We start from the raw sequence: 57671 nt of genomic DNA, 5'->3' as shown, positions 1-57671 counted from the left end.
CCATCTACGCTGCTCTACGCCCTGCACCAACTACCCAATTCCCCACTGCTCACTGATCCGGAACCAGGACGGGTACGGTTAGATGTGCGTCGCATCAACGCCTTGCAGTTAGAGCAACTGGGCATCCATGCCGAACAAGTAGCGATCGCGCCTTATTGCACCTATCAAACCCCCGATTGTTTTTTTTCGTATCGTCGTAGCCGCGAGAAGAAAGCCCAGTGGTCTGGCATTGTCAGCCAATCAATGAACTAACCACTGCTCTATTCATATGACGCCAGGAGTATTAGCGCTCACTGTAAAAGTCAATGGCAGCAAAGTTAGGGGCAGAACAGTCAGTGGCAGAAAACGTTCTCATGTCATTCGCTAAAGCTAGCGGTCAACTCTAACCAAAAGCGCGATCGCTCCTCCGCTTTAGGGGCATCACTGTTTTTAAAAGCCAATGCCTTGCGAGATTTGGCAATGCAAGAGGCTCAGGACGATCGCGCTTCGCTTAAGAGACCAGGTTTCAACTGCGCTCAATGCATCTTATAAGTAATTACGCCCAGCTACTTAGCTAAACGGAGTGCTGTTGGGTTACCTGAGCGATCGACGTACCCAGTTGAAAAACTGGGTGAATCGGTGAGTAGAAGTGGCGTCATCACACAGTATTATGGCAAGGCATTAGGGTGTACTGCTTAAAAGCGTGCTGTTTCAGGCTGTGTTACTTCAAGACTGTTGCCTTTAAGGCGTATAGCTAATTTTTATTGGCCTGTCTATATGCCGTCTAGAGTAGCCTTTGAGCGATCGCACCTACTTTTGCAATGCTACTTGAGTTACACATATCGCTGTGAGTCTTTATCATTGGAAACAAAAAGGAATCTCTCTCGGACATCCTGATTTTAGGGTTGTAGACAGAAAAACTAGGTATGTCTGGCTACCCTGCTGCTTGGTGAACCTGGAGTCGCTTAACTAAACAATGACGCATCAACTTCAACAGGACAGTTCCACCGCTATTGTGGGTAAACGTTACAAGCTCATTAGCCAGCTTGGTGTTGGCGGTTTTGGGCAAACGTTTTTGGCACAAGACCTGCACCTGCCAGATTGCCCTCGCTGCGTAGTCAAACGCCTCCTTGCCAAAACAAACGAGCCAAAAAGCCTGCAAACAGCCAGACGTTTGTTCCACACTGAAGCCAGGGTACTGTACCAACTCGGCAACCACGACCAGATTCCAGCCCTGTTTGCCCATTTTGAGGAGAACCAGGAGTTTTACCTGGTGCAAGAGTTCATCGAAGGTGAACCACTGACTCGGCAGATTATTAAGGGTGAGCAATGGGAAGAAGAGCGAGTCATTACGCTGCTTAAAGATATTCTCGAAGTACTGGTGTTTGTCCACGAGCAGAATGTGATTCACCGTGATGTCAAGCCGTCAAATTTGATGCGCCGCCGCCGTGATGGCAAGTTGGTACTAATTGATTTTGGTGCTGTGAAGCAAGTTAGCGTTCAAGCGGCAGACCCTACTACTGATCATGTTGATTCAACCGTGTCGATCGGCACTCAAGGCTATATTCCAAACGAGCAACTTGCGGGCAAACCACGTTTTAGCAGCGATATCTATGCTGTTGGTTTAGCAGGCATTCAGGCACTTACTGGCGTGCTGCCGCGAGAACTGGGCGAAGATGCTCAAACCAGTGAGCTAGACTGGCGCGTGCATTCGCCAAACGTTAGCAATGAACTGGCAGAAATTCTTGATCGCATGGTGTGCTATGACTTCCGCGATCGTTATCCCACTGCGTTTGAGGCACTGGAAGCACTACGAAGCCTTGCACCTGACCCCACAGCGAAATCATTACAAGCTCTAGCCGCCAATGATTTGGATGTTACTGAGCTTTCTGATGCACCGCACTCATCTGGTCTGGGCACACAGAAGCAGTCAAGCGCCACGCATGATTTCATCTTTATCGACTCCCGAAACACTGACCCCAGAGATGAAACGTTGACGCTCGCTGGCAACACGGCATCCGAGTCATTTCTACGCGGCTTTGAGCCGTCCTTTTTAGCAAAAAAAGTTTCTCCGCTCGAGCGAGTCGCCCACTGGCTTCGGCAACCAACCGTTAGACGAGGAACACTCTTAACAGGCGTAGCTGCAACAGGGGTCATGCTCTTGAGCCTCAAAATTAACCCCTCTCTGCAGTCTATAAGTCAGCCTGGGTTGCCACTTCAGGCAATTACTTATCCTGTTATTAAGCCGTTGCCTGTCTCGACACCTAAACCGCTTTCGCCTGAGCAGAAGGCTGCTAGACTGCTTGACCAGGCAAATAAACAGCACAAAAAACGGCAATACTCACAGGCACTAGCTACCTACGACAAAGTGCTGAAGCTAAAGCCAGAGACCGTAGCGGCGCACTGGGGACGTTGCGATTCCTTAGCGGAGCTAAAACGACCAGATCAGGCGTTGGTTTCATGTAATGATGCCCTTAACCTCAACCCTGATTATGCTGAAGCATTGTGGAGTCAAGGCAAAGCATTAAAACAGCAAGATCGTCTGCTCGAAGCACTTGACTCGTTTGAGCAAGCAACGCTCCTGAAGCCAACGCTTACCAATGCCTGGGTAGAGCAAGGCATGACATTACAAGAATTTGGGCGCTCTGCCGAAGCGATCGATGCGCTAGACATCGCGATCGAACTCAATCGAAACTCTGCCGAAGCCTGGAGTACAAAAGGTGCGGCTCTATGGAATTTAGGGCGTTATGATCAGGCGATCGAGTCGCTGGACAAAGCCCTCCAAATTCAACCGAAAGCAGCGGGTGCCCTTGCTCTACGTCAGCAGGCACGCGAACAGCTAGGCTATTAAAGCCCGCAGCAATTAGCTCGAAAATAGTTTGAATGCCACCGCTTACCGTTTCAACAGCAAGCAATGGCATTCAAGCAAGTTATTCTGCGTTTACTTCTACACTTGTAAGCACATGGCTTGTAGTAAGCACAGACAGTCTAGTTTGCAGCACCTACAGGAAATTTCACACCAGCAGGAGACTGGTTGTCAGGTTCCACTGCTTTACCTTCAATGAAGGAACGTAGCATCCACGCCATTTCTTCGTGCCCTTCCATCAACCCTGTAAGGAAGTCAGCCGTACCCTGGTCATGGAATTCATCAGCACACTGATCAATGTGTTCGCGTAGGTTGCGGATGATCTGTTCGTGATCATCTACCAGATTTGAGACCATTTCGTAAGAAGTTGGCACGCCCTCGGTTTGCTCTTTGATCGAGCCATAACGTAGAAAACCTTCAGCAGTGCCAATGGGATAGTTGCCTAAGGCACGCACACGTTCGGCAGTAGAGTCGATCGTTTGGTTCAAGATTTCGTATTGCTCTTCCCAAATTTGATGGAGTGAACGGAACTCAGGTCCGGTCACATCCCAGTGGTACTTTTTGGTTTTGATCAACAGTAGGTTGGCGTCAGCCAAGTCTTTGTTCAAAAGTTCGCAAACGCCGCGACGTTGCTCTTCCGTTAAGCCAATATTTAGCTTCCGCATTGCTATAGCTCCCATTATCATTGCTCTCTCCAGTTGACCAGATTCACTGCTGAGGAGCATCAACCAGATGAGGGATTGTTGCGGTACAGCAGTTGACTCTTGCGAAAGAGGAAAATTAAGTGGCGCTGGGTGATCGTTCTAGCGAGAAAAACTCTTCCGCTGAAGAGGGATGAATGCCGATCGCTCGTTCCAGCGCTTGCTTCGTGATGCCCATTTGTAGTGAAACACCTAAACTTTGCACAATCTCGCCTGCATGATCTCCAACCATGTGGATGCCTACAACCCGCTCAGTATTAGCTTCTACCACCAGTTTGACCAGGCTTTGCTGCGGTCGATCGGTCAGGCTGTAAAATAACGGTTGAAACTCCGACTGGTAGCACGCGATCGCTCCTCCCAGCTTTTCATGTGCAGTGGCTTCGCTTAACCCTACAGACGCAGCTTCTGGGTCACTACAAACCACTGAGGGTACGTAGTCATAGTGAACGACCTGGGGCTGCTGACCAAAGACAGTATCAGCAAAGGCTTTGCCTTCGGCTTTGGCAACGGGGGTAAGCTGAAGGCGATTGGTACAATCACCCACTGCAAAAATGTGAGGCTGGCTAGTGCGGCTATAATCGTCTACCGCGATCGCCGTTTTTGCTTCCACTCCAGCGTTTTCTAGCCCTAGCTCGTCTAGCTGAGGTGCACGACCAGTGGCACAGAGAACAGTCTCTACTACTAAAGGCGTAGCAGTTTCGCCTTTTAGCAGGACCCGCAAGCCTTCTGGCACAGGCTCGATCGTCTTGATAGTAGTATTACAGAGCGTTTGAATGCCACGATGGTCGAAGGCACGATGCACTGCTGCTGCCAAATCAGCATCAAACCCTGAAAGCAGACAGTGCTCGTGGTTAATCAGCGTTACCTCGCAGCCAAAGCCGTGCAGAATGCTGGCAAATTCAACACCAATATAGCCACCGCCTAAGATGGCAATTTGTTTAGGAAGCGCCCTCAAGTGAAACATCTCGTTAGATGTAAGCGCGTGTTCAATGCCGCTGATCGCAGGCTTAATGCTTTTACCGCCCACCGCGATCAGAATTTTTGCAGCCGTAATTTTGCGATCGCCGATTGCCAACGTATGGGCATCGACAAACGTTGCCCGCTCATTGATAAACTCAACCCCTGCTGTTTGTAGTGCTTGCCTCTGCACCTGCTGCAACCGCTGAATTTCGCGATCTCTCACAGTGACAAACCGTTGCCAGTCAAACTGCTGTTCGCTCTTGCTCCAGCCATAGGCGATCGCATCGCGCTGCAATCGTGCAAACGCTGACGCATAAACCATCAACTTCTTTGGAATGCAACCTCGGTTGACACAGCCTCCACCTGCTTGAGCCTGCTCAGCGATCGCAACCGTTACACCATATTGCGCCGATCGTTTTGCTGCTGCTACACCGCCTGGACCTGCACCAATCACAAACAAATCATAATCGTAGGTCATGCGCTGCTGTCTGAAAGCTTCATTGTTAGCCTAATAACGTTTGCAATTGGGTTAGCCACTTTCCAAAGTAGGAGATTCAAATGTTTATAGCCAAAGGATAAAGGGTGAGGGATGAATAGAAGCCCTTGCTCAAAGGAAGTTTCAAGGTTTATGTCTGTTCTAATGTTCTTTTTGACCACTATCTATGCAGCACGCTGATAGTAGCAACATCCCTTTAGTTCCAGTCGCTTGACTTAACCTTGAAGCAGGCTTTTGTGATTAGAGAATGACATCTCTGCAAGCCTTAAGGCGTTGGGTTTGTAGCAAAGGCTTCATTAGTAAAGTGACGGAAGCGAATAACTGCCTGAACGTAAAAAATTACTTGATGTAGCCCCTGCCAGTAGCTACCCTCCCTCGTAAGAGAGATTACAAGAAGTGATTTTCAGTACAGCTCTGTTAGGAGCGCAAAGCATTATGAGTCAAGAAGTCTAATAGTAATTTCGGTAGAAATGTTACAAAAAGTGCAGTTTTAACAGATAGCAATCTTGTTCCTTTAAGGGCTAATCTGCTGAGTTTGCTGCTAAGAGCGTTGCCTGGTGGTTATCCGTGGCGCTTACAAACCAGTCTCACGAAGGTAAACAATTACTCAAGACTGTAAATTTACACTACAAGGACTCACCTAGCACGAATCTTCTCCCTATACTATGAAGAACTTACGCAACTGGAGCGTGAGGCAACCAGAAAACATTTTGATTAAACCATCAATTCTTTATTTAGGAGGCAATCAATGACATTATCTCAGAGCCAAAGCTTTAGAAATACCTACTATATTTTGGCAATCAAAAGCTTTTTGATCTGGACATTTGCCCTAACGGTTTGTCTGCTCATCATTGGCTTTCCTTTGATTATTCTTATGGTGACGATCGGCTCTTTGCTTGCCGTTGTTTTGCAATCCGTGCTGCCAGTAAGTGCAGTGCTTGTTGTTGCTGGCAGTATTCTTAGCTTTAACGTTTTGGGCATTATGCTAGGCGCTGCTGTCCTGACCTTAAAGGGTGTTCACCCTCAAGATTTAACCTGGTTCCGGTGGTTACATGGCGAAGCTAATCCTCGACACACATCCGTGTATGCAGCCTGCCCGCTGACATGCGATGTGAAAGGATAAGTGGCAACGTCATCTGCAACGCTCTGATCTGTAACATCCCGATATAAGATGAACGAACCCGGTTTTTACCGGGTTTTTTATTGCGTTGGTGCAATGCTGCTCTTGAAGATAACTTTTGGCGAACCTTATCGATCGATGGCTCCTGCAATCGTGCGTCAGGATGTCATCATTAACAGGCAGCGATCGTGGGCAGTCTTGCCTTCAGTTGTTGCCTGTTTTTAGCTCACTCCATTCACTGAACGTCATGCAGAAGACTCCTATCCCAGTCAGCATTATTTTGGGGACGCGCCCAGAAGCAATTAAGCTGGCTCCGGTGATTCAGGCATTCAAAGCTTGCTCAGTTTTTGACACACAGGTCATTCTGACCGGGCAACATCGCGAAATGGTCGATCAGGTGATGGCTTTGTTCGCGTTAACGCCTGATCATGACCTTGCAATCATGCAACCTAACCAAAGCTTGAGTGATATCACTCATCTCACCTTGCGTGGCTTAGAAGCACTCTTTCAAACGCTGCAATCCCGGCTGGTGCTTGTGCAGGGCGATACAACAACGGCATTTGCCGCAGCCTTAGCGGCGTTCTATCAAAAAATTCCCGTGGGGCACGTAGAAGCAGGTTTGCGAACCGATGATCTCTACAATCCGTTTCCAGAAGAAGCAAATCGTCGCCTTGTTTCTCAGATTACTCAATTGCACTTTGCACCCACGGCACTAGCGGTCGAACACCTGGAACGATCGGGTGTTCTGGGTAAGATTTACCAGACGGGCAATACGGTAATTGACGCACTGCTAAAAACGGCAGCACAGCAACCTGCCTGTGATGTACCGAACCTGGAGTGGGGCAAGTATCGGGTTTTGCTGTCAACGGTGCATCGTCGCGAAAACTGGGGTGAACCACTGCAAGCGATCGCTCACAGCTTTCTAAAAATCTTAGAGGCGTTTCCCGATACGGCGCTGCTATTGCCACTACACCGTAATCCTACTGTACGTGAACCGTTACAGGCGATGCTGAGCAAGCATCCTAGAGTCTTTTTGACAGAACCATTGGACTATGCGGCTTTGATCGGCGCGATGCAGCGCTGCTACTTACTGCTGACCGATTCGGGTGGTCTACAGGAAGAAGCGCCGAGTTTAGGTAAGCCCGTTTTGGTGTTGCGAGAGACGACTGAACGCCCCGAAGCAACCATGGCTGGAACTGCCAAATTGGTGGGAACTGACCCCGATCGCGTTTTGGCAGCCGCAGGCGAGCTTTTGAGCAATACAGAGGCTTATCAAGCAATGGCAATGGCAGTCAATCCGTTTGGGAAGGGTGACTCTGCCGAGCAGATTCTAGCGATCGTCAAAGACTACTTTAAGGTTTAGCGTTAGCTATCATCCTCTGGCAGTTCTGGTCGGGGTCGTTCTACCTGATCAAGCAACGCCTTCTTCGACTCTTTGAGTTGTTCCCACAGCTTCTTGATCTCCTTGTAGGCTTCGCCCGGTGGAATTTTGCCGCCTGTTTCTAGACCGCATAGGAGAGAGACCCGTTGAGCAAATTCTTGCAGATTGGCATTGAACGTTAGATGTTCTGGCGTAAATTCACCTCGGTAGGTTGCAGTTGGATAAAAGAATTTTTCCTTTTCTCTTTTGCTGTCAGTGCTTTCTGCCACGTATCTAACCCTTTGAAATAGGACGTTACTCAATTGATCTATTGATGATCACATCTGAATCTTAATCCTCTATAAACGGGCTTGCTACAGTTAAAGCCTGTGATTCTGAATCTTTTTCGCACATGATGCTGACCAGAATACTGAATAAAGCGTATCGTTCTATACGATTGAAAAGCTCTTGAGTACTGGGCGATCGTTGGTTTCAGGCAATCGTCCAGCCATTTAGATGCTATTCACCAAGCGAGGGGGACAAAATCAATGCCTGACCCAAAGCGTTTACCGGGGGCCACTTTTACCAGTTGAATTCCAACACTGCGATCGCCTGATGGCAAAAATCGCACTGGCTCTGATGCCCCTGCTGCTGCAAAGTCGGATGCTGTCAGCGCTTGTTGTACGCCTGAACGAGTGGGATTCCGGGCGATCGCGACGGCAAGTGCTTTCGTCGCATCATACGCAGTGGCAGTCCGCCAGTTCACATCACCACCCCAAAGTTGACGCGACTGTCTGGGAAAAGCAGACTTAAGGTTGCCGTCAATATGCCACGGCACCGCCAGCACCATACCCTCTGCTTGGGTTCCACCAACCTCTAAGGTCTTCGGTGCATAGACATCATCCCCGCCCACTAGACTCAGACGGCGCTGATTAATCTGCACAACCTGAAGTGCCTGATCAAGGGTGCCTGTATTTGCCGCTAGCATCAGCAGTTGAGCCTCCTGTTTCAACGCCTGATTAACTGCCTGAGCGGCGCTAAAATTAGGAGCCGACAAATCAAACTCAGCGGATACTTGCCCACCTGAAAGGGCGATCGCAGTGACAAACTCCGCTTTTAACGATTGGCTGTAGGCACTCTGAGAGTTGAAGAAGACGACTGCCTTTTTTTGCTGCAAACGTTTAATAGCATAGTCTGCCAGCGCTCTTGCTGCAACATAGTCGCTGGGCACTGTCCTAAAGATGTACTTACCGAAACCCGAAAGTTTTACGGTAGAGCTAATGGGAGAGATGCTTACCAATCCACCCGCGTTATAGACATTGCCTGCTGCCAGCGTGACATCGCTGGCGTAGTGACCGATTACTCCCAACACATCAGGCATTTCCACCAGTGTGTTGGCAATTTGTTGAGCTGTATTAGGGTTGTTGTCGTCATTGGTAATTACGACTTTAAGTGGAATCGCCTGCCTGATGGTGTTAAATTCTAGCTGCGCCTGCGCTACTCCCCGCAAAATTTCTAAGCTGCCGTTGGGGTCGCTGCCAATGGGTACGGCTACCGCGATCGTATGAGAACGTTTAGTGCCAATATAGGCATTGTTCAAATAAATCGCCGTTTCAGGTGCATTACGGGCTGATTGCAGCGCCAACTGAAACTGTGCAGTTGCTTCGCCATACTGCTTTGCAGCCATTGCCTGAATGCCTGCCTGTTTTGCCTGTACAAAGACGGGATTATTAGCTTTGCTTTCTGCCTGAACTAAGCTGCGTTCTCCCTGGCTGATACGATCATCAACGGATGTGTTTTCCTGAGTGGTTAGCTGAGAACCAAGCTTGATACCTGCTTTCGGCATTAACCACCAAAAACCGGCACCTAACACCCCAACTGTAAGTAGGAGTGCAAGCACTAGCACTGGCATTTCATTTTTCTGCGACATATACGAACCAGGCAGGATTGAGATAAGGTTACCACTTTGCTCAAGCCTAGAAATCGAGAGGCGCTGTTGGGCAAATGGTCGCTGCTGATCTGCAATACAGCACACATATGATGTTGAAAAATGAACCAGTGGGTAGCTTCCCCTTAATGTCTCTACCGATAGCGATTAGCAGAGCAAAACAGAGCAAACGTGCGATCGCGAATCATCTTTGAGAGATAGGTTGAAAGCCCAGCTTCCTGTCGCTTTAGCGACTACAGCTGTGACTCCACTGACATTAGTGAAGCCTGACCCAAAGAGCTATAACCTGCCACCGTAGGCTTCAAAGCCTCGTTTTAGTAGTCTATGTTGGCGAGTTTTGCCTACGTGGTTGCAGGTTAGACCGCCAGACACTCAAACAACCTCTGATACCAGCTAGCGCCTAGAACCTTCTAGCACCAAAGAGCTGCTTTGGTGCTAACAATAATTTTTTCACTTACTCCGATCGTGCTTTCAAGTTGAAAGGTGGGTGAGGGTCGCTCACCTTTGGGCTAGCGGCTCCTCACAGCTTCTAAGCACGATCAGGCGCTAATGGTGGGCTTGTAAACTAAATCGCGCACTTTGACCATCGTCGTTACTAGACGATCCATGTCTTCCTTTGTATGAAGCGCGTTGACGGTAACGCGAATACGTGGTTTGGCAATGAACCAGATGGGTGAAACCCAAATGCCGTATTCCATGAGCTGCCTAGCATAAAGCTTCGGATTGATTTCAGGCGGCAAGATGACAGGCACTACGTTAGTTTCGCCAATCGCCATAAAGTCATTGGCTGCAAGACTTGCTCGCAGGTAGCGATTGTTTTCTTGTAGCTGCTTAACCCGCTCTGGCTCACGCCGGACAATACGAATGCTTTCTAAAGCGGCAGCAGTCGTTGGCGGCGGTAGCGAAATTGTACCGATCGACGTGGGTGATACATCCAGCAGCGGTTTTAGTTCGGCAACGTGGCTGCTGATGGCAGCTCCGGCTGAAGCAGCAAACTTGGAAAAAGTAGTCATAATCAACGGTACAACGCCCCGTTCCAGGGTCTGCTGAGGGCGAAGTCCAAAGTGTTCGTAGATGCCGCGACCTGTAGCACCGATCGCCCCACTAGCATGAGCCTCATCCATGACAAGGACGCTGCCCTCATAGTTGCTCATGACATCGAGCATCTGCGGCAGGGGCGCAATGTCGCCATCCATCGAAAACACCGCATCAGAAACAACCATGATGCGATCGTCAGGACGGGCATAGCGCTGTAAGCGGCGGGCAAGATCTTCCATATCGCAGTGGCGATACGCACGTACTCGCACCCGTGGATTGTGACCAAACATCTTGCCAGAGCGAGTGCCAGAGTGTGCCAGCGCTGAGACAATGCAGCCGTGATTCAGCACATCGGTCAAAATCAACGTTTCGCGCGTGTGCTGAAAGTTGGGTACTGGAATCGCTAAATGGCAAAAGGCATCAACCAACGCCTGCATCGCCATCCACGCATTGAGAAAAAGCTGAGTATGTGGCAACTCTTTAAATGCCGAAATTTCGTTCTCTAGCTGTCGATGTAGATCAATGCGACCGCTTAACGCTGAAACCGAGCTATTGGACGTACCATACTGCCAAATCGCATCGACGGCTGCCTGCTTAACTGCCTCTTCCTGGGTTAGTCCTAGCACATCGTTTGTGCAGAAGGTGAGAACCGTCCGACGTTTGCCAGTCGCTTCTTCTTCAATGTCTACAAGGTTGCCCTGCTTTTTATGGCAAATGTAGATATCGGGGTCTAGCCCACTCTCGTACCAGCGCTGGATGTACTCCTTAACAACTTGCACAGTAAACTCCTCTCACCTTTTGTAGACAGCCGACTCGCTTCTTGCCCAACAGTATATTTTCCTAGCAAATTATTGGCTATCCAGCCCAACACAATTTTGCATGAATGTTGGCTTGAACTGTATTAACTAGATGCATAGAACGGTATTATGCCAACTTTTGCAGTTGTAGACACAAAGACAGTTATTTTTGAGCGTACTTTAAGGCGCATATAACTGTATGAGTACAATTGCCTACACAGAATCAGGGCGATCGGATCGCTGCTCATCAGGGGCAAAACTGTGCTGCGGAACAGCTACAGAGCGGGAGACGACTGAATCTAATTCTTTGTGCCCATTCATGTTGGTTTGACTAGAACTTTGCGTAAAGCGTTCAAACTGCCGCACGATCAACCGCTGAACAGCAATAATGGCTGGGTTAATCTCAACGTAACGCCGCTGCGGAGACGCTGAATATTGCCGCTGCTCACTCTCCATCATTTCAATGTCCTGAGACAAAAACTTCATCAAGACAAAGCGCTCAAGCAATACTTGCAGCAGCGGCTCAAGCCCTTTGAGTAGCCACTGCGGTAAGCGAATTCTGAAAAAGAAGAGCGCAAACGAGCGACTTTCAACCGGGCTTACTGGCAACCGCATGAGATACAGTGCTGAGATGCCCTGCAAGTTGCTTTGGTAATGAGGATAGCGATACTCTACTGTAATCGGCAAGGTGGTCACTTGGTCAGCCCGTTCACTTAAGCCTAAGAACTTTGCCATACGACCTTTGTAAGATACCTGATATTCTGCCTGGACTGCATGATCAGTTTCATTCAACTTCAGTAGACGCGGGTTAAACCAGCCTTGTAGGTTCTCGTGTAAGAAGCCATGAAACACGTCCATTGAGTTTTCGTTGCATATAGAAAAATGAGCCTGAAAATGACCGCTAATGGGAACTTGCAGCCATCCTGATTCGGCATACTCTTTCATCACAGGTAGCTCATGGTCTGCCGCGATCGCCGCCTCCCCCGGAAACACCCAGATCAAACCATATTTTTCTTGAATTGGATAGCTTCGCGCCTGAGCGCAGGGCAGCTTTTGCCCCTCTAGTAGGTAGGGAATACTAACACATTGACCTGAGGCATTGAACTCCCAACCGTGGTAGCGACACACCAAATGCTGTCCCTGCACTTTACCGCGATGCAGTTCTACGCCCTTATGGGGGCAAGCATCCTCAAGTGCGTGCAAAGTACCGTTGGCATCCCGATAAACCGCGATCGCCTGCTGCCAGATCACAACCTGAATTACTTGCCCCACTGAGATCTGCTTTGCCCAACCAACAGCGTACCAATGGTTGGGGTTGATGCCAGCCTGGCGCACGCCCGATCGAACTGCCTGACTTTTTAAGGTCGTAGCCAGTTCCATTTCTTCCTCCTCCCGCTAGATCGCCTCGCCAACAAGATCGTCTTGCAAGACTATTACGGTTGCATACATTCAGTGCTCAATGATGCTCAACTTGGAGTGCATGATAGCACTTAACCTTTGCTTACAAAAGCCCAGGGTGGGTAAGGGGAGAGGGATGAAGAGTGAAGCATCAGAAGTGAGAGACGTTTTGCATTTCGCATTTTTTGCATTCATGCTGCCTTTTAGCTTCTGCTGTCTGCTTTGCAAGTAGCAAAATCTTGAAATATCCGGTACGCTTCAATTTTGGGTAGGTAGGTGTAAGGAAGGAGAATCTATGCCTGACTTGACGAAAGTGGCGACAGGGCTGGTCTGGTTCACGATCGCCTTTGTACTCGCCAGTCTAGTGGAGTATTGGGTACATCGCCTCATGCACGCACCGCTTCGGCTTGGTGAGCGGCATCGTGACCATCATCGTCGTAATGAGGGGCAAGGCGTTGTGTGGGAATTTTTTGACTACGTGAAGGGCACGTTTGTCGTGATGCTCTTGCTGTTCTTCTTTTCGCTAGAAGCAGGGCTGGGTTGGTTTTTGGGTGGGCTTGCCTTTGCAGCCTTCTCTTCCTACGCCCACCAGCTTCAGCATGAAAACCCTCACAAGTGTTTTTGGATGAAGATGCCTGTCCACTACGTGCATCACAAGTATGGGATGTGGCATCACAACTTTGGGTTGGCGGTAGACTGGTGGGATCACGTTTTTGGCACCTACAAGCTGGTGGATTGGTTGACTGAGGAAGAGTTGAGCCGCCCAGAGCTGGGTTATACCGAGTTGCGTTGGTGGTAGCCTCCCAATTCCAAAGACTTTTGATCGCTCACACGCGTGCATGATTTGTCTGTGGTATCGTGCCAGAACCCTGACTAAACACTTCGGAGGCTATGCCTTGAGCTACTTCCAGGCTGCAAAAGCGCACTTTATTGCGAGTCACCAAAACCCAATTAACCAGGCATTGCACCATCTCACGAATGCTCTGGCGATCGCTGCTATCGTTTATCTCTTTTTGGACTGGCGGATCACGCTGCTTTGCCTGGTGCTGACCCAGGTTTTTGCGCTGGGTGGGCACGCTGTCTTTGAGAAAAATGAACCAGCGTTCGTTAAATATCCCGGCATCACGATCCTGGTAGCAATGTCATGGTCTTTTGAGCGCTGGTTTGGGCTACGTCAAGTTCTAGCCTATTTCAGTCGCACGACTGACATTGAGAAATCAAGTTAGCTAGACGGCTGAATGTAAAGCCAGACGCAATTTAGAGGATGCGGCTGCAAGGCCGGTTGCTCAAGTCAGACCGCTGGGTTGAGTGCTAGGCTCTGCTTTTGCTCTCTTCTAAGCCTTTTTACACTGCTTTTCTCGAAAGCGTAACCATGTGTACAGACGACTTCGATTGACTGTTTGCATGGAACAGTTTGCTGTAAGCAGCATCGCTGACGTAATTTAGCTCAAACGATACAGCCTCAAACTCTATCCTCTCTTCTGATAACCTCTTTCCCCCTAAATTTTAAGGAGAAACGAATGTACGAAGGTCTACCGGTCATTGATGCTGACGCTCACAAGCTAGAGAATCCTCTAGTGCTGCGAGACTACATTGAGCCAGAGTACCGCGATCGCATCGGCTTGGTTGTCGATAGCTTGGGCGACCAACGAGCGAAAGTAATTGATGCCAATCCTGCTACTGGCAAGGCTGACTACCTTCGGATGTTCCCTCAGCCACAGGGCTTGGGCAAAGGCGGCTTCCGCAATCTTCATCCCGACACAACCCTGGGCGCAATGTTCAACAAAGTGCGTCTTCAGCATATGGATCAGGAAGGGGTTGATGTGCAGGTCATTTATGGCACCTTAAACCTGATTTTCTCCAGCTTGTTAGATAAGGATTTAGCGATCGCCCTCTGTAAGGCATACAACAGCTATATTGCCGAAGATTGCCGGGGTTACGATAATCGGCTGAAGGCGATTGGTGTACTTCCTCTACAGGATGTGGATGCTGCCGTTGCCGAAATGTATCGCTGTGTGAACGAACTGGGATTGATTGGTGTGGCAGTGGCACCCAATATGCCGATTCCCCATCCCAAAGCGCCCGATGCCTTTCCTGAAATCCGTACTGGCAAAGCCATTAGCCATCCCGACTTCCGCCCCATTCTGCAAGCTGCCGTTGATTTGAACATCGCGCTGGGCATCCACGGTGGACCTGGCTCGTACATGATGGGCGGTATTTCTGACCATATGGAAACGTTTGTGCTGAACCACATTTTTGTGCAGCGCAACCAGCAGCAGCATGCAATGACCCGCATGGTGTTTGATGGCGCGTTTGAGCAGTTTCCAACCCTGCGCGTTGGCTTTTTAGAAGGTGGCTGTGGCTGGGTGCCTGACCTTGCTCACGCCATGCACGAACATTGGGAAAAACGCATTCGTGACTTCGATCCCAAACATCCCTATCGTCCGTCGCTGATGGATTTCACCAAGCTGATGATTCAGGAGCGTGGTACCCACAACAACACCAACATCATCAGTCAGGCGAAAAGCATCTTTGACTTGATGTGGACAAAGGAAAACGACCCAACCAAAATTGACGATGCGAGTCTGTATGAACATTACGACTTGCGCCACCGTGATCCAATGGATTATTTTGAACGGGGTCAGATCTTTACGTCCTTTGAGTCTGATGATCCAGGTCCTTCCTACCTGCCGATCGGTTTAGGTGAAGCGGGCAAGCACCTGACCTGTTTCTCTGGTGATTATGGGCACTGGGATGGTGTGCTGAAGGATTGTGTTAAAGATGCGGCGACCAGTTCAGACTATGATCGCGACTACCTGGCACTGTTGCTGAGTGGTAACGCGCTAGCGCTCTACGGCGATCGCTTGCGTCAATCGCTTCCTGAGTATTTGAAGTCACAACCTAGCCCCAGCGGTTCTGCTCGTTAAAATAGATCGTCTGTTGGGATGTTCACACAATGTCCCAACAGACACCAGCAAGCTCCTTGAAACCCTGTGTCAATTGTGTTGTCAGACATGCGATCGCTATCAAGGCTACGTCTAACCACTGCACAAGCGCATCTTTAAGCCAAGTTCGCTTCAAATCAGATTCTAAAGCGCACGAATCATGGCATCAATTGCCCGCAAAAATTTGTTTGAAGATATTCCTCGCTTCCTGGTTGCCCAGGCGGGGATTATGTTTGCGGTTAGCCTTGTCACGATCCAGATCGGCATTTTGCATGGCTTCACGCGATCAACTGGTTTGCTCATCGATCAGTCCAGTGCCGATTTGTGGGTTGCGTCTGAAGATATGGTGCATCTGGAGGTGACATCACCCTTACCGCTAGAGCAACTGGTAAAAGTGCGATCGATCGAAGGGGTGCAACGTGCCGAGGCTTTGATGATTCGAGCGGCGCTGTGGCGGGCGGCTGATCGGACGATCGCGCCCATTCGTCTCTATGGTTTTGACCCCAATGGTCAGTTATTTGCCAACTGGAAACTGACTCAAGGTAACATCACTGCCTTAAATACACCCTATACGATGTTGATCGACAAAGCTCAACTGATGGCGCTTAATCTTAAGCAGGTTGGTGACGGTGGCTCGATCGGCTCTCTGCCAGCTACGGTCGTTGGGCTAGCAACAGATACCCAATCAATGGCATCGAGTGCGACAGCGTTTACGTCTCTCGAAACAGCCAATGCTTTCTCTACATCGGGTCTGAGGTCAACCGCAAATATCCGCATTCAAAATGGCGAAGTGGAGGTACTGAATAATGTCGAAGCGGCTCCAGCGCGATCGTCCAAAAACCCGCCACCAGCACCCCGTAAGCTCTCGTTGTCTGACTCAATTACGTTCATTCTGGTTAAGGCAGAGCCAGATCAGGATGTGCAGGCACTACGGCAGCGGTTGGATGCAGCGTTGCCTGGTATCCGCACCCTCACTAAAGCAGAAATGGCGCAGCAAACCCGCGACTATTGGGAAAAGCGGACTGGCGTTGGTTTTATTTTAGGCTTGGGCGCAACAGTTGGCTTTGTCGTTGGCATGGTAGTCGTGAGTCAAATTCTTTACTCTTCAGTGGCAGACCACATTAAAGAGTACGGCACGCTCAAAGCGATGGGCGCATCCGACTGGATTATCTATCGGGTGATTACCGAACAGGCATTATGGATGGCTGTGTTGGGCTATTTGCCAAGCATGGCACTGTGCATCGGTTTGGGCACCTGGACGATGGCAGCCAAAGGGATCATGATTTTGATTAGCCCTGTTACAGCCGCAGGTGTGTTCTGTATTACAGTCGTAATGTGCGTTGGGTCGGCAATGTTTGCGATTCAAAAAGTAACGAGAGTCGATCCTGCGATCGTGTTCAAGGCTTAGACTAGATTCAAAGCGCTGCTTCTAGCTAAAGTGTAGCTACGTCTTAAGGCATACCGTATTAGGCGATGCGAGCCGTAGCTTGAGTTCGTTACACTGTGTATTACACTATGTAGGCAAATTATTAAACTGACGTTCGGGAAAGGGGTTTGGTGCTATGAAGCTAACGTTGACCGTGATGGCGTGCCCTTAGATTTTCGCTTGGTTCTCCTTTAGCTCCTCACTCTTATTAGCTAATCCATGCCTTTCATAACTCTAAACAATGACTGCTTCTCAAGTTAAATTTACTGATTTTATCAACGCTCGTGAGCGGGCTGCATCTCCCCCGATTATTGTGGAACGGTTTCAGGAGCAGGCTGTGGTAGCGAAGGGTGTGGAAATGGTTTACCATACTGGCTCTCATGTCTATCAGGTGTTAAATGGGGTTGATCTAACGATCGAACGGGGCGATATTCAGCTACTGATGGGACCATCTGGTTCTGGTAAGACGACGCTGCTGTCCATTCTGGCTGGTATTCTTACGCCCACAGCCGGTAGCGTCCAACTACTTGGGCAGGAGATTACCCAGATGTCGCGATCGGATCTGGCACACTTCCGTCTGCAAAACATTGGCTTTATCTTTCAGGGCTTTAACTTATTTCCGGCTCTGACCGCTTCTGAAAACGTTGAAGTGGCGCTAAAGGTAAAAGGCGTTCGTGGTTCTGCCAAGCGCCGTCAAATGGCACAGGCATTGCTAGAACAGGTGAAGCTGTGCGATCGCACAAACCATCTGCCACGCGATTTGTCAGGTGGGCAAAAGCAACGAGTGGCAATCGCTCGTGCCCTGGCTGGTGATCCCCAAATTATTATGGCAGACGAGCCAACGGCTGCGCTTGATTCTCACAGTGGGCATGATGTCATTGAACTGCTGCGGCAACTTGCAAAAGAGAGCGATCGCACGGTACTCATTGTCACTCATGACGCCCGCTTAATGGATGTCGCTGATCGAATTGCTTCTTTAGAAGATGGCGTTTTGCAAGGCTAAGGGGAACGTTGTTGGTTAGTTATTAGAGAAGATTGCAGATTGGTAACTAGCAGCTAACTACGTCTATGCTCTCTTGGTCAGACAGTGCTTTAACGCTAGTGCAACGCCTTCAAAAGGGTCTGATTGTGTCCTGCCAGGCTCCAGCTGAGTCGCCAATGCATCATCCAGCCGTAATTGCAGCCATGGCACAGGCGGCAGTCAATCAGGGAGCCGTTGGCGTGCGGCTTGATACACCGACTCATGTGCAGGCAGTCCGCCGTCAAATTGATGCGCCCATCATTGGGCTGTGGAAGCAGCAAATACCCGGCTTTGATGTTTACATTACGCCGCAGTTTAAGCAGGCCCAGGCGCTCGCTCAAGCAGGTGCAGACATTATTGCAATCGATGCAACGCTGCGCGATCGTCCAGATGGCGAAACGGTTGCATCACTGATTGCCCGCATTCATCATGAGTTGGGCAAACCTGTGATGGCAGATGTGGATACCTTAGAAGCGGCGAGCGCAGCGGCTCAGGCTGGAGCCGACATCGTTGGTACAACTCTGTACGGCTATACGGCTGCTACACAACACCAAACGCCTCCTGGTTTTGAGCTGCTGGCGCAGATGATCAGCGCGCTCGACGTACCGATCATCTGTGAAGGCGGCATCACCTCACCTCAGATGGCACGGCAGGCAATGGATTTTGGTGCCTATGCTGTTGTTGTTGGTACGGCGATTACTGGTATAGACCTTCAGGTCAAGGCTTACAAGATAGCGATTCAAATTGGTGTTAACGCTGGTCAGGTTTTGGCAGAAGTTTTGGCGAAGAAAGCGGTAGCGGAGGGCGATCGCGCTAATTCGTCACGCTACCGTTTCGCACTCTTTGAGACAGAAGACCAGTCCTATCGACGCTACATCAATGCAAAGCTGGATCAATTTAGCGAAAGCTGTGCTGAAGTTGAGCCATTTTTTACAACCGCCGCACGTCAAACGCAAAAACCGCTAGAAATTCTGCTGCTAGATGAGCAACAGACGATCTTGGGCGGATTGATAGGCTCAACATCCTGCTGGAACTGGCTTTTAATTGATTTTTTGTGGGTGCATGAAGCGCACCGCTACCAGGGCTATGGACGACAGCTCATTGCATTGGCAGAGCAGGAAGCAAAAAAACGAGGCTGCGTGTTTGCCAGATTGGGGACATTTAGCTTTCAGGCAAGGGGTTTTTATGAAAAGTTGGGTTATCAAGTTGTAGCGCAATGGGATGACTATCCACCGGGACAAACACAATACTGGCTGAAAAAACCGCTGTCTTAAGCTGCTTCTGTCGCGTTGTTGGTGCGTTTAAAGAGAATCATTTCGGCACCCACGATCGGACTACGGGCAAGCAGCGTCCCCGCTCCATCCACCATCTCCAGTTTCAGAAAGTCTAAGTCTTGCGATCGACGCAGCAGTTCGCTTGCTAATTTGTCTTGCTGCGCTTGGCTCAAGCCGTACCAGTCATCGCTGATGTTGACAATCAGGCGGCTGCCGCGAAAGTTTGCCTGGACAGATTGCACCAAGCCACTGGCATACCGATTGCTGATGGCAGCAACCTGATCCTGAATCCGGGCGATTAGCGCTTGTTCTGGCGTTAATTTGAGTGGTGGCGGTGGTGGTGATGGTTTGCTGGGTGCAGGACTGATTTCGATCGGCTTTGGCGCTTCTGGTGCCTGAACCACTGGTGGAATGGGTGTGGGAGAAGGGGTGGGTGCCGGTGTAGGCGATGGCGAAACTGCTACAACAGGCGGCGTGGCAGGTGTGGCAACGATCGTAGGCTGCGGTTGATTAGATGCCCCTATTGCCCATACCCCGATCGCAATCAACCCTGCGATCGTGCCAGTCAGCGCTGGATCAGAAAAATTGCGGTTGATCGAGGTAGGCAGGCGCTTGCGAAGTGGTCGTAGAAGGCTACGCCACGATCGCCAGAGCGGTTGCCAAACGGTTTGGAACTTCTCCCACAGCCGACGAGTCGAGAGAGCTGGTGCCAGTCTGCCAGTGTTTGGCTTTGAGGACGGGGGCAAAACGTTCTCAGATATCGCTGGCGCTGGTGCCTTTCTTTTGGGTGGTGTGGGTTCTGCTTCCAGTCTCTCGACGGCTGTTTCTAAAAGGACGATCGTGCCACGGAGTGTCTTAATGCTCTGTTGCTTCAGTAGCGGTAGCGTGGCTACCACTGCCTCACCCAAAAGCCGTACCAGCGTTTCCGGTAGAATCTCGTCCTTTTCGAGTGGCGTTCTTCTAGCGGCAGTTGAGCGCGATCGACCGACGGGACGTGCAACGTCCTCTCTTAGGACAGTCGGCGGCTCTGGCTCTACCAATGGTTCCGTCTGTTGCAAGTCTGGCTGGGGGTCGATCGTTGCTTCTGATAACTCAGGTATTTCTGATTGCTCAGAGCCGTCCAGTGACTCCGATCCTGGTAGCGGCTCAGATTCGTCCAGTCGCTCAGAGCCGTCTGCTGGCTCAGGCTGGCTGGGTGACAATTCGGGCTGATCCTGTGACATACAATTTCTTCCCCAGGCAGCACAAAGAGACTCAAACGCGGTAAATTCTTACGGGTGCTACCTTAGCAGAGTTAATCTTAGCAGTTAGCGATCAGCCTTTCGTCTCCGGCTTTGATCCTTTCGCCTTTATCCCTAGCCTCTAGTTCTTGCCAAAGCCTTTATGAGTCTCAATCGTCGTCAATTTTTGGTTCTGGGTGGATTGCTCGGTGGGGTCGGTGTTGCAACGTTAGCGCACAGGGCTTTGACGAGTGGTGCTGTCAGTCGTCCTCCGTCTCTTGCGGCTACGACTGCGCCATCGCCTACGACCACACCAACTGGGCAAACGATCGCCGCTGCCAAAACGGCGATCGCGCCGAAAGGGTTGTTTGCCCCAGTACGCGGGGATGTACGGATTGTAGTCATCAGTGACTTGAACAGCGCTTATGGCTCCACAACCTATGAAGCGGAGGTACACAAAGCGATCGCCCTTATCCCTGGCTGGGAACCAGATGTTGTGCTGAGTGGTGGCGATATGGTTGCGGGTCAAGCGCCCTCCCTTAGCCCCGGAGAAATTCAGGCAATGTGGAATGGGTTCGACCGCCACGTTGGCGCACCGCTTCGTAAAACGGGTTTACCCTTTGGCTTTACGATCGGCAATCACGATGCATCAGGTGCGCTGTCGGTCGGTGGCAAGTTTTTGTTTAGCCGCGAACGAGAGGCGGCTGCCGCTTACTGGAATGCGCCTGCACACAACCCCAATCTCCAGTTTGTTGATCGCGCAGGCTTTCCGTTCTACTACACTTTTCAGCATAAAGATATTTTCTATCTGGTCTGGGATGCTTCTACCTCACGAATGCCGCCAGAGCAAATAGCTTGGGCAGAAAAAAGTTTGGCGAGTGCCACAGCGCAGTCTGCCAAAATGCGGATGGTGATCGGGCATTTGCCTCTCTACGCTGTCGCCGTAGGACGTGATGAACTTGGCGAAATTCTTGCCCCTGCTGACAAACTGCGGGCATTGCTCGAAAAATATCGCGTTCATACCTATATCAGCGGACATGATCACGCTTACTATCCCGCTCATAGCGGCAAGCTCGAATTGCTTCACACCAGCGCCTTAGGCTCCGGTCCACGCCCACTGCTTAATAGCAACCTTCAACCCTTTAAAACACTGACGGTCATTGATGTTGATTTGGATGCGGATGCAACCCGCTACACCACTTACAACATGACTACTATGCAGGTTGTGGATCACAAAACCTTGCCTCGCTTGATTGTCGGTCCGACGGGCAGAGCCTTGCGGCTAGACGTAAACGAAAGTGATTTAACAACCGCCGAGCGATCACTGACATTTACACCCAGCTAACCTGCATTCAATAAAGCTATTTGCCTAATAAGATTTAGCTAATAAGATGTCACTAAAACTTCAGTAATCTTACCTCGTTTTTCAGCGTTGGAATTGATTGCTCTAGAAGCAACGATCGTATGCGTTGTGAAATCTTGATAGAGTTCACGAATAAACGGACAATCCGAATTTGAAAGCATTACCTTTACGCCACGATTTGCTAGCGTGACAACTGTGTCTCGCAGTCGAATTTGGTCTGCTTCTGTAAACGCATAGCGATTGTAAGACGTGAACTTGCTGGTCGCACTAAGGGGATGATACGGCGGGTCGAGGTAAACAAAATCATGGCTGCTAGTGGCATGATGCAAGACGGCTTCAAAGCAACCTGACTCAATGTGCGTTGATCGCAGTGCGGCTGAAGTGGCATACAGCAGCTCATCATCACAAATGGTTGGCTTTTTGTAGCTGCCGATCGGCACATTGAAAAGCCCTTTAGAATTCTCTCGGTAAAGACCGTTAAAGCACGTTTTATTCAAATAAATGAGACGTGCTGCACGCTCCAGTGGCGAACCACCCACACTGGCACGTACCTGATAGTAATAGTCCGCACAATGATGATCGCGATGCACTTTTAAGCAAGCAATTAACGCTTCAACCTGGTCTCTAACGCATATGTAAACATTCACCAATTCAGGGTTAATGTCCATCAGGTGCGATCGATCGGGCAACAGATGAAAAAAAACCGCACCACCACCCAGAAACGGCTCGTAGTATGTTGAAAACCGTTTAGGAAAATGTGCGCTGTATTGTTGAATGAGTTGCCCTTTGCCACCAGCCCACTTTAAAAACGGGCGGGGATGCAGTCGTGGCGGGAGTCGAGTTTGCATTCAACTATCATAGAGGCGTTTTTCAATGTGGAAGCAAGTTTTCAGCGGTTAGCAGTCAGCTATCGGCGGTTAGCGGTTAGCAGTCAGCTATCGGCGGTCAGTGATTAGGAGCAACTCTTTGAATGCAAAACCTACCCTTTTCCCTTCTGATCCTTTCACTTTCTCACTCTTCCACTCCTTCACCTTTTCACCCTTCCACTTTCTCACCCCTCACTCCTCACCCTACTAAGGGTCGCTTGATTCACTTCAGCGTGGAGTGCTTTAGCGAAAGTCCAGTAAAATGAAACAATAATGCTCTTCACGACCTGACTTGACGCACGGCTGCGCCATTCTCATCAAAGTTTATGCAAAATTTCTGGAACACCGTCTCTAAGTACCCGATTTTTCTCACTGGTATAATTTTGGGTGTCTTTCTGAACGCACTGAAGCCCCTCGCACCGCTGCTTAAGAACCCAGTGACTGCGATCGCCCTAATTGGCACCTTTATTGCAGCCTTTGTCTTCCTTGGCTTTACGCTGCGTGCCATGTTGGGCGTTGGGCTGACTTAAGCATTCTCACGGCTGTAAGGACGACGCAACAGCGGCTCCAAGCAGTAACGTATACATCAAAAGGTAGGTTTGTTATGGCTACGAGTCGTCGGATTGAGCGCGTTGCCGAGCTGATTAAGCGCGAGGTCAGCCAGATGTTGCTCTCTGGCATTAAGGACGATCGCGTGGGTGCCGGTATCGTCAGCGTGACGGATGTTCAGGTTGCTGGAGACTTGCAGCACGCCAAAATCTTTGTCAGCATCTATGGCACCAGCGAAGCCAAAGCCGAAACAATGGCAGGGCTAAAATCTGCCACTGGCTTCGTTCGTAGTGAGCTGGGTCAGCGCATTCGTCTACGTCGCACCCCTGAAGTGCTGTTTCTAGAAGACGCCTCCCTAGAGCGTGGCGACAAAGTGCTGTCGTTACTCAATCGTCTGAGCCAGGAACGGGAGCGATCAGCACCATCCGACCTGGTGGAAGAGGAGTAACGGTGGAAGGTAGAAGGCAAAAGGCTAAAGGCAGAAGGCAAAAGGTAGGGGAAGGAAAGGAGGCAGGGGAAGCAGAAAGCAGGCAGAAAACTCAAAGCCTTTAGCTCTTATCATTCCTTCTTTAGCTTCATTCTTGCTTCCCTCACCCCTCACCTCTTCCTATGCAGCCCCTTCTTCCCAGCATCGAAACACTTTCGCTGACCGAGCAGGTGGCTCAAATGGTGGTGGTACGGGCATCGGGCTACCTGTTCGACCATCAGATTCAGTATCCGCTTTGGGAGCCGACTGCAGAGATACTACAGCACTGGATTCGAGACTTAGGGGTCGGCGGAGTGATTTTCCTCGGCGGCAGCGCAGGGGAACTTGCGTTACGCACGCAGCAGCTTCAAGCATGGGCAGGCATTCCGTTACTAATGGCAGCGGATGTCGAAGAAGGTGTGGGGCAGCGCTTTTCTGGTGCGACATGGTTCCCGCCGCCGATGGCGTTGGCGGCAGTTGTGCAACAGTTTCCCGATCGCGCTGAGTACTATGCCGAGCAACTGGGAGCCACGACTGCCCAAGAAGCACGGGCGCTCGGGCTAAATTGGGTGCTGGCTCCGACTGTCGATGTTAATAACAATCCTGCCAATCCGGTAATCAATGTGCGGGCGTTTGGTGAAACGTCGGCGATCGTTAGCCAACTCACTACAGCGTTTCTGCGGGGCGCGCAACAGCATCCCGTGTTGACGGCTGCCAAGCATTTTCCGGGTCACGGCGATACAGCCGTTGATTCTCATTTCGAGCTACCCGTTCTGAACCATTCAGTCGAACGTCTCACCGAAGTAGAAATACCGCCGTTCAAAGCCGCGATCGCAGCGGGTGTTGATGCGGTTATGAGCGCTCACCTCCAAATCCCTGCCCTTGACCCGGATTTTCCAGCCACCCTTTCTCACCGCATTTTGACCCAGGCATTAAGGCAGTCGCTCGGCTTTGACGGCTTGATCGTCACCGATGCACTGGTTATGGGAGCCATTGCGAACCGCTATGGTGCCAACGAAGCTGCTGTGCTGGCAGTGGAAGCAGGGGCAGATGTGCTTTTAATGCCGCTTGATCCTGAAGGTGCGATTCAGGCAGTTTGTGAAGCCGTAGAAACAGGACGCATTCCCGCAGAACGCATTCAGGCTTCGGTTGAACGTCTCTGGCGAGCCAAGCAGAGAGTCTGTGGTGCCGTTGGTGGTGGCACATCTCATGCCTGGGAAACGCAAACTCCTACTGGTGTTGAAGCGCAAACCGTTGTGTCTCTATTAGCGCAGCCACAAGCGCAGGCAACCGTTACTAACATTCTGCAAGATTCGATGCGGGTGCATTGTCCGGCTGATTCCCGGCTTGATCGCCCACGCTGGTCGCACGATCGCCGTAATCTCATTGTGGTTGATGATGCCTTGGCGTGTAAGGTGCTAGGGCAGCAGGCTCCAGCGATCGCCCTGCCTGAATCCCTTGGCTATGAACGGCAAGTGATCGATCGCCATACGCCCGCGATCGCGCTAGACGCTGATACAAAAATCTGGCAGCCCACGTTACTACAGCTTTTCATTCGCGGCAATCCGTTTCGCGGCAGCGCTGGGTTGACTCAAACTGCTACCGACTGGTTTCACTTTCTAGTTGAGTCTGAGCAACTGCTGGCGTTAGTCATTTATGGCAGCCCTTACGTGCTCGATCAGTTCTTGCCGAAGCTAGCCCCTGAAATTCCCTACGTGTTTACTTATGGTCAGATGCCACAAGCGCAGGCGATCGCGCTAGAGCTTTTGAGAACATAAAATTGCGGTGTCGTGAGTTCTGTGGCGATGGACTAAGTTAGCCCACTTGAGTGATCGATACGTACAGCTTGGCTCTTACGGTACACCGATCGGCAGGAGCGCATTCTCAGGCAGGTAGCTTCGATAACGTCCACTATCTGACAAGACCACGACCAGTTGTAGCGACCAATCGGGTTGAATTTGCAAATCCGCCCAGGGAATCGCCAATTCTAGACACGTATCAAAGCCGATCCGGGCGCGGGTCATACGTGACTGCCAACGGCAATCTTCTTCAGCTTCTTGAAACCAGAGTGTTTGAGTGAGCAGGTTAATGCCCAAATGATGATGAAACAGATAGTTTAGGGGTGCTTCATCGGGTAAGTCTACAAAAGGCGCAGGGCTATTGTGCATGGTTTCATTGGGGTAAAACCAGAGCAAATTTAGTTCGGGTGGATAATCGCTTCCCGGTTCTGCCCCTGCTTTGAAGTCCAACCGCAGGTAAAAGTTCAAGTGATCTACGCCATACCAGAGCCGTTGAATGGCGCTGCTGCGATGCATGGTGCCCCGTGCGCCGCCAATTTCAATACGACCGGCTTTATCCCAATCTTGTTCATCGCCACGCCCATCAATAAATGGATGGATGAAGCTTTGAGGAGCACGATCGCCCCCTTCTGTATGTGACTCTACTGAGCGGCGCACGTTAGCAGGAATGGGTTCATTCAACGCTTGATAGATAGCAGCAAGATGCTCCCGAAAAAGCTGATCGAAAATGGCATCCTGGTTGGAGGAATGCCCTTCGCCAAACCACCAGAACCAGTCGGAGCCTTCTGCTGCATAGAGCGCTTCCCACACGGCTGGGTTTGCTTCTTCTGTGGCTTCGGGATGATTTGCCAAAACTTGCCGGGCTTCGGTCAGCAAGTCCCAGGCACGATTTTTGGCAGGGTCGCCAATCCAGGTGGTGAAGTTGCCGTCTACCCACGAACCGCTGTGCAACTGGTCGGCGGGAATGGTTTCGGTGGGTGGAAACTGGTCGAGAAATTCGGAAACAGTGACAAGCTGAATGTCGGACGAATGGCTGAGGGTTTCGTAGAGCGATCGCAAGAAGGGAATGCCGTCTTGGGGATAATACTCCCAGCAGTTTTCGCCATCCAGGGCGATCGTTACTAGCCGAGGTTCTTCGAGCGCTGTGCTATCACTGGACTGCTGTGTTTTGAGCGATCGCCCGATTGCCTCCAGATGTCCCACCAGATCGCTGGCTGCCTGCTTGGGTTCCATGGCACTGTAGGTGAAGCCGATCAGGTCAGACAGACGGTGATCTCGAAAGACGATCGCGAGATCGCCATCGGTCGTCTCTAGCCGATAGGGGCGATACAGCAAATCGGGTTCAGAAACATTGCCTGACGCATCGCGATGGAAGAAGTGCTTGATGCTCCAGCCCAGCACCGCTTCATCTGAGCAGATCCATTGGAAGCCTTCTTTAGCGATCGGGGCTAAAACCGCAGGACTGACCGATTGTTCTGAGGGCCACAAGCCACGGGGCGAGCGACCAAACCGCTCCTCGTACATTGTCCAGGCTTTCTTGAGGTGACGGGGCATATCGTCTGCCCACTGAAAACGCTGCGTGGGCAACGTCATGTTAGGGACTGCTACCCGTCCCGCATCGGTATCTGCCAGCAAGGGCAAAATGGGATGGGTGTAAGGCGATGTGATCACTTCTAGCTGCCCAGCATCCTGCATTTTGCGGTGTTGGGGCACAATGCGGCTGAGAATCTCACGCTGTTTGGAGTAAATGCGCTGGCGATCGCCCAATGTAAAGCCCTTGCCCTGCTCTAACCACTGAGAAATCTCTGGATCACCCCAAAAGAGCGGGTCAATCCAGGCAAGATTGTGCCACGCCAGCAAGTCACTGAAGTCTTGTAGATTCCAGTTTTCTAAGCACCAATCGCGTCCTTTATCCTGCCGCTGGTAGTAAAGCTCGGCATAGCGAGGATGGGGATCAATCAACGTATGGTGATTACCGTCAAAAAAGTGCTCCACCACAAAAGCTTTTTGCTCTGGCTTCAATTGCTCTGTGGGTAGCAGTGCCGCTGTTAGATAGGGATCAAACGCCGTTCCCGCTACATAATCCTCAATTTGCAGCAGCAGTGACGGGACAAGATTCACCGTTTGATGCAGCTTGGGGTATTCCTCCAGCAGCAGCACCAGATCGAGGTAGTCTTTTGTGCCATGCAGTCGCACCCAAGGTAAGCGATACTGTCCAGCTAGAAGTGTTGGTCGATCGACCCGACTTTTGTAGAGCGGCTGATGCTGATGCCAAATAAAAGCAACGTAAAGGGGATGGGGCATAGAGGGAAGGGATAAAGGATGAAGTTTGAGAGATGAAGGAGCAGTATCAACTCAGCCCTTAGCCCACCGCAGAGCGGAAGCAAGCTACATCCCTCAGCCTTTCTAGAACACTTGTTCAACTTCGGCGATTTCAGGAATAAATTCGCGCAAACGACGCTCAATGCCCATTCTCAAGGTCATAGCGGAACTGGGGCAGGAGCCGCACGCACCTTGCAGCCGCAGTTTGACGATCGGTCCGTCGATTTCGACCAGTTCAACGTTGCCGCCGTCTGCCATCAGGTAGGGGCGCATTTCATCCAGTACGGTTTCGACGTTGACTGGAGTTAGTTCTAATGTTTCAGCCATGATTCACCTATGACGTGTTGGTTGTGGTTTGATCTCGATCGTAGCGGAAAGAAAGGCAGCAGGGAGAGCAAGGGGAGAAAGGGAGGCAATGGGAGATAGAACACGGAGACTCAGCTCAAGCCGTTAGACAGAATCCCAAACTCTTTCTCCCTCTGCGCCCCTGCCTCCTCTGTCTCTTCTATGTCCCTTGCCTCTTTAGACTGCTACTGGCGTTAACAGCTTGATGTTGGAGAAGCCATACTCAGTCACAACGGTTTCCCCTTGTTTGTCTTCTGTGATGACACGGCGCGTGATGATGTAGTAGCCACCAATTTTTTCGTAGGTGTCTTCAGATTGGCTGGAGCCTTTGAGTTCGCCCGTGCTGGCATCGCGGTAGACAGAATCATAGCGTTCTGCAAGGTAGCCTTCGCCAGTGTCGATTGTGCTGAAGGTATTGATGGTAACGACAACACCGTGAATGTGGCGATGCACGAGGGAAACAACGTTGTCGCGCACTTTGTAGCCATCGCCCATTGCCTTGCCGCTGACGGCAATAGCGACGGCTCCTGTTTCATCGGTTTCGCCGAGTTCAAAGATATTCTTGCCGTGAGTTTCTTCAAACGGCTTGCGGACGCGATGAACGGCGATTTCCCAGACTTGACCTTTGATTAAATCTTGGGCTTGCTCATCAGAGACATCGGTGATGTCATAGGTGAGATCGTGGTTGATGCGGGCTTTGCCAGTGTAAAGCCGATCACCTTGCTTGACCGTGATGTCGGTGCTGTAGCCGGGGAAGTTAGAGTCCCAGGTGTAGCGGTTTTCGTAAGCAGCCCGGAATAATTCACGAGCGGACAGTGGCTCTGTCATGCAATTCTCCTTGCGTCATCGTCCAATCTCTAGTGTAGAGAGTTTTGGTAGGTATGTTGCGGCAACTGAGTAGGGAGTGGGGAGTAGGAAGATGAGATGGTGAAGGGGCAAGGGGAGCGAGGGGTAGGGAAAGTTTTGAGCTTTGAGTTTTAATACCAATTGAAAGTATGAAAGTAGCAGATCCTTGTATAAAGCTAAGTTCTCTCAGTTCCTCTTAACAAAGGGGATGCCGCAGGCAAGAGAATCTGCGTTAGTGGCGCTCAATTGATTGCGATCGCTAACTTCTTACCCTTCACCTCTTTACTCCTTCACCCCTCACCCCATGCCTTTTATCTACCAACGGACAGTACGGTTTAGCGATACGGATGCGGCAGGAGTGGTCTACTTTGCGAATGTGTTGACGCTTTGCCATGAGGCGTATGAGGCATCGTTGGCAGCAACGGGGATTGATTTAAGGGCTTTTTTTAGTGGGGTTGATGTGGCATTGCCGATCGCCCATGCCAATGTGGATTTCTTTCGTCCTATGTTCTGTGGCGATCGTCTGGTAGTTCATCTAATTCCAAAGCCGCTACAAGAGAGCGAATTTGAGATTGCCTATGCTGTGTTTTTGGAGGGCAAGTTGGAGCGATCAGTGAGTAATGCTCAGACGCGCCATGTCTGCATTGATCCAGGCACTCGCGAACGTCGATCGCTGCCGCTGGAAATCAATCAATGGCTAGAACAGTGGGCAACGCCATCTTAGCGATCGCCTCTACTTGGGGTCGATTGACTTTGCCTTGAGCGTTTCGAGGCAGGCGATCGACGGCAAGCCAATGTTTGGGACGTTTGAATTTGCTTAAAGTGTCACTTAAGGCTGTTTGGATACTTGTAGGAGAAATGTCAGCGCTGATGGGGATGTAAACGGCTGTAATGGCTTGTCCCCAATGGCGATCGCTGATGCCGATCACGCATACATCCTGTACTAACCCAGTCGATCGGATGGCTGCTTCGACTTCTGCGGGAAACACGTTCTCGCCACCTGTGATGATTTTGTCGCTTTGCCGTCCGACGATGTGCAGGTAACCATTGGCATCGAAATAGCCGAGGTCATCGGGTTGGAAGGAGCGGGGAGTGGGGAGTCGGGAGTCGGGAGTGGGGGGAAAGTAGCCCCAGGCAAGTGATTTTGCCTGGATGGTGATGTTACCGATTTGGTCTGTCTTCAGAATGTCGCCGGATGGATTGCGAATGATAATTTGAGCGTGGGGCAAGACGTGTCCAGCGTTGGTCTGTCCGTTGAGAAAGTCGTCTGGTTTAAGGGTGGCAATTTGGGAGGCAGTTTCGGTCATGCCGTAGGTGGGGGCAAGCCGGATGCGTTGGCTTCTGGCACGATCGAGCAAGTCTGACCAGGCAGGTGCGCCGCCAAGGAGAACCGTGTGAAAGCGAGCTAACCAAGCGATCGAAGAGCCCGGAGTCGGGAGTCGGGAGTCGGGAGTCGGGAGTGGCGTTGAGTGTTGTGTCTCTTGCCTTCTGCCTTCTGCCTTCTGCCCTCTGCTTTCTCCATCTAGCAACCGCTGAAGTTGCGTAGGCACCAGGGACAGAAAAAAATCTTCTGGGTTAAGGTTACTACGATCGCCCGCTTCAAGTGCTTTGAAGGGCAGTACGACGAGCTTGCCGCCGGTAGTGAACGATCGCATGAACTGCATCAGTCCACTGACGTGATAGAGCGGCAGCACGCAGAAAGAATTGATCGGCTCAACCTCAAAATATTCACGAAAGCCCTCTACTGAAGCCATGAGGGTTTCCCAAGTGTGGACAGCAAAGCGGATTTTGCCCGACGTGCCACCTGTAGGGATCAGGATGTAAGGAGTAAGAACTGGGGGCTGGGGAAGCAGGGGATTGGGGGAAGCAGAGGAGCGCTGCTGACTGCTGGCTGCTTCTTTGCCTTCTGCCTTCTGCCTTCTGCCTCCTGCCCTCTGCCTCCTGCCTTCTACCTTTGCTTCCTCGCCCCAAACCAAATCCGGCTGCACTAACTCAAAGACCTGTTGCCATTCGGCTTTTGTCCAATCGGGATTAGCAAGAACAATGCAGCAATTAGCAGCACAAGCGGCGATGAAGTGCGCGAGAAACGTCAGCGGATTGCGATCGGCTAACAGAATGGTGAGGAGAGCTTCGGAGTTTGGAGGCGATCGCAACTCCACTAACACTCGCTCCGCTAAAGCAAAAAACTCCTGGCTGTCATAACCAACTAGCCAATCATCACCTGACCGTTGCTTGAGGATGGTTAAAGGGTCTGCCATAGCTGCTCAAAAGCGTCGCTTTCAGAATCCTTAAACCAGTGCGTTGTGCCATAACCCACGGCTCGATCGGGATTTCCCAGAGATGCGGCTAAACGTAACCCTGCCCGTCGCCCGATCGCTGTTTCCAAAGCTGAGGAAAACACAGCATCGATCGAATGGTGCTGGCAAAACTGGCGGAGGCGAGAAGGGGAACCGACGATCGCGGGTTTGATGACAAAAATGCCTCGCCAACCGTGCTCGTAGCAAGTTTGTAGCTGTTGCAAGGTCGCCACTGATTCATCCAGGGCGATCGGCGTTCGATAATGCTGGGTTAAATCTTGCATTGACTGAAACTGCGCGATGGGAAGCGGTTGCTCGATGTATTCAAGCACGACCCCTCGGTTTGAAGGGTCAATCATGGCATCACAGGCTTGTAACCATTGAGTCGTCTCGTCAGCGCTGAGTCCACCATTCGCATCCAAGCGTAATTTTGCTGGTTTGGGCAGGGCTTGAGTGAGTGCATCAAGCACCTTAAGCTCGGTGGCGATCGCCTCTACCCCAATTTTCCATTTAAACGTACGAAATCCCTGATCCCAAAGCGGTTGCCAGGTGTGGAGCGCAAGGTTTCCCGCTGGCAAGAGGGCGCTGTAGGGAGAGGGGGAGAGTTGGGAATCGGGAGTTGGAAGTCGGGAGGGAATGTGTGCTGTAATGACCGGGCTTTGAGGCTGACATATTAAGTTCTGTACTGCAACGTTCGAGTTCTGAGGTCGGAGTACCGAGTTCTGATCTGTACTATCCGAGTTCTGCACTGCAACGATCGAGCTTTGAACTGCAACCTCCGAGCTCTGAGGTCGGAGTGCCGAGCTTTGAACTGCAACTTCCGAGCTTTGATCTCGGAGTGTCGAGCTCTGAACTGCAACATCCGAGCTTTGATCTCGAAGTGCCGAGTTCTGAACTGTAATTGCCGAGTTCAAAGCTGCAAGGTTCGAGTTCTGAGGTCGGAGAGTCGAGCTTGCAGTGACAAACGACGCTTGATTCCCTGCGCCTCTGTCTCTCTGCGGTGCTGCCTGAGCGATCGCTGATTCTTGCAGACCTTCCCATGCCGATTCAAAGGCAAACTGGCAGCATGGCAGCGTGTCGGGCACAGCGAAAATGAGGTCGTCTGTCAGTACTGTTGGCAGTTGGTGACAAAACGCCAATGCCTGCTCAAGGGTTTCGGAACCGAACCAGGGAATCGGCGCAATTTCGCCCCAGCTAATGCTGCCAGCATCATCGACCAACCGCAAAATCACACCCTCTCGCACTGCCCAGCAACCGTGGCTAGTTTGCAACGGTTGCTTGAAGCGCCGTTGATAAGGGCGAAATTTCCACTGGTAAAGCATTTACGTTGGCAAGACTGCTCCAAACCGCAGCAGTTGTGGGAGAACAAAGCCAAGACCCAGAAAAATACCGCTCCAGAAATGCAGGGCAACAGCAATGAACTTGCAATTGCTCACCTTCTCTGGTTTGTTGTGGTTGGTGCCAACGTGTTTGCAGAGTTTGAGCGCGATCGGCAGACTGGCAAACACCAACAGCGTTGTCACCGGAAACACGCCCAGCCACACGCAAATAGCTGTCAGCGCGAAAATGCTGCCACAAAGCCAGGGTAGAAGCTGCGCAGCGCGTTTTGTGCCCAAACGGACGATCGGCGATCGCTTACCCACAGCGGCATCATCCGCTTCTTGATGGAAATGGGAGCAAAAGAGAATCAGGCTAGTGGAAACACCCACGATCGTCGAAGCCGCTAGATTCGTACCTGACCAGGCTTGCGTTTGACTGTAATATGCTGCTGCAAACGCTAAGGGACCAAAAGCGAAAAAGCAAAGAATTTCTCCCCATCCCTGGTAGCTGAGGCGAAAGGGCGGTCCCTGGTAGATGTAGCCAAGCACGCAGCAAACCAGGATAATGCCAACCACGGTCAGATCGCGCTGGATGGCAGCGATCGCGCCGATGCCAAACAGCCCAGTGGCAAGGCACAAATTCCCTAACCAAAAAATCAACGATTTGTTGGCGGTCAGATTTACCAGCGAGTGCGCTTTGTTCACGTCAACGCCTGTCTCGGAGTCAAAGACATCGTTAGCGAGGTTCTCCCAGGCAAGGATAAGAATGGCAGCAAAGACAAAGATGGCAAAGATACCTGTCTGCAACGTTCTGGTCTCGGCAATGGCGATCGCGGTGCCCACCATAATTGGCATGATCGCCACACTGTACATCGGTGGCTTAATCGCTGCTAGCCACAACTTTTTGCGGATGGCTGGCGCGGTCTTTAAAGCATTTGCTGAATAATTAACCGTTCTTGTGGTCATTTTTTGCAAATATCAAAAGTTGGATGTAGTTCTCAGAAGCTCACCTATTCTACGATCGAGTGGATCGGACAACCCTGATAGACCGTCCAGACTTTAAGATTCGCAATATTTTGGCTAAGGAGTGAGGGGTGAGGGGTCAGAATCAAGGAGTCAGAAGCCAGGAGCCAGGAACTAGAAGCTCTCCCCTGCTCCCCCTGCCTCCCCACTCCCCAATCCCTCTTGCTTTCCCATGACCGTTACCCCTCGCTGCACTCATCTGTTTCAAACTCGTAGAGAATTACATCATTTTCTAAACCGCTATAAACAGATTTCAAAAGAGAGAATCCAGCCGCAGATTGTGAGCCTTTCAATGGCAATAGATGCGGTTGATCCGCTGGTTGTCTTTCAGGCGCTTGCAGAACCACAGCAGCTCAATTTCTATATGGAAAAACGAGCGTTTGGGCAAGAAGGTGAGCCGCAGGAAGGAGTGGCGATCGCCGCGATCGGCTCTGCTGCCAAGTTCACGATTAACGGTGCAGAACGCTTTACGGCGGCCCAGCAGTTTATCCGCTCAACGCTGGCTCAGACTGCCATTTGTGGACCGGCTCACTTACCGTTAGCCGGTCCCCATTTCTTCTGTAGCTTCACATTTTTTGATCAGGATTCTGATCGTAAACCAGCGTTTCCAGCAGCAACCATCTTTCTACCAGAGTGGCAAATTTCTAGAAGCGGATCGCATTGTTTGGTTGTAGCGAATGTCGTGCTTTGTGCCACGACAAACTTAGAAGAAACGGTCGATCGACTCTGGCAAACATGGCAATCTATACGAGCGATTCGGTATGAATTAATCACACCGGCGATTGAGCATCAAGACCTGCTGACACGGCGTGATGTTGCCACGACCCAACACTTTAAGCAAGCGGTACAGGCTGCCTTGACCGACATTCAGCAGGCAACGTTTCACAAAATTGTGCTGGCTCATGCGGTGGATGTCACCTCACCATTACCGTTTGATGCGATCGCGGCACTGCATCATCTTCGTAAGCTGTATCCCGGTTGCTATCTATTTTCCACCAGCAACGATCGGGGGCAGCAGTTTATCGGTGCCAGTCCAGAACGACTGGTCAGCGTGCGAGATGGTCAGCTCAAAACGGGTGCGTTAGCGGGTTCGGCTCCCCGTGGCAAAACCACTAGCGCTGATGCTGCCCTGGCAAAACGCCTCTTAGAGAGCGTCAAAGAACGCCACGAACATCGGGTTGTGAGCCAGTTTATCTGCCAACAGCTTGCTCAGCTGGGCTTGAGCCCCCAATCGTTGCCTGTGCGCCTGTTACAACTGTCCAACATTCAACATTTACAAACACCGATTTATGCCACAGTGCCTGCCGAAACTCATCTGCTTGATGTCGTAGCAGCCCTTCATCCCACGCCTGCCGTTGCCGGAATGCCTCGCGCTGCTGCCTGTGACTACATTCAGCGCTACGAAACCTTTGAGCGATCGCTCTACGCCGCGCCGATCGGCTGGGTTGATCATCACGGTAATGGTGAATTTGCCGTTGGCATTCGATCGGCTTTGATTGATGGCTGCACTGCCAGACTGTTTGCAGGCGCAGGCATTGTGGAAGGCTCAGCCCCAGAGCGCGAACTAGCAGAAGTGCAGCTCAAACTTCAAGCGCTTTTGCAGGCGTTAATTTGAGAGCGTTTAGATCCCCGACCTCTAGTTAAAACTTAGCCGAAAACCCATTCCGTCGTAGAAGTTGGGGATCTTTACGTACTGATACTCTCATTTCTTTTGACTTCCGATTCCTAGCTCCGGACTCCTAACGACCAAGCTTATCCGCCAGTGGAAGGGAAAGAGGCTTGAGCAGATTGTAGGTAGTTGGGTGCCGCACCTTGGTTTACCGCTTGTTAATTCCTAATTGATCCATCGTTGGACACCAATCGCCTCCATAATGAGTTCGACAGCCAGTGCAGCTAAAATCATGCCTGTAACACGCTCTAAGATTGCAGCACCGTTCTTGCCGATGATCCGTAAAATTGGTTCAGCCAGCAGCATTAATCCATAGGTAACGGACATAATGCATACAACAACACAAGCTGTTACGAACTGTGATGAGATTGAATAAACGTGATTATCGGTCAGCAGAACCACAGCCATGATTGCTTCTGCTCCTGCAATAGACGGCACCGCTAACGGAAAAACCGAAATGTCGTGACCTTTTTCAGGCGTTGCTGGTCGTTCATGCGAAAAATCAAAAACCATTTGCAAGGCAAACAAGAACAAGATCAAACCGCCTGCAACTTGCAAAGAAATTAACCGAATTTGCATTGCCGACAGAATTATTTGTCCTACTACAATCGACCCCAATAGAATAATTGTGGAGTACAAAACAGCCTTAAGCGCGACTTTACGACGCTGCGCTTGAGGTAGATGTGCCGACAGTGTAGCGAAAAGAACAACTGTTCCAATCGGTTCGATCGTCACCCACAATGTCAGGAGATCGTTCAGTGCTTTATCAACCATGTCTAAAGTCTAAATGATTAGGCTTTTTAGTTTTTAGCTTCTGGAAAGCTACGCACGTGAGGTAGAGCTAAAGTCTAAACTGAAGAAGACGCGATCGCCCCTACTGCCCTGACTTCTTTCGCAGAACTGCCCAATGCAGCGATTAAGTGACCCGACGACACTCAACTGCCAGAGTCGGACGGTATGTTTGTGAAAAACTCTCTGAAGCACCCACAAAGCCTCTTGCTCTCCGACTCCATTACGTCAACGCTAGACGCGCTGCATCCCGACGCGCATTACTGCATGGGTCAGGACAGGAGTATTTACTGGCGCATTACAGAGCCGCCAGAGTAAGCATCAACTAAAGCAAGCAGAGAATCAACTGAAGCAAGAACGCCAGAGAGCAGAACGGTTAGCCGCATTACTGAGAGCGCAAGGGATCGACCCGGACGTATGATGCGTTAGGCTATGTGCCTACTCTCAGCATTCCCATGCCTCTTGATTTCACGAATACCAACCTGGTCTGGACTTCGATTCTGGCGGAAACGCTGTCTCGGTTAGGGCTGACCACCGCGATCGTCTGCCCCGGTTCTCGCTCGGCACCCCTTGCGATCGCCTTCGCCAATCATCCCCACATCGAAGCGATTCCCGTGCTCGACGAGCGATCAGCTTCCTTTTTTGCACTCGGCGTTGCCCGTCAGAGCCATCGCCCGGTTGTGCTGCTCTGCACCTCTGGCACCGCAGGCGCAAATTTTTATCCCGCTGTCATTGAAGCGAAGGAAAGCGGTGTGCCCTTACTCGTTCTGACTGCCGATCGTCCGCCCGAACTGCGTGATTGTAATGCGGGTCAAGCGATCGACCAGCATAAGCTTTATGGCACCTTTCCTAACTGGCAAACGGAACTGGCAATGCCATCGCTGGAACTACCCATGCTCGCCTATCTCCGGCAAACCCTCATCCATGCCTGGGAAAAAGCATTGTATCCCGTGCCCGGAGTGGTTCACCTCAACCTGCCCTTCCGCGACCCCCTTGCCCCTATCCCTCAGCCTTCTGCCCAAGCGATCGCCTCCACCTTCAACCCCGAAGCCTTCTTCGCCTCCATCACTCCCCTCGCTTCTACCCGATCACTCCATCACCCCATCACTCCATCACCTCGTCACTCTCTTACCCCTTCCCCCCTTCCTCCCTTTCCCTCCAACGGCATCATCATCGCAGGCGTAGCACAACCCGAAGCGCCAGAGGACTACTGTCGTGAGATCGCCCAACTCTCCCAAACCCTCGGCTATCCGGTTCTAGCAGAAGGACTTTCGCCGCTACGAAATTATGCCGACCTCAATCCCAACTTGATCACAACCTATGACTTAATGTTGCGATCGCCTGCGCTGGCAGAAAAACTTGCTCCTGAATCTGTGCTGTGCATTGGTGGAATGCCGACCAGCAAGCAGCTTCGTGCCTGGTTAGAAAAGATGCAGCCGCGTCTGTGGATCATTGATCCTGAGGGACGTAACCTCGATCCACTGCATGGCAGAACGACGCATCTGCGGCTGTCGATTGCAGCCCTCCTTCAGTCACTGCCCCCGCAAACCCAGACGATCAACCCTCATCTCGATCGCTGGCGTGTCGTGGAAACCAAAGTTAGGCAGGCTGTAGACCAAACAATGTGTGAGACAGACGCGCTGTTTGAGGGCAAAGCTGCCTGGTTGCTCTCTCAAGTGCTGCCGCCTGGAACGTCGTTGTTCATCAACAGCAGTATGCCTGTGCGGGATGTCGAGTTTTTCTGGGCACCAAGAAATTCTAGAGTGCAGCCATGCTTCAATCGAGGTGCAAATGGCATTGACGGCACGCTTTCTACCGCCTTGGGCATTGCCCATCGACAGCAAAGTAGTGTGATGCTCACAGGCGATCTGGCGCTGTTGCACGATACAAACGGCTTTTTGTTGCGCCAGCATTTTGCGGGACACCTGACGATCGTCCTGATTAACAACAATGGTGGCGGCATTTTCGAGATGCTGCCGATTGCCCAAAACAATCCAGCCTTTGAGTCCTTTTTTGCCACACCACAAACGATCGACTTTGCCAAGCTCTGCGCCACGTATGGAGTCGAACATGAGCGCATCACAAGCTGGCAACAGCTAGAACAACGGCTCAACCCGCTGCCCACCAAAGGGATTCGGGTCTTAGAAATTTGTACCGATCGCAAAGCCGATGCCCAATGGCGACAGCAGCACTTAGGTACATTTGCCGCTAATATCAGCATTTAGTTGGTAGCGATCAGCAATCAGCTTTCAGCGGTCAGAATCAACTCAAAGCTTTCTAGCCACACGGCACAAGCGCCACTCAAAACTTTCATCCTTCATCACTCTCGTCTTACCCCCCTCCCCTCCATGCAAATCGACTGGCAAGTTGTCAAAACCTACGAAGACATTCTCTACCACAAAGCGGATGGGATCGCCAAAATCACCATCAACCGTCCCCACAAGCGCAATGCCTTCCGTCCCAAAACGGTGTTTGAACTTTACGATGCCTTTGCGAATGCTCGTGAAGATTCGCGGATTGGGGTGGTGCTGTTTACAGGTGCGGGTCCTCATACCGATGGTAAGTATGCGTTTTGTGCGGGTGGCGATCAAAGCGTACGCGGTCAGGCAGGCTACGTGGGCGAGGATGGTGTGCCCCGGCTAAACGTGCTGGACTTGCAACGGCTCATTCGCTCCATGCCCAAAGTGATCATTGCGCTGGTTGCAGGTTACGCGATCGGTGGTGGTCATGTCCTCCACATTCTCTGTGACCTCACCATTGCGGCAGACAACGCGGTTTTTGGGCAAACGGGACCCAAAGTGGGTAGCTTTGACGGTGGCTTTGGTGCCAGCTATCTGTCGCGCATCGTAGGGCAGAAGAAGGCGCGGGAAATCTGGTATCTCTGCCGTCAGTACTCGGCAACGCAGGCACTAGAGATGGGTTTGGTAAACTGCGTTGTGCCAGTTGAGCAGCTAGAAGCAGAGGGCATCCAGTGGGCACAGGAAATTCTGGAGAAAAGCCCGATCGCCATTCGCTGCCTCAAAGCCGCCTTCAACGCTGATTGTGACGGGCAGGCAGGCTTGCAAGAACTCGCCGGAAACGCCACGCTGCTCTACTACATGACCGAGGAAGGCTCAGAAGGCAAACAGGCATTTTTAGAAAAGCGATCGCCCGATTTCCGACAATATCCGTGGCTGCCGTAGAAGGTTGACGGAGCACGATGAACTTATAAGCGGCAGTGATCGGACACGCAGGCAGCAGGGTAACGCGGTTGATAGGTTTGATCGCGTTTGCCAAAGAGCGTATAGCGGTTGTCGCGGATTTGCGCGTAGACACGATCGCCCGTCCACTTAACTCCCGGCAACGCCCGATAGGCAGACACAAAGACATCACCTAACGGCAACAGTCGCCCAATTTCTTCAGCCGCATCACTGCCCTGCCAGCGCTGTTCTGGAGCCGCTGTATTGATTAAAATCATGCCTTGCTCACAGTCTGTAGATGTAATGCCAAACTCGCTAAGAGCTGGCTCATCCTGCATGGGAATGTATTGAAATCGATCGCCCTGATCCAGCGTCTCAAGCAGTTGAACGAGCGTAGTGCAGAGGTTGCATTTACCGTCGTAAATAACGTAGTAGGACATGGGAATGAGGAGTAAGGGGGTTTACCTTTCTTAATAGTAACGGTGTTTTCAGCTACAGTCCTGATGTCAGGTGCGATCGAGAATGAAGCACTGTTCTTTAATCATTCGATGCTGCATCAGCTGTCTCAGGCATGAAACCACATATTATCGTTTGTGGCTTGGGTGCGACCGGGTACAAAATTCTCTGCTTGCTTAGACAGCAGGGGGCGCTTGTGGTGGGCATTCACAATCGACCGATCGCAGGTGACCCGGAGGGTATTGTTGTGGGCGATCTGCGGGCAGCTACAACCTTGATTCAGGCGGGTATCCGGGATGCGCAAACGCTGGTGCTGGCAGATAGCGACGATGGTTTGAATCTAGCAATCTTGATGCAGGCGCGAGTGTTGAATCCTCGCATTCGCATTATCAATCGGTTGTTTAACACGAGTCTAGGCGATCGGTTGGATACAACCTTGCCCGATCACATCAGCATGAGTGTGGCTGCGCTGGCAGCACCCATTTTTGTGTTTGCGGCATTAGGCAACGCCGCGATCGGGCAGTTGCACTTGTTCAATCAAACCTGGCCCATTCACGAAGAGCATATCAAAGACGACCATCCCTGGCGGGGGCGCAAACTTAGTGACCTGTGGGACGATCGCGATCGCATGCTGATCTATTACTTACCCATTGATAGCAAGGTGGATTTAGTATCAGCGATGCTGCGGGGGTATCGCCTCCAGTCGGGCGATCGACTGATTATTGGCACCAAACCGAGCGTACGTGTAGCTCGACGCTCGCTGAAACAAAGACTAGCCAAGCTGGCGCTGTGGCTGAAATATCTGCGGGAACACAGTCGAGCCTTGTTAGCCGGCACGCTGCTACTGCTGGTGATGATTCTGATTAGCGCCGGCATTTACACCTCTTCTGTGCTGCATACCAATCCGATCGATGCGCTCTATTTCTCAGTAGGCATTATCACCGGAGCAGGCGGCAACGACATCGGCTTAGAAACCGCTCCCGATGATCTCAAGCTCTTTACCGTGATCACCATGTTGGTCGGTGCAGCCATCATTGGTATTTCTTACGCGCTGCTGAATGATTTTGTTCTGGGCACCCGGTTTGATCACATTTGGGATGCAGCTCGGGTGCCATACCGCAACCACTTTGTTGTCTGTGGGTTGGGTGGCGTAGGTGTGCAGATTGTGAGCCACCTCCACCGTTGTGGACATGAAGTCGTGGTCATTGAGCACGATCAAAATTGCCGCTTTCTCGCTACTATCCGGGCAATGAAAATTCCCGTTATTCAAGGCGATGCTACGCTGCCAGCCGCTCTCAAAGCCGCAAATTTTGCACAGGCACACGCGCTGCTAGCCGTCACTAGCAACGATACAGTGAATTTAGAAATTGCCCTGAATGGCAAAAGTCTCAACCCCACGACTTCAGTGATCGTGCGCTACCAAGACCCAGAGTTTGCCTGGATGGCGCAACGGGTGTTTGAGTTTGATGCAGTGTTTAGCCCCGCAGAGTTGGTTGCGCCTGCCTTTGCCGCCGCCGCGCTGGGTGGGCGCATTCTAGGGAATGGTATGACCGCCGATAGCCTCTGGGTCGCGCTGGCAACGATGATTACGCCGAGTCATCCCTTCTGTGGTCGGCGGGTGCAGGAAGCGGCGATCGCTGCCGATTTTGTGCCGCTTTATATGGAAACCCATAGTCAGGCGATTCACGGCTGGGAGCTGCTAGAGGTTTGCCTTAGCGCTGGTGATGTTCTGTATCTCACTATGCCAGCCAGCCGCTTGGAGCAACTCTGGCGTATTCCCTCAGCCATGACGCGATCGGCGTAACTTTAGAGCAAAGCCTCATTAAGGACATTGGCTTGTAGCAGATGCCTTAAGCCTTCAAAGCATCAGCTTGCTTTTGAGTAGTGATGACGGCTCCATCGGGAACCTTGGCATTATCTGGCAGCGTGACAGCAACGACGATCGCGCCCATATCAATGGTGACATCATTACTAACCTTCGAGCGAAAGAGGATCGCATCGTCTCCAATGGTCAGGTTGTTGCCAACCTCTAATGGACCATGAAAGACACCATTATCATCAGTATTTAAGCCGTTGCCGATGCGAATACTGGTTCCTTTGAGTATGACAGCCACCACTTATAGGACAACGACCTAAGCGTTTAACGTTTGTTGGGCTGCAAGGGTTACTTGTTTGAGGGCTTTTAGATCAGGAGACGGTATAGCATGGTTTTGTGCAGGCGCGATCGCCATGTCCGGCTCCAGCGACTTGTCTGGTGCTGACAACTCTAACGATCGTTCGCCCTCCTTTAGCCACAGCAGATACTCGATATTGCCAGCGGGACCCAGTAGCGGCGACCATGTGACACCGTGATAGCCCCAGCCTATCGCTTGAGCCGCTTGCAAAACCTGCAAAATTGCCATTGCCTGATCCTGGGGATCGCGCACCACACCATTTTTGCCCACTAGGGCACGTCCCACTTCAAATTGCGGCTTGACCAGCAGCACAACCTCGCGGGGCGGTTGAAGCAGTTGCCACAAGACAGCCACCACTTTTGTCAGCGAAATAAACGAGACATCGACAACGCCCAAGTCTGCGGGGCGATCGGTGCCATACAAATCTGTTGATGTGAGATGACGTAAGTTCGTCCGTTCTCGCAGTGTCACACGCGGATCCTGCCGCACGCTCCAGGCAACTTGCCCATAGCCAACATCGACCCCATAGACGTGCTGCGCGCCAGCCTGCAACAGACAATCTGTAAAGCCACCCGTCGAAATGCCACCATCCAAACAGATGCGTCCGGCAACTGAAATCGGGAAATGGTCGATCGCCTTTGCCAACTTTTCGCCACCCCTGGAGACGTAGGGCGATCGTTGCCGCACCTGAATCTTTGCCAGCAGATCAATCTCCGTTCCTGGCTTATCCACCACCTGTTGATTCACCATCACCTCTCCAGCCCGAATGAGCCGCTGCGCCTTCTGCCGCGTATCGCAAAGGTCACGTTCGACAAGCAAGAGATCAAGGCGCTGTTTGGGCATTGGGTGAGGCGGAGTAATGGAGTGAGGAGGTGATGGGGTGAAAAGGTGCTGGGGTAAGGAGGTGAAAAGGTAATGGGGTGAAGAGGTGATGGATTAAGAAGGTGATGGGGTAGCAGTTTTGAGTGAGTCAGCAGTGATCAGTGAACTAGCTAGCAGTGAACAGTAGATGATTTTGAGCAGTGCTTGGTGACAGGAGCTTTAGTGACTGCCCTCTGCCTTTTGCCCTCTGCCTTTTGCCTTCTGCCCTCTGCCTTTTACCCCTCTCCTCTCAACCGTGCCTTTGCCTGCTGCCAAAGTTGTTCTAGCTGCTCCAGGCTGTAGCCAGAAAGGGGACGATCGGCGACAGCTTCCATTTGTTCTAAACGCTGGATAAAGCGTTGGTTAGTGCCTTGTAGGGCTGCACTGGGGTCAAGATCATACCAGCGGGCAAGGTTAATAACGGTGAAGAGGAGATCGCCGAGTTCTGCTTCCTGGTGGGTTTTGTCAGTGGTAGCCAGTGCTTCCTTGAATTCGGTTAGTTCTTCTTGAAACTTTGCCCACACGCCGTCGATCGATTCCCACTCAAAACCGACCTCAGCCGCCTTGCGCGAAATTTTCATACCTGCCATTAACGGCGGCAGCGATCGCGCATAGCGGCTCAGTTTTTTGCTTAGAGGCGGTGCAATGTTGGGATCTTCCCCTTTTTCGATCGCCTTGATCTGCTCCCAATTACGGTACACATCATCCATTGTCTCCACAGTGACAGTGCTAAACACATGAGGATGACGACGAATCAATTTCTCGCTGATACCCTGTGCAACCTCTGTCAGGCTAAATTGGTTTGCGTCGCTGGCAATTTGTGCTTGCAGCACAACCTGCAACAGGAGGTCGCCTAGCTCTTCGCGGATTGCCACCGGGTCACCGCTTTGAATCGCTTCCACCGTTTCGTAGGCTTCTTCAATCACGTAGGGAACCAAACTTTCTGGTGTTTGAGCAAGATCCCAGGGACAGCCACCATCGGGCGATCGTAGCTTTGCCACGACTGCCACCAACTGCTGCACCGCTTCCAGCATGGCTGCCTGTTGTGCTAACGGTTCCGAATTAGACCGCTCAGAATTAGTCATGCAATCAACCCTTACTGATGCCTTCTTACTTTAACGAGCCACGAGCCTAGGTGAGCGTAAAGATAGGACTCAGTGCGTCATAAGTAAATTTTTTCACCCCTTCACTTTCTCACTCCTCATCCTTCCGCCGCTCAAAGGGTGGCAACTGTGGTTCGCGGTATGTAGGCGAAGACGGTATTACTGGCTGCGATCGCTCCGCAATGGAGGACGGCTTTGCACCATTGCCTTCAAAGGGCGAAGCCGTCGATGGCCTAGGGCCTTGCCGGACGGTTGCAGCCTTTTTGGAAGGACGCTTAAACGTACGTCGATAGGTTGACAGCGTCCAATCAGAGAGGGCATGACTCATCGCGCCCAGTTCAAGCCCAATAGCGATCGCAATCGCTTCCATCGGGTACTGCTGCGATGTTCGTTCTAGAAAGCTAATACTGCTGCTCCACCACTGCTGCGCGAGAGCAAACCAATCGTTCGTTTGGCTCATGAGTTGAACGGCGATCGCACCGACAACAATTCCTCCAGTGCCCAATAGCCCTACCCAGATGAACAGATAGACGACCCGCACCACTGTTCCCACAATAGGACCGTGTGACCAGAACGATCGATGCCGCATACTGCGTCTATAGGGCAACCAGATCCAGCGTAACAGTCCCCAGCGTTTGTACTGGTGGGAGTACACATCCAAATCAGGACCAAACATCAGCCCACTAAAAAGGTAGCTGCCCGAAACAAACAGCGTCAGACTGCTGCTTTGGGTGCGTGCAAAGGTCAACCCAGCAAGTAGCGGCAGACTCCAAAGGGTAATGCTGTCATGAGTCCGACCAGAAGGCATGATGGAGACAGGCAGACAATGCTTTCAGCATCGTAGCAGGTACAAATGCACTGACTAAACCGAAAGCGACAAATTGCCTGGTCGATTGCTAGTTTTCAGAGCATTAGCGGAAACGGTTACCGAAATTAGAGAAAGTCAGCAACAAATGTGCAGGTATCTGCTAATATATTTAACTGTGCCCAATGCGCATCTTTCGGGCGGTTAGCTCAACGGTAGAGCGCCTGCCTTACAAGCAGGATGTTACAAGTTCGAATCTTGTACTGCCCATGTTGTTGAGTAGAGCGACAAATTATTTGTCCGTGGCGACAGATTAGCTGTCAAAAACCGACAGATTAGCTGTCATTTCTTTCTTAGCTTCTATTGCCATCGGCTCTGTTACCTGTGCTTATCCCGTTGTAAGGCAGGCGCTCCTTTCAACTCTCTCTAACAATCTTTAATTAATCTAGGATTGTCCTACGATTTAGCGATACCTCCTGTCAACCCGCCCATGACTGAGAGGGCTGTCGAACCAGAATGCCGCCACAGGCATAGCAAACGGAGATGTCTTTCAACCCGCCCATGACTGAGAGGGCTGTCGCAACTTCCGTGCCTGGAGTGTAAGAAGAGGGCGATCGCTCGTTGCTTTCAACCCGCCCATGACTGAGAGGGCTGTCGCAACCATCGACGGCGATCATTGCATCAGGATGAAACTTGACTTTCAACCCGCCCATGACTGAGAGGGCTGTCGCAACTACTGGGAACTCATCGAATTTGTCGTGCCACACATCCCTTTCAACCCGCCCATGACTGAGAGGGCTGTCGCAACTCCCAGTGCTTAGAATCCTTTTACTGAAGGCTTTTCAGGTTGCGTTTTGGCAAACCTCTCTTACAAGGTCTATCAAATTACTCCTTGAAGTCCTCCTTGATTGGGCACAAACTTGTGCAATCCCAACCAGCAAATGGATTCATGGATTTGGCAAAACCCCCAGGGTTTTTGCCCTCGCTTCGGTTTGCCAAAAAATGTTGAGAGAGTTCTCTCCTTGCTTGGAGAGCGATTCGGTAGCTGCCACAAGTGCATATCTGTACCACCCTGTTGCCAGAGGGTAGAGCGTTGTCGATCGTAGCCGGTAGCGCAACTATGCTATACCTTGAAAAGGAACTTCTCAGAGACAGCTTCCCATCTACATGCAGCTTGACTGCGAGATGGCGGCCCAAACGACGGACAGCTACCAGGGCCGGAAAGCATCTGCCTTAATAGCAGTAAACCTGACCCCCGCTACACAGTACATAGGCTCCGAAGAGCATAAACTGCGGCGCTGTTTTAACGATAGTCCTATTAAATTTTCAAGGTGCAGAAAAGCTACGCTTGAGAAAGCTGTCGAGCATGGTAGGTTGAGATCGCTAAAGCTAGCGCTTTTGCTTGAGCACTGCCTTGAAGTGGTTGCTGTCCGATCTCAACGGTGATGTTTGCCTTAGCAGCCTGGGATTGAATATTTTGGGCTAGTCTCTGGTAGCTCCAGCGGTGAACTTGCCTCCGGTAATCTTTTGCGTATGAACTCTGTAAGGCTCGATTGCCTGGGTGCTTTTGTTCGGCCTTAGCCGCTAATTCGCTTTGAATTCTTTCTCGTAAACCTTTTAAGTTGGGAAGAACAACGCTACCAGCCTTGAATTGTTTTGCTAGAGTAATGACTGCCTTGGCGATCAGACGGTCAACATATTGCCCCAACTCAGACTCTGATAGTTGTGTCGATAACCCTCGTTGCTGGTTCTTACGACGTTGTTTGTCGTGCTGCTGCTGCTGTTGTTTTTGGCGATTCAGTAGCTTGTAATTTTGCCCCAAAAGCTGCCGAAGACTGCGGTAAGCCAAGGTTTCGCCAGTACTGCCTCTTACAATTGCTACAGTTGCCGGGTCAGCAAGGTTAAAACTCACACCGACTAAAACGTCTGCATCACCTCTATAAAGTGCACGATCTGACCGTCGGAAGTCTTTAGCGCTTTCAAGTCGCTCCTGCTTTACTCGTTCACGCTGTAATGTCTGGGTTTGCTCTAAATCAGACTCACTCTGCTGGTTTAACTTTTCGAGTACTTTGTCTCTTGCCGTTAATTTTTCCTGACAGATTCTCTTCGTACCTTCCTGTGTAAGAGCATGAGCATTAAACGTGCAGTGTAAAGCTAGTCTGTAGCGGTTCCAGGGTTCAGAGTCTTCTTCACAGGTTTGTAAGCTGCCTGCACCTGATCGCTGCGCTCTAATCCGATTCCTTTTGATGCGGAAAAGTTTCCTTTTGCTTAGGGACTTACTTGGTTCTATCCACAGGAGGGATGCTTCTCGCAGGAGAAGCTTACTGCCAGAGTATTGTTTTTTATTCTCCTTCGCTGTGAAAGTCTGCCCATCTTTTAAAAAGAGTTCAAACAGAAGTAACTGTCGGCGATCGCAGTAGACCTCAAACATATATTTGCCAAGACCGTTGAAGCTTAAACAAATGCGACCCTTATCATTTCTATGCCATCTGATTAAATCTTCGGCACCATAGAGAATTGGATAAGGAATTGACTTTGGCGAGCGCACTAGCTCTAGCCGATTAGTAGCGAAATCTTCTTCCCAATCAAAAAATTCAAAATGGATTCGAGCTTCCTCAAACTGGCAAACCCGCTTCAACAAGAAAGTGAAGACGAAATGTATGTATTTAGCGGAGAGAATTGGATCGCAAAGCAAGGCCCAAGTAAGGTTGATCGCACACATTAAACCAGGATGCTTTGGTAAGCAAATAGCCTTTAGTCTTTGCCTTTCAGCGTCTTGTTCAGTCGTTGCTCGCCCTCTTGGATGCCGCGCCTTAAGCTGCTCCTCTAAGCGCTGAATTTCAATACGCTTTTTGGCTAAGCGTTGCACCCATTTGTCAGGGTCTTCTTCCTCTCTTACCTGACAGCCATGTTTCAGCAGATGAATGATTGCACGACGGCTCAATATATCATCTGTTGTATGAAATCGTTCAAACAGTGAGCTGATGGTTGAAGCACCGACCGCAGCTTTCTGAGACTTGCGACTCTTTTTCGGCTTAACTGCTACAGGGTGAGATGAATGGGATGCAGCAGAAATTTGCTCTAAAATCTCGCGCGCTTTCGCACAGATAACTTCAGGCGTAAAAGCGCTGACTGCTGCCAATTGAGCATCACTCTCGACGATTTGCAACCATCGCTTCTTCCCATCTAAAGCAGCTTGTTTCGTGCGATGCAATGCTAGCCATGCTTCATAAGTTTGCTGCACAATGCGGATTGTTGAACTATAGAAACGACCAGGCTGCCCTTCAAAGGGTGGCTTTTGTCTAATTGGGTCACACAGCAGCTTGACAGCATTTCCAGGGAGTGAGCCTTTTCGACGCCATGCTTCAAAATCGTCATGCCGACTAACCAAGTCTAATAACTCATTAACCAAAGGAGTATTCTTTTCCGCCATCAAGTGCCACAGGTGGCGGCGTGTTTCTTCATCGGCTACAAGACGGCATTGGATAGTGGTAAGACTCATGGAGCTTTTCCTGGTTTTAATAAGGAATTAGGGGAAGAAACCACGCCTTTGCTTGACTGCTTATTTGTGATGCAACGAGAATGGTATTTATGTACTAATCTCTGTAGAAGTACAATAACTTAGAACTTGTCAGATGACAAGTTATTTGAGCTATGTCTCTGGTTCTTTGAGTCAGGCTTGCTCACACTGAGAGACAACATAGCTACATCTTCAGCTTTGCTAAAAAAGAGCCGATGGAACTTGACGAATTTCTGAAAAACTGGGCTGTATCGCGAGAGGAGCTGGCCTTTATCTGTGACTGCTCGCTAACGACTGTGAACCACTGGTTTTCCCAAGGCGAGCATCAGAGAACTCCTAGTGAGAAGCATAAACAGAGATTGGCTTTAGCACATCACATCTGGATCACGATCGAGTCTGAACCAGGATATTTGCGAGTGCTGCGGGAGATGTATCACCAAAAGCCTCGGAAAAAATGAGGAGTCTAACGGTTTGTAATTTGGCAAGCTTTGACCACGGAGATGGCTGTGGTTAGAAATCGACTTCCGTAAAGAAGTCTTCGTCGAGGCGTTTGAGGTGAAAGGTTTCTTTGATGCTGACTCCGACATCGTGCTCGATCATGAATTGAGTCAGCTTCTGACCGTCAAGCAGGATGATTTTGCTGTCTCTGAGTTGGGCGGCGTAGGCGATCGCCTGCTGGGTGTAACTGGAGGTCGTGATAAACACGCCTTTGCGGGCACCAACGCCCGCTAACGCCCCTTGAAAGGCTTGAATCTTTTCTCTGCCGATCGAATTCTCCCAGCGTTTGGCTTGAATGTAGATCACATCCAGCCCCAATTTGTCTTCTTTGATAGTGCCGTCGATACCACCATCGGGACCACGAGGAACGCCTTCGACATCTTTGAGGCTACCACCATAACCCATAGCATGAAGCAGTCTCAGGACCAGTCCCTCAAAGTGTTCAGGGGTAAGTTGTTTAACCTTATCGAGCAGTTCATCCCGCAATTCAGCGTTGAGAATGCCAATGGCTTTGCTGATGGTCTCTTCCGGGGTTGTAGTTGAGGCTGGTGTAGCGTTGGGAGTGATAGCGAGGGGTTCTTCAGTGGCAGATCGTTCTCTGAACTCACGGAATTCATCAAAGCGCTGGAGATAGAGATTATCGATCGCGGTTGGACTTTCAGCCAGAACCTCCCGCCCACGTTGAGTAATTTGGACGTAACCCCGCTTCGGACGTTCGATGAGACCAGCTTTACGCAGGTATGTGTTGGCCCAACCCACGCGATTATCAAAGACGGATTGTTGCCCACTCGGTAGCCGAACGGCTCGCTGTTCTGGCGTAATGCCGAATTGTTGAACCAGCTTCTCTCGCAATCCTGCGATTGGGTGTATTTCTCCCGCTTCAGCAGCAAGCTTAAGTAGCGGCAACATAAATTGGTCGTAGGTAGGTAGTGTCACGAGGCTGCCCCAAAGGCTGCTTCGACGGTTTCATTAAACGATCGCACAAGCGTTACAATTTGGTCGGCATCATCATCATCAAAGATGCCATCAAGACCATCAGGATGGGCTTCAGTAAACGGCAGTTCGTAGAGCTGTCCGGGGTCCATCACGCCGTTTTGCGTCAAGTAATCAATGATGGTTTCAATGAAACGGATCTGGTTGGCGCTGAAGTGGGTTCCCTCCAGGTAGTGCGCAAAGGCTTGTTTGGCGGCGTTGCGGTCTAGCCCAACAAGTTGGCGGATGAAGAGCTTGAGGCTCAACGTTTTGCCAAAGACCGTTTCAAATTGCGCTCGGCTCTCGATTTCGGCAGCACTAAAGAGCATGGTCTCTAAGGACTCTAGATCGGACGCCGTAAGGGGGACATTGCGCTTCAGCTTGGCGATCGCGACATGATTCTCGTTGGCTTGAATGTAGGCCTCAACTTTCTTTCGATATTGATAAGGGCTGAAGCCTGTTTGTCGATTGGGCACATCCACAAGCTGTACGTCTCCCATCTCATCGGCGAAGTCGGTGTAGACGATGCGCTGTTCCTGGCGGTCGATAAACTTAATGAGATCGCGCAGGTGAATTCGCACATAGTCAATCATCCAGGGAGTTACGTCTGTCCACCAATCTTCTGCTTGGACTTCTTCAATCAGGGGCAATTGCTCCTTGACCATCGGAATTTCTTGTTTGGTTTCAAGCTGGTGGAGCAGATCTCGCACTTGGTCGCGGAGCCGAACAAAGTCATTGGTTCGTTTTAGGATTGAGAGTTGCAGTTTGAGGCAGAGCAGATCAAACTCCTTGGACAGGCGATCTTCAGAGGGAAGCTTGTTGGGGAGGGTAGATAGGGAGCTTGCGATTATCTCGGAATCTTCTTCACTCAGCTGCTCCCACCGCTCGCGCTTCGAGAATTCCTCAACTTGTTGAAGGTGGCGACGCACCAAAAAGTTTTCCGGCTCCATTGTCGCCACATGCTGGTGGAGATCATTCAGGAGGGTTGATCGGAGTTCAGTCCTTTCAGGGTCAGAGGTTTCCTGCTGGTTGAGAAGCTGAGTCAGTTCTAAGCGTGATCTAATGAGACGGCTGGTGAGGGTTTCGGGGGGCTTTTGGTTTGCTTCGGGAATCGCTTGCTGAAAGAAATCGAAATTGCCGCAAAGGTCGAATACAAGGAACTCGGTCTTATGGTCGTCTATCCCAAAGAGGTTGAGGCAGAGGCGAGTGCCACGCCCGATCATCTGGTTGAATTTGACCTGTGAGTAGACGGGTTTGAAAAAGACCAGATTGACCACTTCGGGCACATCAATACCGGTATCGAGCATATCGACAGAGACGGCGATCGTCGGTTGTTTCGCAGCATTTGAGAAATCATCTAGGATGCTCTCGGCGTAGGAGATGTCGCTATGAATGACTTGAGCGAACTTACCTTTGTAATGAGGATAGTTGGCATCGAATCGTTCAACGATAAACTCGGCGTGTTTTTGCGTGCGGGCAAAGATGATGGTCTTGCCGAGGCGATCGCCACCCTCAACTTTTAGCCCCCGCTGCATCAACAGTTCTAACGCCTGATCAACGGTGTTGATGTTGAACAGCCAACGGTACAGGGCTGCTGCATTCACTTGATCGGGAATGGCTCCGGTTTCATGATCTCGAAAGCGTTCTTCGTATTCCTCTTGTTCCTGAGGTGGGAGGTCAACGTATCGAATGCCTTTGCGGAGAAATTTGAAGGGTACGTCTATGCCTTTGGCAGGAACAAGGTGTCTGTCTTTAGTCGCATCTTCGAGTTCGTAGGCAAAGGTAGGATTGCCTTTTTCCAGTTCAAAAATGCGGTAGGTGTCGCGGTGAACTTCATCGCGGGGAGTCGCGGTTAAACCTACTAGCAGGGCATCGAAGTATTCAAACAAAACACTGTATTTTTTGTAGATCGATCGGTGTGCTTCATCGACAATCACTAAGTCAAAGTATCCTGGACCGATAATGCGTCCGTTTCCGTCTACCCGATTGATGAAGTTGAGCATCGTTGAGTAGGTAGAGAGAATGGCGTTGCCACCCTCAATATCTTTATTTTTGGTCAGGTCGATCGGGGTAACGGTCGGGAGATGAGTTTTGAAGGCGCGGAAGGTTTGAGTCAGGAGGGCATTGCGATCGGCGAGAAACAGAACTCGTTTGACCCAGTTGGCGCGAATCAGGAGGTCAACTAGGGCGATCGCTGTTCGGGTTTTTCCGGTGCCAGTTGCCATCACCAGCAGGGCTTTACGGCTCTTTTTCTGGTCAAAAGCTTCGGTAATGCGGCGAATTGCTTCGGTCTGGTAACTGCGCTCAACGATCGCTGGATTGGTTTGCACCAGATGAAGTCGTTTGCGACTGGTGCGGCGAAAGATCAGCCGTTCGAGTTCGTCTTTTTTGAGGAAACCTTCGATGTTGCGGGGTGGATAGCTTTGGTCATCCCAGAGCCAATGCTCGTAGCCATTGGAGTAGAAGAGGAGGGGACGCTGACCGAATTGGGCTTCGAGGCAATTAGCGTAGAGTTCGGCTTGGCGCTTGCCCTCTTTGGGGTCCTTGGTAGTGCGTTTGGCTTCGACTAGGGCGAGGGGCTTGCCGTCATCTCCCCACAGCACATAGTCCACGTAGCCCTTTCCCGTTGAGTTGGGCATTCCCTGGACTTCGTATTCTGTCCATCTGGGCTGATGAATGTTCCACCCCGCTTCTTTGAGTAGGACATCGATCAGATAGCGACGGGTATCGGCTTCTTTGTAGTCGTGGGTATCGGGAACGGTTTCGTTCTGCTGTTTGAGTGCTGCGACCTCAGCTTGCAGGGATGTAATTTGTTGTTCGGTTTGCTGTTGCCGTTCTTCGGCAATGCGACGCATCTCGTCTGCTTGGGAGAGCAGGGTTTTGAGTTCCTGAAGTTGTGGTAGGGAGAGATCTTGTTTGGCGGTTTGTGGTTGGGGAACAAGGGTGAGATCGAAGCTTAGGGTAGGGAGGGTTTTGCCATCTTTGGCATAGTAGCGGCAGAGCCAATAGAGGAAGTGAAAGAGTTCTTGAACGATGAAGAGGGAGTCTCGATCGGTGATGGCTGTCGAGTCGTGAACGGCGATGTTGCCTGTTTTGTGAATGTTGCGGACTTTGTGGAACAGGCTAGGGGGATTGAGGTTGTCTTTGAAGGTCTGCTCGTGGATCAGGGCTGCCAGGTTGTTTTCGTAGGGAAGTTGAAGGTAGGCATCGTTGGCATAAAGCCAATGGACGGCTTGCTCCAGGGTAAAGCGGGCATAGAAGCAACTGGCGCGAGGAGCCGTGTGAACCAGACGTTCGGCATGGGAAGCGTGTTCAAAGAGCTTAGGATAGCGATCGCTCAAGAAGTCGAAGTTTGACGCCATCTCAATCTCCACTAAGGGCTTTTAATTAAACATTCCCAAACTTCTCTATCAAAACCGAATGATCGGAAACTTGCCCACCTTTAAGCGCAAATGCTCTGCCTGCCAAACCTCAGAATTTATGTATTGATTGAGCAGTGTCAGTCTCAAAATTGACATAGGAACGTTTTAATCTACTGAGAGCTTGCCTTAGAGTTTGGAAACATCGGCATTGAAAAAAAGGGGCTAACCAAATGATCATTAAAAACTCCATCGCGACCAGTACCGCTCTAGTTGCAAGCTTTGCAGTACCTGCTGGAGCGCTATCCTTAGCGGTTGCAGGCGGATCACTGTTTGGCTTATTTGGTGGTGCGGCGTTTACCTCAGCCTTGTGCGCGTTAGGTTGGCTGGTAGGAATGCCGACTTTAGTGGGAGGGCTGCTTGGCTTGCTCTTATTGCAAGTGATGACGTTTCTGGTGGTTTTTCTGCTGATGCAGTTGACACTAGCATGGATGCCCGTTTAACACGGAAGAATTAAGCGATCGCAAACGTGACATCTTCGTACAGGTCTGCGATCGCCCCTTCAAAGTTGATACTTTCCAGCCGAAAGTTCTGTTGAGCGGTGTAAGACTGCAACACCCATAGCCCTGCTTCGTTGCGACGGAAGCATTCGACGCGCTGACGTTTGGTGCTGATCAAGACGTATTCTTGTAGGCTGTCTAGTGTCTGGTAGTCGGCAAATTTGTCGCCTCGGTCAAAGGCTTCTGTAGAGTCGGAAAGTACTTCAACGATGAGTTTGGGAAAGCATTTGTAAGTGGTGTTTTCCTGATCATGAGGGTCGCACGTGACCAGAATATCGGGATAGTAGAAGCGATTCAGCGCTTCCAGCCGCGCTTTCATATCTGCGATGTAGACGCGACAACCAGTCCCTCGAACGTGGCTACGGAGCAGCGCAAACAGATTTCCGGCAATGGTGACGTGAGGGTCGCTTGCGCCTGCCATAGCGTAGGCTTCCCCGTCGATGTACTCATGTTTGACGGGGCTGTTCTCTTCCATCTGAAGGTATGCTTCAGGGCTGAGGGATGGCTGGGGTGAGGCGATCATCGGGTTTCCTCAGGGCTGAGTCATGGTTTTGAGCTTGCTTTTAGGATAACGGTTAGCTGGGGCGGGACGGTTAAAGCTCGCCCCGAAAGGCTCTTTGGAGAAGAGAGTTGAAGAGGTTGTCAGTTTGTCCATTCACATCTTCTACATTCTTCCGCATAGAACGAATTGATAAAACAAGCTGATTATATTTTTGCTGTAGAGTCAGTGGAGGTAAAAGTGCCGGGAAATTTCGCAATTGGGTTTTGTTGATTGTGGCAATTCCAGTTGTCTGCTTTGCTGCTTTCAAAAAGTATCTTTTCCCATGATTACTCCCTATCAATGTTGACAGATATTCTGGATCCGCTACGCTTTTATCAGGTCGTACACAGAAAATATGATTCTGGTGAATGCAAGGCTGAACTTCTCCATACCAAACTGCTCCTCGCCCCAATTTATCAGGATCGCCTCCTTCAGTCAGAAGTAGATCGCCTTGTTTTAGAGAATATCTACTCAGGTCTATTGGTAAAATCTGAATTTCTTTAATTTCTGATAAATCTAGGTATCCATCTTGTACGTTAGCAACACGCATATAAGGCACAGAGATAGCCTTAGAAGGATCAATTTTTTTCCCCTTCGCGATGCCTGACTGAATATCTGAGAATTGATCTAATTGGCAAACTTTCCAACCTTTGGAATTTGCGACCGGATCGCCAAACATCTCCAGGAACGCCGATCGCAACAATTCCTCAGTAAGCGCGATCGCTTCTTGTCGTTTCCGTCGAACTGCATCAGCGCGATCGAGGATTTCAGCAATGCGGCGTTGTTCGGCGATCGGGGGGAGGGGAAGCTTTATATTTTTGAGAACTTGAATTGGCAACTGCGGTTGTGCAGAACCAGACCTTAGAGCATTAACTTGATCCTGGAATTTGGGTGATCTAAAGAAGAAATATATGTAATCAGGAAGTATTTTTTCAGTGTCAGGTCTCAAAATGACCATCCCTGAGTTGATTCTCATAACGGGATAGGGAACTGCCTCATTGACCCAAGCTGTGTTCCCGACTGTTCCCCTTGTCGTGAGTACAACGTCATACTTTTGCAGTCTTCCTTTTCTTAAAGCTGCATCCTTTTCTTGGCTAATGAAGTTGCAATTCGAGAAATTGAAACCTGAACTGGTGACATTCCCTGTATTTAGAAAAAGGCAGTAACCAGAATCAAAAAAATCAGTTTGTTTAGGATAGTTTGTTCCTCGATCTCCATCAATAATCTTTAAGGGTGCCGTTTCAAGAGATATCTCAGTCCAAGGAGAAGAAATTAACGTCATCCTAATAGCTCCTCCAACGCATCCAGATCTGCTCGGATTTCATCTTCGAGCGATCGCAACTTATGCAAAATCACCTTCGGTGACTCATACTGCACCTCTTCATAGGTCACCTCCTTGTAGCGGTTGATTGAGAGATCATAGCCATTGGCAGCAATCTCAGCCTTCGTCACAAAAAACGCTTTCGCAGCGCGGCTAGTGTCTATTTCAGGGTTCCGTCGCTTCCACCGCTGCAACAGGTCAGGAATGTCATTCTGCTGCACAGTCTGCCGCTTATCATCTAGCGATAAACCATCTGCCTCCATGTCATAGAACCAGACGAAATCCGTTCCCCCTGCCCCCGTTTTGGTGAAAATTAGCACCGCAGTAGACACACCGGCATAGGGCTTAAATACCCCCGATGGCATCGAGATCAACCCATCCAGCTTGTGATTTTCTACTAGTTCCTTCCGCAGTGCCTTATGTGCCGTCGAAGAACCAAACAGTACCCCATCTGGCACAATCACTGCCCCTCTGCCGCCCTTTTTCAACAGCCGCAGAAACAACGCCCCAAACAATAGCTCCGTCTTGGTCGTCGAGACGATTTTGGTCAAGTCTTTGGCGATCGTAGACTTCTCCAGCGACCCCTTAAACGGCGGATTCGCCAGAATCATCGTAAACGCCTCATCCACTGCGGCGTGATCTTCTGACAGCGAATCTCGCGCCTCGATCTTGGGCGACTCAATGCCATGCAGCATCAGGTTCATACTGCCAATCCGCAGCATCGTCGCGTCAAAATCGAACCCGTGAAACATCTCCTGGTTGAAGTGCTCCCGATTTCCTGGCGCATTCAAGACCGCATTGCCTTCACTGTCCTTTTGGTCACGCAGGTACTCCGCCACCGCCACCAAAAAGCCGCCTGTGCCACACGCCGGATCGCACACAATCTCTCTCGGTCCTGGCTCCAATAACTGCACCATCATTCTGATAATGTGTCGCGGTGTACGAAACTGCCCATTCTGTCCCGCTTGCGTCAGCTTCGACAGCATGTACTCATACAGATCGCCCATCAAATCCACATAGGACTGATCCTGGGATACCTGCGCCTGCTGATCCAACAACGTCAGCATCTTATCAACCTGCTCAATCACGCTTGCCAGCAACGCCGGATTTGCAATGAGGAAGATCGCATCCTTCATGTGATGGGCATAGGTGTTATCCCCTGCCTCTCCCCTCAACTGCTTGATAAACGGGAAGGCGTCATCTCGCACAGCCCGCAGTTTCTCATCCGGGTTGTCTAGATTCTTGAAAAAAGACCAGCGACGAGGATCGTTTTTCCCTGAGAAAATGGGGGCTGCTACGGGTCGGTTGAGTCGTTGCGCCTTCTTTTCTTTCGTTAGCTCTAGGTCATCCAACCGTTTGATAAACAGCAAATAAGAGATCTGCTCAATCACCGAAAGCGGGTTGCTGATCCCATTGCTCCAAAACGTCTCCCACAGCTTATCGACCTTCGACCTCAACTCACCAGTGATCATTCACGTCGCTCCCAAAACAAGCCGTTTGCGCTTCATCCCCCCCCAGTAGACGCTACAGGCGGCAGGTGCTAGCTTTCCCTTATCATTCCGTTATTTTGCTAGCTAATCTCATCCAGTCGATCAAGATTGAACTTCTCAACAATTTCTTTTTGCTCGGCTTCCTCCAACCAGCGATCGATCGCCTCATTCACGATCGCATTCACTGAAGAATCCTTAATACCTGCGATCGCTTTAAGTAGGCGATCGGTTTCCTCGGTGATGTAGACCCTGATTTGTGGTTTTGCTGGTTTAGGCACTTATTTGGCTAAGTATAAGGCAACTTGCTTATACTCCCTATTTTGATTCTCTAAATCTAGGGATATTGCCTTAATAAGGCATTAGCCGTATTATGAATTTTAGTACAAACTAACTATCACAGGCTTGACCGAGAATCTACCACTCACGCCTACTGCATCAGCAGCCTCAATCCTATAGCAGTGTGCAAGTTTGCTCAGTACACTGATAGGGAACAGAATAAACCGATTTTCTCTCTTTCGATGCGACCTTACTCCTGCGACTTGCGCCAAAAGATTGTCAGTCTTTACAATCAAGGTGAAGGCTCAATTCGTCAATTAGCCCACCGCTTTGCTGTCAGCCCAGACTTTGTAC

General features: G+C 50.7%; 47 protein-coding genes, 1 tRNA gene, 2 pseudogenes and 1 CRISPR repeat array (1 of these 51 running past the window's edge). Of the genes and pseudogenes, 23 read left to right on the top strand and 27 right to left on the bottom strand.

All coding sequences use genetic code 11. The features are described from left to right. Nucleotides 1–252 carry the 3' portion of a peptidoglycan editing factor PgeF gene (gene pgeF, locus H6F76_RS06035; protein ID WP_190507077.1) on the top strand. 531 nt of this gene lie to the left of the window's left edge, so the window shows 252 of its 783 coding nt (coding positions 532–783); its start codon lies beyond the left edge, outside the window; it ends in the stop codon at nucleotides 250–252. A gap of 703 nt (nucleotides 253–955) precedes the next feature. Beyond that, nucleotides 956–2830, top strand: a complete 1875-nt coding sequence (locus tag H6F76_RS06030; RefSeq protein ID WP_190506755.1) for a serine/threonine-protein kinase — start codon at nucleotides 956–958, stop codon at nucleotides 2828–2830. Between the two features lie 137 nt (nucleotides 2831–2967). On the opposite strand, the gene H6F76_RS06025 is transcribed toward H6F76_RS06030, so the two are convergent. Next, nucleotides 2968–3510 carry a Dps family protein gene (locus H6F76_RS06025; protein WP_190506754.1) on the bottom strand — a complete coding sequence of 181 codons (543 nt, stop codon included), beginning with the start codon at nucleotides 3508–3510 and terminating at the stop codon, nucleotides 2968–2970. A 115-nt stretch (nucleotides 3511–3625) separates the two neighbouring features. Further along, nucleotides 3626–4984: a glutathione-disulfide reductase gene (gorA, locus tag H6F76_RS06020; RefSeq protein WP_190506753.1), complete on the bottom strand. Its 1359-nt coding sequence runs from the start codon at nucleotides 4982–4984 to the stop codon at nucleotides 3626–3628. 766 nt (nucleotides 4985–5750) lie between these two features. Between gorA and H6F76_RS06015 the strand changes: the two genes are divergently transcribed. Then, nucleotides 5751–6125 (top strand): hypothetical protein, encoded by a 375-nt coding sequence (locus H6F76_RS06015; RefSeq protein WP_190450903.1) that lies wholly within the window; start codon nucleotides 5751–5753, stop codon nucleotides 6123–6125. A 244-nt stretch (nucleotides 6126–6369) separates the two neighbouring features. Next, the gene (gene wecB, locus H6F76_RS06005) at nucleotides 6370–7485 is read left to right on the top strand and encodes a UDP-N-acetylglucosamine 2-epimerase (non-hydrolyzing) (RefSeq protein ID WP_190506749.1); all 1116 of its coding nucleotides are present in this window, start codon (nucleotides 6370–6372) and stop codon (nucleotides 7483–7485) included. Between the two features lie 2 nt (nucleotides 7486–7487). Here the strand turns inward: wecB and H6F76_RS06000 are convergent, their stop codons facing one another. The 4 genes from H6F76_RS06000 to H6F76_RS05985 all read right to left on the bottom strand — a co-directional run bounded on the left by H6F76_RS06000 (nucleotide 7488) and on the right by H6F76_RS05985 (nucleotide 12645). Next, nucleotides 7488–7772 (bottom strand): hypothetical protein, encoded by a 285-nt coding sequence (locus tag H6F76_RS06000; RefSeq protein ID WP_190450907.1) that lies wholly within the window; start codon nucleotides 7770–7772, stop codon nucleotides 7488–7490. 233 nt (nucleotides 7773–8005) lie between these two features. Continuing rightward, nucleotides 8006–9412 (bottom strand): ABC transporter substrate-binding protein, encoded by a 1407-nt coding sequence (locus tag H6F76_RS05995; protein ID WP_190506747.1) that lies wholly within the window; start codon nucleotides 9410–9412, stop codon nucleotides 8006–8008. A 557-nt stretch (nucleotides 9413–9969) separates the two neighbouring features. After that, entirely contained in the window at nucleotides 9970–11247 is a 1278-nt protein-coding gene (locus H6F76_RS05990) for an aminotransferase class I/II-fold pyridoxal phosphate-dependent enzyme (protein WP_190450917.1), read from the bottom strand. Between the two features lie 231 nt (nucleotides 11248–11478). Then, complete coding sequence (locus H6F76_RS05985) at nucleotides 11479–12645, bottom strand: aromatic ring-hydroxylating dioxygenase subunit alpha (RefSeq protein ID WP_190506745.1); 1167 nt, start codon at nucleotides 12643–12645, stop codon at nucleotides 11479–11481. A gap of 313 nt (nucleotides 12646–12958) precedes the next feature. Between H6F76_RS05985 and H6F76_RS05980 the strand changes: the two genes are divergently transcribed. The 7 genes and pseudogenes from H6F76_RS05980 (at nucleotide 12959) to H6F76_RS31370 (ending at nucleotide 19329) form a co-directional block, all read left to right on the top strand. Beyond that, the gene (locus tag H6F76_RS05980; protein WP_190506742.1) at nucleotides 12959–13462 is read left to right on the top strand and encodes a sterol desaturase family protein; all 504 of its coding nucleotides are present in this window, start codon (nucleotides 12959–12961) and stop codon (nucleotides 13460–13462) included. 97 nt (nucleotides 13463–13559) lie between these two features. Further along, nucleotides 13560–13889, top strand: a complete 330-nt coding sequence (locus H6F76_RS05975) for an Mpo1-like protein (RefSeq protein ID WP_190451102.1) — start codon at nucleotides 13560–13562, stop codon at nucleotides 13887–13889. A 294-nt stretch (nucleotides 13890–14183) separates the two neighbouring features. Beyond that, a complete protein-coding gene (locus H6F76_RS05970; RefSeq protein WP_190506740.1) occupies nucleotides 14184–15590 on the top strand; it encodes an amidohydrolase family protein in 1407 nt (468 codons plus the stop codon). Nucleotides 15591–15768: 178 nt separating this feature from the next. Further along, nucleotides 15769–17016, top strand: a complete 1248-nt coding sequence (locus tag H6F76_RS05965; RefSeq protein ID WP_190506738.1) for an FtsX-like permease family protein — start codon at nucleotides 15769–15771, stop codon at nucleotides 17014–17016. Between the two features lie 376 nt (nucleotides 17017–17392). After that, nucleotides 17393–18037: an ABC transporter ATP-binding protein gene (locus H6F76_RS05960; RefSeq protein WP_242033621.1), complete on the top strand. Its 645-nt coding sequence runs from the start codon at nucleotides 17393–17395 to the stop codon at nucleotides 18035–18037. Nucleotides 18038–18102: 65 nt separating this feature from the next. Beyond that, nucleotides 18103–18843 (top strand): annotated as a pseudogene (locus tag H6F76_RS31375) (N-acetylmannosamine-6-phosphate 2-epimerase); the annotation flags it as partial. After that, nucleotides 18823–19329, top strand: coding sequence for a GNAT family N-acetyltransferase (locus H6F76_RS31370; RefSeq protein WP_347275985.1), 507 nt, complete (start codon nucleotides 18823–18825; stop codon nucleotides 19327–19329). The pseudogene H6F76_RS31375 and the gene H6F76_RS31370, both read left to right, overlap by 21 nt. Here the strand turns inward: H6F76_RS31370 and H6F76_RS05950 are convergent. Further along, complete coding sequence (locus H6F76_RS05950; RefSeq protein ID WP_190506734.1) at nucleotides 19326–20552, bottom strand: hypothetical protein; 1227 nt, start codon at nucleotides 20550–20552, stop codon at nucleotides 19326–19328. The genes H6F76_RS31370 and H6F76_RS05950 overlap by 4 nt on opposite strands. 160 nt (nucleotides 20553–20712) lie before the next feature. Here H6F76_RS05950 and H6F76_RS05945 point away from each other — a divergent pair, with 160 nt between their 5' ends. Then, nucleotides 20713–21894 (top strand): metallophosphoesterase, encoded by a 1182-nt coding sequence (locus H6F76_RS05945; RefSeq protein ID WP_190506732.1) that lies wholly within the window; start codon nucleotides 20713–20715, stop codon nucleotides 21892–21894. A gap of 38 nt (nucleotides 21895–21932) precedes the next feature. Here H6F76_RS05945 and H6F76_RS05940 read toward each other — a convergent pair whose 3' ends face one another. Beyond that, nucleotides 21933–22760, bottom strand: a complete 828-nt coding sequence (locus H6F76_RS05940; RefSeq protein ID WP_190506730.1) for a DNA adenine methylase — start codon at nucleotides 22758–22760, stop codon at nucleotides 21933–21935. A 344-nt stretch (nucleotides 22761–23104) separates the two neighbouring features. On the opposite strand from H6F76_RS05940, the gene H6F76_RS05935 reads away from it, so the two are divergent. The 3 genes from H6F76_RS05935 (at nucleotide 23105) to H6F76_RS05925 (ending at nucleotide 25571) form a co-directional block, all read left to right on the top strand. Further along, nucleotides 23105–23308, top strand: a complete 204-nt coding sequence (locus tag H6F76_RS05935; RefSeq protein WP_190450941.1) for a DUF751 family protein — start codon at nucleotides 23105–23107, stop codon at nucleotides 23306–23308. Nucleotides 23309–23382: 74 nt separating this feature from the next. Then, nucleotides 23383–23775 (top strand): 30S ribosome-binding factor RbfA, encoded by a 393-nt coding sequence (gene rbfA / locus H6F76_RS05930; protein WP_190450942.1) that lies wholly within the window; start codon nucleotides 23383–23385, stop codon nucleotides 23773–23775. 161 nt (nucleotides 23776–23936) lie between these two features. After that, entirely contained in the window at nucleotides 23937–25571 is a 1635-nt protein-coding gene (locus H6F76_RS05925; protein ID WP_190506727.1) for a glycoside hydrolase family 3 N-terminal domain-containing protein, read from the top strand. Between the two features lie 75 nt (nucleotides 25572–25646). On the opposite strand, the gene H6F76_RS05920 is transcribed toward H6F76_RS05925, so the two are convergent. The 3 genes from H6F76_RS05920 to H6F76_RS05910 all read right to left on the bottom strand — a co-directional run bounded on the left by H6F76_RS05920 (nucleotide 25647) and on the right by H6F76_RS05910 (nucleotide 29087). After that, complete coding sequence (locus H6F76_RS05920; RefSeq protein WP_190506725.1) at nucleotides 25647–27896, bottom strand: glycoside hydrolase; 2250 nt, start codon at nucleotides 27894–27896, stop codon at nucleotides 25647–25649. 102 nt (nucleotides 27897–27998) lie between these two features. Further along, complete coding sequence (locus H6F76_RS05915; protein ID WP_190450949.1) at nucleotides 27999–28241, bottom strand: NifU family protein; 243 nt, start codon at nucleotides 28239–28241, stop codon at nucleotides 27999–28001. 195 nt (nucleotides 28242–28436) lie between these two features. Then, nucleotides 28437–29087 carry a DUF3386 domain-containing protein gene (locus H6F76_RS05910; RefSeq protein WP_190506723.1) on the bottom strand — a complete coding sequence of 217 codons (651 nt, stop codon included), beginning with the start codon at nucleotides 29085–29087 and terminating at the stop codon, nucleotides 28437–28439. A gap of 322 nt (nucleotides 29088–29409) precedes the next feature. Between H6F76_RS05910 and H6F76_RS05905 the strand changes: the two genes are divergently transcribed. After that, the gene (locus H6F76_RS05905; protein WP_190506721.1) at nucleotides 29410–29829 is read left to right on the top strand and encodes a thioesterase family protein; all 420 of its coding nucleotides are present in this window, start codon (nucleotides 29410–29412) and stop codon (nucleotides 29827–29829) included. Here the strand turns inward: H6F76_RS05905 and H6F76_RS05900 are convergent. The 3 genes from H6F76_RS05900 to menA are packed head-to-tail and all read right to left on the bottom strand — an operon-like array spanning nucleotide 29792 to nucleotide 33687. Next, the gene (locus tag H6F76_RS05900) at nucleotides 29792–31363 is read right to left on the bottom strand and encodes a 2-succinylbenzoate--CoA ligase (RefSeq protein WP_190506719.1); all 1572 of its coding nucleotides are present in this window, start codon (nucleotides 31361–31363) and stop codon (nucleotides 29792–29794) included. The genes H6F76_RS05905 and H6F76_RS05900 overlap by 38 nt on opposite strands. Next, entirely contained in the window at nucleotides 31348–32724 is a 1377-nt protein-coding gene (locus H6F76_RS05895) for an o-succinylbenzoate synthase (RefSeq protein WP_242036548.1), read from the bottom strand. The genes H6F76_RS05900 and H6F76_RS05895 overlap by 16 nt, the downstream gene beginning before the upstream one ends. Beyond that, entirely contained in the window at nucleotides 32725–33687 is a 963-nt protein-coding gene (menA, locus tag H6F76_RS05890) for a 2-carboxy-1,4-naphthoquinone phytyltransferase (RefSeq protein ID WP_190506717.1), read from the bottom strand. It abuts the gene before it with no gap. Nucleotides 33688–33916: 229 nt separating this feature from the next. Here menA and H6F76_RS05885 point away from each other — a divergent pair, with 229 nt between their 5' ends. Further along, nucleotides 33917–35359 (top strand): isochorismate synthase, encoded by a 1443-nt coding sequence (locus H6F76_RS05885; protein WP_190506715.1) that lies wholly within the window; start codon nucleotides 33917–33919, stop codon nucleotides 35357–35359. Nucleotides 35360–35578: 219 nt separating this feature from the next. On the opposite strand, the gene H6F76_RS05880 is transcribed toward H6F76_RS05885, so the two are convergent. Continuing rightward, on the bottom strand, nucleotides 35579–36187 hold the full coding sequence (locus H6F76_RS05880) for a MarC family protein (RefSeq protein WP_190506713.1): 609 nt from the start codon (nucleotides 36185–36187) through the stop codon (nucleotides 35579–35581). A gap of 183 nt (nucleotides 36188–36370) precedes the next feature. On the opposite strand from H6F76_RS05880, the pseudogene H6F76_RS29635 reads away from it, so the two are divergent. From H6F76_RS29635 to menB, 3 genes and pseudogenes are all read left to right on the top strand, one after another. Beyond that, nucleotides 36371–36517: pseudogene (locus H6F76_RS29635) on the top strand (Uma2 family endonuclease); the annotation flags it as partial. Nucleotides 36518–36657: 140 nt separating this feature from the next. Then, the gene (gene menD / locus H6F76_RS05870) at nucleotides 36658–38427 is read left to right on the top strand and encodes a 2-succinyl-5-enolpyruvyl-6-hydroxy-3-cyclohexene-1-carboxylic-acid synthase (RefSeq protein WP_190506711.1); all 1770 of its coding nucleotides are present in this window, start codon (nucleotides 36658–36660) and stop codon (nucleotides 38425–38427) included. A 123-nt stretch (nucleotides 38428–38550) separates the two neighbouring features. Further along, nucleotides 38551–39384, top strand: a complete 834-nt coding sequence (menB, locus tag H6F76_RS05865; protein WP_190506709.1) for a 1,4-dihydroxy-2-naphthoyl-CoA synthase — start codon at nucleotides 38551–38553, stop codon at nucleotides 39382–39384. A gap of 23 nt (nucleotides 39385–39407) precedes the next feature. Here the strand turns inward: menB and H6F76_RS05860 are convergent, their stop codons facing one another. Next, nucleotides 39408–39821 carry a DCC1-like thiol-disulfide oxidoreductase family protein gene (locus tag H6F76_RS05860; RefSeq protein WP_190450972.1) on the bottom strand — a complete coding sequence of 138 codons (414 nt, stop codon included), beginning with the start codon at nucleotides 39819–39821 and terminating at the stop codon, nucleotides 39408–39410. A gap of 131 nt (nucleotides 39822–39952) precedes the next feature. Between H6F76_RS05860 and H6F76_RS05855 the strand changes: the two genes are divergently transcribed. Then, nucleotides 39953–41641, top strand: coding sequence for an NAD-binding protein (locus H6F76_RS05855; RefSeq protein WP_190506707.1), 1689 nt, complete (start codon nucleotides 39953–39955; stop codon nucleotides 41639–41641). A 46-nt stretch (nucleotides 41642–41687) separates the two neighbouring features. Here the strand turns inward: H6F76_RS05855 and H6F76_RS05850 are convergent, their stop codons facing one another. The 4 genes from H6F76_RS05850 to H6F76_RS05835 all read right to left on the bottom strand — a co-directional run bounded on the left by H6F76_RS05850 (nucleotide 41688) and on the right by H6F76_RS05835 (nucleotide 44783). Next, nucleotides 41688–41951 (bottom strand): hypothetical protein, encoded by a 264-nt coding sequence (locus tag H6F76_RS05850; protein ID WP_199321951.1) that lies wholly within the window; start codon nucleotides 41949–41951, stop codon nucleotides 41688–41690. Nucleotides 41952–41969: 18 nt separating this feature from the next. Next, nucleotides 41970–42854: a TlyA family RNA methyltransferase gene (locus H6F76_RS05845; RefSeq protein ID WP_190506705.1), complete on the bottom strand. Its 885-nt coding sequence runs from the start codon at nucleotides 42852–42854 to the stop codon at nucleotides 41970–41972. A 254-nt stretch (nucleotides 42855–43108) separates the two neighbouring features. Next, nucleotides 43109–43957, bottom strand: coding sequence for a nucleoside triphosphate pyrophosphohydrolase (gene mazG, locus H6F76_RS05840; RefSeq protein WP_190506703.1), 849 nt, complete (start codon nucleotides 43955–43957; stop codon nucleotides 43109–43111). 109 nt (nucleotides 43958–44066) lie between these two features. Beyond that, nucleotides 44067–44783, bottom strand: coding sequence for a metal-binding protein (locus H6F76_RS05835; protein WP_190506701.1), 717 nt, complete (start codon nucleotides 44781–44783; stop codon nucleotides 44067–44069). A 195-nt stretch (nucleotides 44784–44978) separates the two neighbouring features. On the opposite strand from H6F76_RS05835, the gene H6F76_RS05830 reads away from it, so the two are divergent. Then, nucleotides 44979–45050: transfer RNA gene (locus H6F76_RS05830), tRNA-Val, on the top strand. A 206-nt stretch (nucleotides 45051–45256) separates the two neighbouring features. Next, a CRISPR array of direct repeats spans nucleotides 45257–45588; the repeat unit is 37 nt; unit sequence CTTTCAACCCGCCCATGACTGAGAGGGCTGTCGCAAC. A 534-nt stretch (nucleotides 45589–46122) separates the two neighbouring features. Here H6F76_RS05830 and cas12k read toward each other — a convergent pair. From cas12k to H6F76_RS05815, 3 genes are all read right to left on the bottom strand, one after another. Next, nucleotides 46123–48282, bottom strand: a complete 2160-nt coding sequence (gene cas12k, locus H6F76_RS05825) for a type V CRISPR-associated protein Cas12k (protein ID WP_190506700.1) — start codon at nucleotides 48280–48282, stop codon at nucleotides 46123–46125. Between the two features lie 528 nt (nucleotides 48283–48810). Continuing rightward, nucleotides 48811–49734, bottom strand: coding sequence for a restriction endonuclease (locus tag H6F76_RS05820; protein WP_347275982.1), 924 nt, complete (start codon nucleotides 49732–49734; stop codon nucleotides 48811–48813). Then, on the bottom strand, nucleotides 49731–53132 hold the full coding sequence (locus tag H6F76_RS05815; protein ID WP_190506698.1) for a DEAD/DEAH box helicase family protein: 3402 nt from the start codon (nucleotides 53130–53132) through the stop codon (nucleotides 49731–49733). Before H6F76_RS05815 ends, H6F76_RS05820 begins: the two co-directional genes overlap by 4 nt. Nucleotides 53133–53362: 230 nt before the next feature. On the opposite strand from H6F76_RS05815, the gene H6F76_RS05810 reads away from it, so the two are divergent. Further along, complete coding sequence (locus tag H6F76_RS05810) at nucleotides 53363–53632, top strand: hypothetical protein (protein ID WP_190506696.1); 270 nt, start codon at nucleotides 53363–53365, stop codon at nucleotides 53630–53632. A gap of 10 nt (nucleotides 53633–53642) precedes the next feature. Here the strand turns inward: H6F76_RS05810 and H6F76_RS05805 are convergent, their stop codons facing one another. From H6F76_RS05805 to H6F76_RS05790, 4 genes are all read right to left on the bottom strand, one after another. Further along, a complete protein-coding gene (locus H6F76_RS05805) occupies nucleotides 53643–54212 on the bottom strand; it encodes a Uma2 family endonuclease (protein WP_190506694.1) in 570 nt (189 codons plus the stop codon). Nucleotides 54213–54282: 70 nt separating this feature from the next. After that, nucleotides 54283–55512 carry a restriction endonuclease subunit S gene (locus H6F76_RS05800; RefSeq protein ID WP_190506692.1) on the bottom strand — a complete coding sequence of 410 codons (1230 nt, stop codon included), beginning with the start codon at nucleotides 55510–55512 and terminating at the stop codon, nucleotides 54283–54285. After that, nucleotides 55509–57023, bottom strand: coding sequence for a class I SAM-dependent DNA methyltransferase (locus H6F76_RS05795; RefSeq protein WP_190506690.1), 1515 nt, complete (start codon nucleotides 57021–57023; stop codon nucleotides 55509–55511). The genes H6F76_RS05800 and H6F76_RS05795 overlap by 4 nt, the downstream gene beginning before the upstream one ends. A 98-nt stretch (nucleotides 57024–57121) precedes the next feature. Continuing rightward, the gene (locus H6F76_RS05790) at nucleotides 57122–57319 is read right to left on the bottom strand and encodes a hypothetical protein (RefSeq protein ID WP_190506688.1); all 198 of its coding nucleotides are present in this window, start codon (nucleotides 57317–57319) and stop codon (nucleotides 57122–57124) included. Between the last annotated feature and the right edge of the window lie 352 nt (nucleotides 57320–57671).

Source organism: Leptolyngbya sp. FACHB-321 (genome assembly GCF_014695975.1).
Classification (GTDB): domain Bacteria; phylum Cyanobacteriota; class Cyanobacteriia; order Leptolyngbyales; family Leptolyngbyaceae; genus Stenomitos.
Note: the sequence above shows the minus strand (reverse complement) of the source record. Positions and strands in the feature narration are given on the sequence as shown.

Coding starts and splice junctions, on each gene's coding strand:
- H6F76_RS06030 (WP_190506755.1), top strand. CDS start 956: ATGACGCATCAACTTCAACAGGACAGTTCCACCGCTATTGTGGGTAAA.
- H6F76_RS06025 (WP_190506754.1), bottom strand. CDS start 3,510: ATGCGGAAGCTAAATATTGGCTTAACGGAAGAGCAACGTCGCGGCGTT.
- gorA (WP_190506753.1), bottom strand. CDS start 4,984: ATGACCTACGATTATGATTTGTTTGTGATTGGTGCAGGTCCAGGCGGT.
- H6F76_RS06015 (WP_190450903.1), top strand. CDS start 5,751: ATGACATTATCTCAGAGCCAAAGCTTTAGAAATACCTACTATATTTTG.
- wecB (WP_190506749.1), top strand. CDS start 6,370: ATGCAGAAGACTCCTATCCCAGTCAGCATTATTTTGGGGACGCGCCCA.
- H6F76_RS05995 (WP_190506747.1), bottom strand. CDS start 9,412: ATGTCGCAGAAAAATGAAATGCCAGTGCTAGTGCTTGCACTCCTACTT.
- H6F76_RS05985 (WP_190506745.1), bottom strand. CDS start 12,645: ATGGAACTGGCTACGACCTTAAAAAGTCAGGCAGTTCGATCGGGCGTG.
- H6F76_RS05980 (WP_190506742.1), top strand. CDS start 12,959: ATGCCTGACTTGACGAAAGTGGCGACAGGGCTGGTCTGGTTCACGATC.
- H6F76_RS05970 (WP_190506740.1), top strand. CDS start 14,184: ATGTACGAAGGTCTACCGGTCATTGATGCTGACGCTCACAAGCTAGAG.
- H6F76_RS05965 (WP_190506738.1), top strand. CDS start 15,769: ATGGCATCAATTGCCCGCAAAAATTTGTTTGAAGATATTCCTCGCTTC.
- H6F76_RS05960 (WP_242033621.1), top strand. CDS start 17,393: ATGGTTTACCATACTGGCTCTCATGTCTATCAGGTGTTAAATGGGGTT.
- H6F76_RS05950 (WP_190506734.1), bottom strand. CDS start 20,552: ATGTCACAGGATCAGCCCGAATTGTCACCCAGCCAGCCTGAGCCAGCA.
- H6F76_RS05945 (WP_190506732.1), top strand. CDS start 20,713: ATGAGTCTCAATCGTCGTCAATTTTTGGTTCTGGGTGGATTGCTCGGT.
- H6F76_RS05940 (WP_190506730.1), bottom strand. CDS start 22,760: ATGCAAACTCGACTCCCGCCACGACTGCATCCCCGCCCGTTTTTAAAG.
- H6F76_RS05935 (WP_190450941.1), top strand. CDS start 23,105: ATGCAAAATTTCTGGAACACCGTCTCTAAGTACCCGATTTTTCTCACT.
- rbfA (WP_190450942.1), top strand. CDS start 23,383: ATGGCTACGAGTCGTCGGATTGAGCGCGTTGCCGAGCTGATTAAGCGC.
- H6F76_RS05925 (WP_190506727.1), top strand. CDS start 23,937: ATGCAGCCCCTTCTTCCCAGCATCGAAACACTTTCGCTGACCGAGCAG.
- H6F76_RS05920 (WP_190506725.1), bottom strand. CDS start 27,896: ATGCCCCATCCCCTTTACGTTGCTTTTATTTGGCATCAGCATCAGCCG.
- H6F76_RS05915 (WP_190450949.1), bottom strand. CDS start 28,241: ATGGCTGAAACATTAGAACTAACTCCAGTCAACGTCGAAACCGTACTG.
- H6F76_RS05910 (WP_190506723.1), bottom strand. CDS start 29,087: ATGACAGAGCCACTGTCCGCTCGTGAATTATTCCGGGCTGCTTACGAA.
- H6F76_RS05905 (WP_190506721.1), top strand. CDS start 29,410: ATGCCTTTTATCTACCAACGGACAGTACGGTTTAGCGATACGGATGCG.
- H6F76_RS05900 (WP_190506719.1), bottom strand. CDS start 31,363: ATGGCAGACCCTTTAACCATCCTCAAGCAACGGTCAGGTGATGATTGG.
- H6F76_RS05895 (WP_242036548.1), bottom strand. CDS start 32,724: ATGCTTTACCAGTGGAAATTTCGCCCTTATCAACGGCGCTTCAAGCAA.
- menA (WP_190506717.1), bottom strand. CDS start 33,687: ATGACCACAAGAACGGTTAATTATTCAGCAAATGCTTTAAAGACCGCG.
- H6F76_RS05885 (WP_190506715.1), top strand. CDS start 33,917: ATGACCGTTACCCCTCGCTGCACTCATCTGTTTCAAACTCGTAGAGAA.
- H6F76_RS05880 (WP_190506713.1), bottom strand. CDS start 36,187: ATGGTTGATAAAGCACTGAACGATCTCCTGACATTGTGGGTGACGATC.
- menD (WP_190506711.1), top strand. CDS start 36,658: ATGCCTCTTGATTTCACGAATACCAACCTGGTCTGGACTTCGATTCTG.
- menB (WP_190506709.1), top strand. CDS start 38,551: ATGCAAATCGACTGGCAAGTTGTCAAAACCTACGAAGACATTCTCTAC.
- H6F76_RS05860 (WP_190450972.1), bottom strand. CDS start 39,821: ATGTCCTACTACGTTATTTACGACGGTAAATGCAACCTCTGCACTACG.
- H6F76_RS05855 (WP_190506707.1), top strand. CDS start 39,953: ATGAAACCACATATTATCGTTTGTGGCTTGGGTGCGACCGGGTACAAA.
- H6F76_RS05845 (WP_190506705.1), bottom strand. CDS start 42,854: ATGCCCAAACAGCGCCTTGATCTCTTGCTTGTCGAACGTGACCTTTGC.
- mazG (WP_190506703.1), bottom strand. CDS start 43,957: ATGACTAATTCTGAGCGGTCTAATTCGGAACCGTTAGCACAACAGGCA.
- H6F76_RS05835 (WP_190506701.1), bottom strand. CDS start 44,783: ATGCCTTCTGGTCGGACTCATGACAGCATTACCCTTTGGAGTCTGCCG.
- cas12k (WP_190506700.1), bottom strand. CDS start 48,282: ATGAGTCTTACCACTATCCAATGCCGTCTTGTAGCCGATGAAGAAACA.
- H6F76_RS05815 (WP_190506698.1), bottom strand. CDS start 53,132: ATGGCGTCAAACTTCGACTTCTTGAGCGATCGCTATCCTAAGCTCTTT.
- H6F76_RS05810 (WP_190506696.1), top strand. CDS start 53,363: ATGATCATTAAAAACTCCATCGCGACCAGTACCGCTCTAGTTGCAAGC.
- H6F76_RS05805 (WP_190506694.1), bottom strand. CDS start 54,212: ATGATCGCCTCACCCCAGCCATCCCTCAGCCCTGAAGCATACCTTCAG.
- H6F76_RS05800 (WP_190506692.1), bottom strand. CDS start 55,512: ATGACGTTAATTTCTTCTCCTTGGACTGAGATATCTCTTGAAACGGCA.
- H6F76_RS05795 (WP_190506690.1), bottom strand. CDS start 57,023: ATGATCACTGGTGAGTTGAGGTCGAAGGTCGATAAGCTGTGGGAGACG.